The sequence below is a fragment of the Pseudomonas sp. Leaf48 genome (genome assembly GCF_001421885.1).
GTDB lineage: Bacteria > Pseudomonadota > Gammaproteobacteria > Pseudomonadales > Pseudomonadaceae > Aquipseudomonas.
Genome location: NZ_LMLH01000028.1, coordinates 739,727 through 797,397 on the forward strand (window position 1 = coordinate 739,727; position 57,671 = coordinate 797,397).

Below are 57,671 nucleotides of genomic sequence, written 5' to 3' on the forward strand. Positions count from 1 at the left end.
CCAGTGGCAACCATACCATTGCGCTCGACAGTCAAGGTACGGAACCGGTCGGGGCAGGTTCGACATCGGTGGTGCATATCGGCTCGGGCGACGCCACCTTTGCCCTCAAAGGGGGGGCGGTGGATCTGGGGGCTTTCTCTTATGACCTGATCAAACAGGGCGATAACGACTGGGTTCTGGACACCAGCAGCCGCGTCGTCAGCCCGGGCGCTCAATCGGTAATGGCGCTGTTCAACGCCGCACCGACGGTGTGGTACGGCGAGCTCAGCACCCTGCGCTCACGCATGGGTGAGGTGCGAATGGATCACGGCAAGGCCGGTGGCTGGATCCGCGCCTATGGCAACAAATACGACGTCAGTGAAGGCTCCGGTGTTGCCTACAAGCAAACCCAGCAAGGCATTTCGTTTGGTGCCGACGCGCCGTTGCCCATGGGCGACGGCCAATGGCTGGTCGGTCTGCTGGGCGGTTACAGCAAGTCCGACCTGGACCTGAGTCGCGGTACCACTGGCGAAGTCGACAGTTACTACCTGGGTGCCTATACCACATGGCTGGATGAGGACAGCGGCTACTACTTCGATGGTGTGTTCAAGTACAACCGATTCCAGAGCGAATCCAGCGTACAACTCAGTGACGGGCAAAAAACCAAGGGTGATTACAACACCAATGGCGTCGGTGCTTCGCTGGAGTTTGGGCGGCATATCAGACTGGCCGAAAACTACTTCGTCGAGCCATACGCTCAACTGTCCGGCGTGATGATCGATGGCGCGAGTTACGACCTGGACAACGGTATGGCCGCCGATGGCGATCGTGCCCGTTCCTTGCTGGGTAAAGTCGGTACCACGGTTGGTCGCAACTTCACCTGGACCGAAGGCAAAACCCTGCAACCCTATCTGCGCGCCGCTTATGTGCACGAGTTCGCCAGCAACAGCGATGTCGAGATCAATGACAACAGCTTCAGCACCGACTTGTCGGGCTCTCGCGGCGAGTTGGGCGCGGGCGTAGCCATGGCGATGACCGACAAGGTATCGATGCACGTTGATCTGGAGTACAGCAACGGCGACAAGATCGAGCAGCCTTGGGGAGCGAACTTCGGCGTGCGTTACAACTGGTAGTCGAATGACTTGATGTCACCGGGCTGAGGGAAGCCGGTGTGCCGTGCATTCAATATTCTTTTTGTGAGGTGCGGGAGAGTTGCTCAGTAACGGGCACTCTCCTGCGCGTTATTTTGCTGAGGAGTCTTGTTCATGGTCGACAGTGCTGTTTCCCGCAATATCACCCTGCCCGAACCTGAGGTCGACGGGTTACTGGCCGATGTGCCGGGAGGGGAAACCAACCTGATTCCAGTGGCCCTGACCCATGACGACCTGAAAGTCTGGTTTACCGTGCCGCCTAACTCCGATCCTTCTCTGTCCATGGAAACGGTCGACCTGTTCGTCGACTACGTGGATGATACATCGGTCCCAATTGCAAAAAGGCAGTGGACCGCGCCCATCCAGGATTCAGACCGGTTCGTATGGTTACCCAAGGCATGGTTGGGGAATGAGCGCAATGAGGGGCGACACAGTTTGTCTTACCGGTTCACCGGTTATAATGGCGAACCAGACCACTCCGCAGATCTGGTGTTCACACTGGATATCACCGCCCCTGTTGTGCCAACCGGCAGCAAAGCAGTTTTTCCTCCCGCAGTCCTTCCCCCCTACCAACTCACCGCCCATTACCTTGATCTGAACGATGACGAAGTCGAGGTCAGCCTCCCTGATTATGCAACACCACGTCCGGGGGATCTCATTACCTGGTTTTGGGGGGGAACTCCCGGCAATCAGGATGAGGGCGGGGGGGTAGAACTCGATAAGGAAAATTATCTGGACCCGGTGGGCTTCACCATTGCGGGTGATTTGATTCGAGAACGTAAAGATGGATTGCGGTATGTGTGGTATCAGGTACACGACCGCGCCGGCAATCGCAGCCGGCCCTCGGATGCGGTCGAACTGGACGTCGCAGCCACTCCGATACCCCGCACATTGCCTTGGCCCAGTGTTGAAAAAGCCGCGGGCACGGGGCAGCAGCAGACCCTGGACCCACTGCAGGCCGTTGCCGGCGGCATTGTGCAAGTCCCGGACGATGCCGTGATCTACCCTCAAGAACGGGTATTTGTGCAATGGGGTGAGCCCGAAACCCTAGGGGGGCGTCGGGTTAATCAGCCCATCATTCCAGGGCAACACCGCTATCAGATCGACATGCCGGCGGTGGCCGCTCACATCGGCAAAACCTTATCGGTGAGCTATGGCGTCATTGATGCGCGAGGGGTAGAGCACCCCTCCATTGCGCGCAGGCTTTCAGTTCAAACCATCCCGAGTAACCGTTTCGAGGCGGTCAGATGCGACGGTCTTTCCGGTGGCAACCTGAGTTACAAAAACGTTGAAGCGGCAGGGGCACGGTTGACGCTGGCCAGATGGAGCATGATCACCACTGACCAATGGATCATGATCACCATGACAGGTGTGAACGCTTCGGGGCAGGATTCGGTGTTCGAAGCCGTCAGAAAGCGAGCTGTCACTGAACAGGAAACCCTGGCAGGCATTGGTTTCAGAACCGAGGTCAGGGTATCCAGGGCGTTTCTCAATGGGTTGCGGCGCAATGCGCCCTTAACGGGCAAGGTCTATGTGAGTTTCGATGGCGGGCAAACATGGCCGCCCTTGTCCGCCCCCAACTTCCCGCTGCTGCAATTGACATTCATCAATTAGTTACTAACGTCCTCCAGTCCTTGCGAACAAGGACCGGGGTGCGAGTTATTTGTAGGTCAGGGTAAAGCTCAGAGCCCCTTTGGCATCGCCAGGCCTGACGTTCGAGTTGGTCTCAATCTGGTAGAAGCGCGCGGCAAAGTTAAGCGTCGTTTCTCCGCTGGTGATTTGCTGTATCGGCACTTCCGTGCTGAGTTCTATGGGTGTCGATTGGTCGCCCTTGAGTATCTGTATGCCGATTCCCTTGGCATCCGAGGCCGGTGTCAGCGTGAATACGCCGGGTATTGCCGGGGTGACTGGCGCTGACCCGCCGCTGCCTTCGAAGCGGATGTTCGCGGTGGCAATGTCAGGCGGGGTGTCGGCCGCGACACAGGCACTGAGGGTGATGTGGAAGGGTACGGCGGTGGTGGTATGTCCCGGTCGGGTAAAGTCGGCGAGGTTCCAGTCCCCCAGTTGTACAGGGTCGGCACTGACCCTGTTGCTGCCGCAATGAGCGTGTATGACCTGGCCCCTGAGTCCGACTCGAAAGCTCTTGCCCGGGATCCCTGAAAAATTACCGCTGAACAGTTCCTGTCCGTTGAAGTCCTGTGAGCCGGTGGGAATGGGGCCCGTCTTGATCAGCGTGATGAAATGATCCAGTCTCGAGAAGTTCAGCACTGCCGATCCCATGGGCTTTTGATGGTGGGCGCTGAAGGGGACGGTGGAGTCTCCCGTGTCGGGGGTGAACGCGTTAGTTGCTGAGTTATCGAAGGGGAACGCCAGTTCGAACCGCACACCCACACCTGGAATATTGGTGGGCAGCAGCGTATACGCCGCCCCATAGGCACCGGCAGCCAGGGGAATATTCTGAACTGGCGGTACGCTGGTTTGAGTGTTGAAGGTCAAACGCACACTGCCATCGTTATCACAGAGAATGTTCCGCCCTTCGGTGTTGATGACTCTCATGAACTGGCGGTTACGGATGATGCTGCCAACAGGTGCATCTCGAGGGACGTAGACTCTGCCCATATCCTGAGTGAAGGTCATGGTTCCCGCTCCGGCGGGGCCCCATTGGCAGGCATTGCTCGCCGCGACGGCGACGGAAAATTGCACCTGACACCCGGCTGCGATGCCCAGCAGTGCGGTCAAACAGCGCATGGAAGGTTTCATGGGGTTTCTCCTGGATGGCCCGGGCAGGGCAGGGGCGTTGCCCCTGCAAGTGGTTGGGTCAAGGTTGCGATCAGCGACATGTCAGCTCCTGGATGCGATAGCCTTGAGTCTCTTCCATTTGCGCCGGGTCGATAGGCAACTGGCACCGAGGCTCGACCTGTTCGCCCCAGCTCACATCAAGCATCTGCGGTTCGACGCGGGTCGAGAGCAAAACCTGGCCCGCCTGACCGACCATGCCGATGACCGTCCCGTTTTCATCGCTCAGCTGAGCACCGAACGGCAATAGTTGCCCCTGGGCTGTTCGACCGGTGATGAGCAGGCGAGTGACAGTGCGAGCAGGGAAGGTGGCCTTGACCACGGCGCCCCGTGTGGGTATGACCTGGGTGGTGCCGTTATCGATTTCTACCTCGGGGCCCAACTGATCGGTTTGCAGCACCAGCTGATTGGCCCGATAGGGTCGCAGGTAGGGCGCCAGGGCATAGCCGCGTTCGTTGGTTTTGACGCCGACGGCATTCAATACGCCGACGCCGGCAATGCCTGGCACTTCCACCAACGCAGCGGTTTCTCCCAGATAAGGGCCTGCCTCGACGCCACCGGCATGCACCAGTAAAGCGCCACTGGCATTGAGCGAAACGTTCCGGTAGTCCTGGCTTTGAGTCACACCGGCACCGAAGCTGCCGAAAGCTGCCTGATAACCGAGCGAAAGTGCAGCCGACTGTTGCTGACTGTCTTCACGGGAGACCGACGCCTGGTAATTCAAACGGCTCTGATCAGTATTGCCGCTGAGGGTGGCCCGCTGGGTGAAATGATCGCCGTTTTTCTGGGTGTCGAACGTTGCATTGGCCGAGTGGCCGATATCGAGCGGCATTGAGATGCTCAAGCCAATCTGTCGGTCATTGCCCCGGGATGAATTGAGCGACTGCGCGGCGAACAGGTTGAAGCTCACCTGTTCGTAACGGGTACTGGCGTTGAGCTGATACTGACGTTGTGTGTTGCTGCTCTGCCAATAATCCTGCTGTGACAGTGTCAGACTCAAAGCACTGCTGGCACCTATATTCTGATAGATGGAAGCCTCAAGCCGGCTACGGCGGCTGCCGTACCAATTCGAGTCGTGGCTGCGCTGGCGTACGGCCTCATCGAAATCCCGATAGCCTTCTGTCGAGTAGCGATAACCGGCGAAGCGCAGGTTGGTCCTGGACGCGAAGGACTTGCCATACTTGAGCGCATAACTCATGCCCTGCACGTGCTGTGAATCCTGGGTGTCGATATCGGCGCCGGAACGGGTGACGTCCAGTGCAAGGGCGCCGAGCTGGCCCAGATCCCGAGCGACGCCCAGGGTGCCGGCCCGATAGAAATCGCTGGCCATCAGGCCGCCATACAAGGTCACATCCCACGCGGTCCCCATGGCCAGGGTGCCTTGCCAGAGCAGTGGATCTGCCAGGTCCTGCGCGCCGTTATAGCGCCCCAGGGCCGCACTGTAGCGCCACACACCCTCGCGTAGCAGGTTGCCGATGGTCGCGAACGACTGGGTAAAGCGCCTGACCTGACCGTCCGCCTCCGTCAAAACGATGTCCAGTTCGCCGCTACCACCGTTGGTGCTCAGGTCATCGATTTCATAGGGGCCCGCGCTCACATAGGTGGTGTAGATGGGATAGCCGTTCTGAAAGATTTCAAGCTTGGCGCGGGTTTGCGCGACGCCGCGAATGATCGGCGCATAACCTTGCAGGACATCCGGCAGCATGCCCATATCCGAACCAATCAGAGCCCCTTTGATGGGCAAGCTCCTGAACACATCACCACTGGTAAAGGTTTCACCCAGTGTCAGGTTGGCATGGGTGCCCGGCAGATCGCGCTGCGCGTAGGCATAGGCTCGGGTCCATTCACGCTGGCCGTCTTCGTTCTGACGCAATGACTGGTTACTGCGCAAGCGCCACGGACCCAGATTGACGCCGCCATTGAGGTACAGATCGTCGGTGTTCTGGCGGCCGCGATAGCGACTGCTGCCTTGCTGCGCCGACGCCTGGTAGCTGACGAAGGCGGCATTGATACCGTGATCCCAGCGCTCGGGGTCGATCCGGCCGAACACATCACGGCGCATGGCGATTTGAGGGATGGAAATCGCCAACAACAGTTGGCTGCCATCGAAGTCGATTTGCGCGCCGGGGATCAGCGCCAGCAGATCAACACACTGGGTTGTGAGTAATTCGGGGTTGGCGATGCTGTCGAGTCGTACCCCCATCTGATCCAGAAGTTCGGCCGACAGGCAGGGGATCAGTTGGCTACCGTCGGGACTTGGGATGAATTCGATTTCACGCTGGCCAAAGTCTATCAGGTTGACCTGAGTGCCAACCCGATAGCGCCCCGGTCCCAAATCATGGGTTTGGCTCAGCGCCTGCAGCGCTTGCTGGCCGGCGCTCACGGCATGATCGGGGCTCTGGCGTAAAAAGCCGGATTGAAATTCAAGCGCAGGTGCTGGTTGCGCGGGATTTTCCTGCGCGAGAATGGTGCTGCTGTAGCCCACTACAAACAAATGAACGAGGTACCGCCGCGCAGGTGCACGTCGGCACGGCAATGAAAGAGGGAAGGTCATGCTCCGGATACTCTGTCTCACGGGGTGACCTGAATCGGCAGAGTCAGCGGGGTGGAGGAACCGCCGTAATCGTTGATGACCGAGAATTCGATCTGCGCTCCCGGCGCGGGCGCTGCACCGGTCACTGCAAAGGTCTGCCGGGACATCGGCGCGACCATCTCGGCGTTCTCAATCATCTGCTCGCGGCCATTGCCATTGCCCTTGACTGCGAGGCGAAGGAACGTCACGTGGAAGGGGGACGGGTTGTACACCTCCAGTTGCGCTTTACCGCCTGCCTGCCTGGTTGACCACTGCAGATCTTTGAGGCGGGACATGGGGGTGTCCTTGAGCTCGCTTGGGCGATAAAACAGTTTTATGCGGGTGCGCAGGGCAATGTTCAGTACATTGCCGGCGTCCGGGTCGACCTGTGGGATTTCCTGAACATTGAAATAGAACAATGATTCACGATCCGTCGGCAGATCGTTGGGCAGGCCATTGATCTGCACGTGTTGTTCCTTGCCCGGGTTCAGCCGGAACAGCGGCGGCGAGGGCATGAACGGCACGGCTGTGGTCGTATCATCGGCGGCGGTGTTGACCCAGGTTTGTACGGCGTAAGTCCGCTCGCTGGGGTTGGCGACAATCAATGACGTGCTGCGTTTGCTGCTGTCGAACACTACACGCGTCCCGCTCAGGGTCAGGGCGGCCTGGGCGGCGGGAATGCTGGACGCCAGCATGATCGCAGTCATGCAGGCGCCAAGGGCGGGCCGGGAAGCGGCCGCCCGCTTGATCAAACCGAGCATGGTTGAATACCTTTTTTCGGATGTAACAGGCTGCAAGGCAGCACTGAGTGCCCTCCCTGGCGACGTGAGCGGCCAGGAGGGCGGGGGCGGGGGGGTTATCTGATGTCGACGATGAAGTCTATTTGCGCCGAGGCTACGCCGGCTTCCACCGCCGTGGCCGTGGAGCGGTAGTACGCATCGAAACGCATGTCGCTGGAGCCGGTCTCATTCAGGTCGTATTCAACCGAACTGCCACCTGGCGCGATCGAGGCGCCGCTTTTGTCCCTGAGTACGATGACCACGTTCTTGGCGCCGTCCGCGTCAGGGGTGACGGCAAAGTAGGAGTTCGAAGGGTCCGCCCTGCCAGTGAAGGTGACACTACCTTTGCCGCCAACAGCAACGCCGCAAGCGACTCCGTCCTTCACGCGAAGGGCAAAGGATTTGCCACTGAGTTCCTGGCCCGCACCGGTAAAGCGGCTGGCCTCAAGGCTGCCCATTTTCACCTGATTGCCGATTGAGCCGTCCTCGGGGTTGACGACTTCAATCGGGCAGGTGCTGGCGGTGATCTTGCCTTCGAAGTTGATGTTGCCGGTGTTGGCGAACGCCGAAGTGCCGGCGATGCCGGCAGCCAGACCGAGGGAAAGTGCAAGTAGCGACTTTTTCAAAACGTTGATCCTTGTTTGTTTAAACAGTGCGGGGCGTTTAAAAGGTCGAGACGGTGCTGTTATTGCACTGTTTAGTAATAGGTTGGGTTTTGGGGGGTGATGTCTCGATGGGGGGATTGTATTAAGCGGGGGGTAGAGGGAATATGAGAAAACTCTCAGTTGTGTGGGTGCAAGGGCGGGTATTTATTTGGGGGTGTTTCGGCTGGTGTTGTGATTGTGCCTCGGGCAATTTGAGAGGCAGGTTGACAAGTTCCAAGTGCGTAATCCAAAGAGGATTGCGCACTTGGCAGCAGGGGCGCGTGCTATAACTTATGTCTTACATACGAACTCCTCCTTCGTTAAGGTAAACTCGAAACTCCGTCTGTTTTGGTGCAAACTTTCCGTCGCCAAGAGATTTCCAATTACCAAAACTAGCCGATGATCGAGTCGGGATCGGGGACGGGGGTACGTTTTCTGAAGAAGTTGTGACTAAATTCTCGGAGATCGAAGGCGCCCGGACATTGGTATTAGTTGACCCTGAAGGCGGATCAATATCGGGTAAACTTGGATCATAAATTGAGGAAGAAGAACGCCTGGAAGCTGGGTTGTTCAGACTTTCCTGAGATAGGCTTGCTTGTCGGGGGCGTTCTTGTGGAACCTCGTTCAGATCGCCGGGAATAGAGCCAGATCTTGATCGACCACTTGAAACAGATGCGCGGGGTGTCGGTGTATTCTGAGGCCGCTTAAAATAACCTACCGAGCCCACAGTTGCCCCAAGCGCCACCAAGATTGAGCCAACGGCCACAAAATTGTCATCTTCCACGATAACGCCATACGTGGTAGCAGCAGCCCCTAGCGTTGCCAAGACCGCGCCGCCCCATGCTGCAATAGCAGCCAATCCAACTCCTGCTGTAAACCAGGCAACGCCGACTAGAACCACTGCAACGAGCACAACAGCAAAAATGGCGGCAATTTTTCCAAGCAAACCTCCCGTTGTCTCTTTGACGGGATCCTTCTGTGGGTCGTCCGGCCGATCATTGGTAGGTCGGTGGCCGGTCGGGTCGCGGAAGGTGACGGGATTGCCCAGGCCATACACATAGGGGTTGACCCCGCCGGAGCCGAACGGGCTGAAAGAATCCGGGCTGTGAAAGCGTTGCAAGTTCGGATTGTAGGCACGATAGCCGCGCCCCAGCAGATACCATTGCGTAACTTCCTCGTACACTTCGCAGTTGAAAGCCAGCAAGCTGCGCAGTTCGTCTTCGCTGCTGCGAGCACCGTAGGCAGTGTAAGCCACTGTTTTTATCCCAGATTGCAAAATTTCGCCGATGACATGGGGGCTGGCGTCCGTCATCAGCAGAATGGTTTGTGCGGGATCATCGCTTCGCTCCTGGCCCAAGGGCCGATCGCCGTCGAACAGGTACTGAGTGTACGTGTCACCCTGGCGCGTGTGACTGAGGCTATAGCCTTGGTAAAACCGCAGGGTTTCGCGTTCATTGCCCAGACGGATTCCCACCAGATGGTTGTGCCCGTCATAACGGTAGGTCACCAGGGCTTGTAGCCCTGTCGGGTCCTTGACAGCGATCAGACGCCCCTGGCTGTCGTAGATCAGGCGACGATTCTGTTCGTCGTTGAGCATATTGCCATTGGCATCGTATTCGAATGCCTGGCAGGGCGAATAGCCTCCGTCGGTATAGGTATGAGTAATCTGGGTCAACTGACAGGGATCATCAGGGGCATAGGTGAACGTTGCGATATCACTCAGTCCATTGTCGAATTGCGTGACAACGCGCTTAACATTGTCCAGCCCATCGAACGTGAATCTCTGGCTGATGATCGCATTGCCGTAGGCATCCTTGGGCAGGGCTTTGCTGGTGCCCGTACACTTGTGATGTACAAGCCGGTTACGCGGGTCATAGTCAAACTCTTCCTTGAGCAGGCTGCGCCCATCCAGACTCAGTTGTCGGCTTTTGAGCTGGTTGTCTCCCTGCCAGGTCTGGATTATGGTGCGGGGCGGTTGATTATCCACCCTCAGGGTACGTTCAATTTCTCGGTTCTGGGTGTCGTATCGCATTTCAACGACCAGCGTCACGCCCGAGACCGTGTTGCGCGTGGTAGTGCGGTGAAGCTGTCCAAGAGCGTTATATTCAAAGTCGGCTTTTAAAGAGCCTTGGGTGACTGAACAGGGTCGTCCGCATTTGTCATAAGTTTGAAGGTTTTCAAGGCCGCCGGTATCACGGCGGCTGATTTGACGTCCCAAGAGGGAGGTGACGTAATCGGTTTCCTGGGCTGTACCGTCAGTGTCGGTCCAGCTTTCATGCGCCAGTTGACCATTGGGTGAATAGCGGTAAGTGCGCTGGCCATGGCTATTGATCGCCTTGGTGATACCCCCGGTTTTGGGGTCATAGCTGTACGTCGCAGGCTGGCTCTCGCAGGTCTTGATGGATAAAGGCTGTTGGGTCAGTTCTGGCTTGTATTCATAGTCGAACGTTTCCAGCGCAGTGATACGTTGGCTGGGCTGCATCTGAGCGCCCGCATAGCGATATCGTTCGGTTCGCAGATTGCCCGCCGACCCAGTACTTCTTTCCGTCAGACGCAGGAGACTGTCAAATGTCTGGTGACCGACCGTTACTTCGGGTTGGGCGATGTTTCCCGGTATAACCTTTAACCGGGTCACGTGCTGGCCAAAACTTTGCTGTGCAAACTCCCTGGTGACCTTCGTGTTGTCGGCGAGCGTGGTCGCCTCCACACGCTCCCACACGTCGTAAGAGAAATGTGTGGTGCGCTCCTGCCCATCGTACAACTCAATTTGTTCTACGCAGTTGCTGTTGCCATCGTAGAGAAACTGTGTGGCTCCAACGGTTGGTAGTCCCGTCTCACCCAGTAATCGCTGAAGGTGTTCGGCGACCGGGCGCTCGGGTTGTTGCTGGCATCGCTCGATCAACGGCTGGGCGTCCAGTCGTTCAAAACGCTCCAGCTTACCGAAATCGTTGTATTCGCCCCCCGTCAGACCACTGATCGTAATCTCTGTTTGCGCGCCGGGCGTTTCCAGCCAGCGATACTCGATGGGCCCCTTTTTGCCAAACGGCGACCATAAGAGATTGTTTACGCTACCGTCCGGGTTAGTGGTACGGCACTCGACACCCCAGGCGTCGTACTCGAACTGCTGGCGCAACTTGATACATTTATCTTCCAGCCAGTAGTCGTAGCTGATCTGTTCAAAACAATTGTTCCGTTCATCGTAGCTGGCGGCAAAAATCTGCCGTGGCGTTTCTGATTTTTCCGCGTATGCCTGGTAAATCATCCGCCCCATCCCGTCGTAGCGGGTATGGGTGGTCGCGCCCGTGGTTTCGGTCACACTCTGAGACGCCTGTTGCCCGTCGATGCTGGTCAAGGTATAGGTGTAAACCCGCTCGGCGCTAACATCAGGGGATGAGGGCGAGACGACTTCCCTGGTGATTCGACCCAGCGCATCGAATTGGCGTAGCAGTTGCACGCCGTCGAGATCAGTGGACAGAACGACTTCTCCGGTGACCAACGAGTGTTGTTGAAGTATTGATTTCTCGATGCTGTCAAAACCGGTAAACAATTCAGTGGTCTGCAGCACCGGTTGCCCGGTCAGCGCACTGTTCAACCGCTGGTATTCATACGAAGTCGTGCTGGTTTTGCCATTGAGGGTGGTCAGCAATGTAACTGGGCGGCCATGCAGGAACGCATCCGCCGGCAGCTCGTGATAGGTGCGTTGGGTCTGTTGCAAAGTGGTGTCGGTGGCGCCGTTGACCTGCGCCAGGGTCTCGCTCTCGATCGCCAGCCAGTCGGGCTGCCCGCTGCCGGTCAAGGCTTTGTGCGCCGCATAACGCAAGCGGGTGCGCAGTGTCGGGGCGCCCGGTTCGCCTTGGGGCGACGGGGTGACCAGGGTATCTTTGAGGTTGCGCACAAAGCGGTCCGGCGGGCAGCCGTCCTCGCCCTCCTTGAGGTAGTAGGTGTAGGTGGTCACACGGCCATTGGGCTCGACCTGTCTGGTCTGATTACCGTCCGTGTCAAAATCAGTTTCTGCCACTTCTGCGCGGTATTGGGTGGGGTCCTTGTCGATCGTCCAGATGGTGGTGACCTTCCTGGGCAACTGAAATTGCGCGACCTGCTGCTCGAACGGTTTGTCTTCGGCGTAGTAGTCGGTCTTGACCTGTTTGATACATTTTTGCTGGGTGGTTGTTTCTTCGGTCAGCAAATGAAAACGGTTGTAGGTGCGCTTCACGGTGCGCACCACCTTGGGGTTGTTTAGGTCGGTGGCATCCATTAGCGTGGCGGTGCTGCCGTATTCATAATGGGTGACCACTTTGTACAGCGGGTCCATGCCTTCTTCCCAACTGACGGTTTCCCCGAACCCCAGGAAATTATGGCTGGTGTAGCTGAAGTCGACCTGGGTCATCGGTTGGCCGAAGCCGGGGTAGCTGCGATGACGGGTGACCCGCGGCAGGTTGGGCCGGCTGACGCCGCCCGGATAAGGGTGCCCCAGGTCACCGTAGTCAAGGGTTTCGCGCCCGCCCGTTGGCGTGTGGACTTCATGCAGGCAGAGAATGCCGCGGATCGGCCCGTTGCCGTAGCCAAACCGCCAGGACGCCTTGTCGGCGGTGGGCAACACGATACTGGTGACCCTGCCACTGCCGTTGAGGTTCATTTCATAGCGCGCCAGCGGGCCGCCACCGGGGCCGTCGTAGGGGCGTATGAGGATTTCCACCTGGGTGTCGTTGGGGCNGCCACTGCCGTTGAGGTTCATTTCATAGCGCGCCAGCGGGCCGCCACCGGGGCCGTCGTAGGGGCGTATGAGGATTTCCACCTGGGTGTCGTTGGGGCGGTTGATGCGCAACAGTTCGCCTTGGGCGTCCCTGATGCTAGCCAGGCGCTGGCCACCGCGGAAGTTGGCATAATCCAGCTCGATGCAGTGCCCGGCGGGCGAGTAGATCTTTTTGGGCAAGGCCACCCGATCAGTGCTGCTGCCACCGACCTCGAGCAACTCCACCAGCCCGGACTTGTGCGTCACGCGGTACCAGTCATTGCCCAGGTTTTGGAAGTGAAAGCTGTCGAGTTTTTTTTCCTTGATGGACGGCTCGGTCCCGCTGCCGGTGACCTTGAAGGTTTCCCCGGTGTGCAGGGACAGGATGCTGTTGTGCGGGGTGAACTGGGTCTGGTTGAGGTTCCAGCCCAGCCCCCAGCCGGAATCCAGGGTGTTGATCGGGTTGAAGGCCAGGCTCACGGGAAAGGCCGGGCCACCCAGCCAGTTGCTCTTGACCTCGGGGAAGTCGATGGAGAGGGTGTATTGCCCGGTACGGGGGTCGACACCGCCTTGCANCACGGGAAAGGCCGGGCCACCCAGCCAGTTGCTCTTGACCTCGGGGAAGTCGATGGAGAGGGTGTATTGCCCGGTACGGGGGTCGACACCGCCTTGCAAATAACTCATGAAAGCAAAAGCTTGGGAATGCACAGCACTGGACGTAGTCATGTCATGTGTACCTGATAAAATATTATATAAAAAATAATTGATTAATATTTCGGCAGGCGGCCAGCTTCAGGTCTGATTACATGGCAGGCCCGAAGACTGACTGATCGCCTCTTATGAACGCACCGTTGATCTGAACTAATCAATAGTGATCAAGTACGACTGATGGTCAACCTATTCCGACTGTCTTCTTTCGTTGGATTATCAAAAGCAATAATCAATGAATGTCGATTGCCTTCCTCGTCCACCAATACAATCTTGAGACCCGGATCCAGATGTTTACGGTACATTTTACGTTTATCACCCTCTGCCAGTCCGTCATACCAATACTTCACGTCATTCGTTCGGTGCAAACTCACCATCAACTCGCCGGAAGAGGGTTCTTCATTGATTACAAATGAACTGTCCAGTTTGATATTGCGCAACCTCATCAACCCCCAAAGATACGGATCGAACGTCAATCCTTGCGGAGCAGGGCTATCGCTATTTTCGAAGTTTGCCGGATTAAAGGCGATACCGGTAAAACTAACGAAATTCTCGTCGATCAATTCACTTTCCCACTGAATCGTCGAAACATTGCCTTCAATCGTTGCCGTGGAAAACAACACAGGAAAAGTCCCCACCCGCAGATACCTTAAACGCCAATAGTCGGTGGATTGACGGTAAAAACTGAATGTATCTCCTTCAGGATACAATTTACTGGGTGGTCCATCCTTACCAAGTTCATCCTGCGCTACGCGTTCACCTGCGAATTTATAATGACTAATGTCCGCCGTGGGTGACGCGATACCCTGCACGGTGATTTCAGAGCCCTCTGCCATTGGCTGATTAGAGTTAAAAGTGCCCTTATCCGAATTGAACTGCGCATAAAAGGTGTGGCTGCCCTGCTTTGTTAGCTGGATCCACAGTTCGCGGTACCGCACACCATTGTTCTGCGGCGCCGGGACTGAGACCGAGTTGGGCGTCGCTGCGTTAGAGGGGGAAAAAAGTTTGAATCGATTCCTTTTTTTATTCACCGCCCAGTCGATCCCGCTCTCGTATTCAATGCCTTCCTGACCTGCGGGCACGAACGGCACGGGGCTGTGCGAAGATGCATGAACCAGCCGCAGGGTCGACAAGTGTGCGTCGCTGACCGGTATGTAGACATTCTCGCCACCAATTTCTACCGGACTGGTCTCAATCTTGACCATTACGGCAATCTGTTGATAGCCATTGCTGAAGCACTGGTTCAGTCCGCCGCTGGCGACGATTGAAAACGTTGCGAGCTCTGACCAGGTGGGGTCTGGCATCTTTTGCTTGGTGAGTTCGATGATGCTCAAGCCGCTGGCCCTGACCGTTCCGTTAACCAGGTAGGAACACCTCACCACGCTGACTCGGGTAGTGGGATCCTTTGGTGGTGTGAACAACCCGGTTTCATCCACTTCACCTTCACCAATGACAACCCACTTGGCGTTATCCGGTTCAAGATCGGCATACAGCTGGATCGGTGTATCCTCACTTATCGCCGCGACGTAAGGCGGATCGACCGGCCACAAGTGGGGTGACTTCATCAACACAATCGATGCGTCTATCGTCTCTTTGGTCTGGGAATCGGTGACCCTGATGGTCTGGACTTTCACCTGCTCACTCAGTTCCGCAGGAGGTTTGTAAATGGCGTTATTGTTATCGACAACCGTCAAAGTCCCCTCAGATGGCTTGAGAACAGGCCACTGCAATGAACCGCCACTCAGCGTGAACGCTGTCAGTGGAATGCCCGCGGCCCCGATTGCACTGGTGCAAACGCGCGGCGAGATGCTCATGCTTTCGTAGACCCCCAGCACAAATGCCGAACTCGTGCGCTGTACTCCTCCCATGGCATATTGCGCCGTCACCACGACAGGCTGTTGCTCTTTGCCCATTCGTGATGGGGCTGGCGTCGTGTACACACCACCGGTCGACGTGATGGTACCCACTGAAAGCGGGCTGACGGGGTTGCTGACTTGCCATTGGGCACTCACCGTTGTGCCGTCACTTTTACGGGCGGTAAACGCCTGAGTGTTACCAGACTTGAGGTAGATGAACGGCGGGTCGATGCTCACGCTTTCGTCCGTCGGCTTGAGGTTACCGAGTATCAGCAGATCGTTGGGTGTGTGCCGCCCGTTAAGGCTTTCGACAAACAGGTTTTCGCCGGGCAGAATCAGGTTTTTGAGTACGTCCAACTGCACTTCGTCAAGCAGCTCGAGCAAGTCCTGGCTCAACACCATCGATGCCGAGTACAACGGCTTGCCAGCGCTCAGATCGTCCGGAATCAAGTAGGGGAAGCCGCTGCCTTCAATGGGAAATAAACCATCTTTCTCATTGAACTTCAGGCGGACAAACACCAACACCGCACCATCGTCATCCTTTTCTTCTCTACCGGGCACTTTCTGCGTGCGAATATAGAAATCGGTTGGACTCAATGGATTATTACCGCTCAAATCCAACAGCCCAAGCTCAAAGGTGCGCATGTCCTCCGGTAGCAGCGTCAGGTACTCTTTAATAAAAGCGGCCACGGGCTTCGTAACACCTGGCAGCCCTCCCAGATTACAAGTCAACTCCTCGGCGCGGCCCAAATCCAGGGCCACTCGACCTCGCTTATCCACACTGCCTTTAATCTGGTTAACGCTGACCTTCATTTCGATCTTGTAGCCCATGGCTTCAGTGATCTTGAAGGTGGACATCAACTGCTGTGCTCCGTCGCCCAGTGGCCGACTGATGGCCGTGTAGCTGCCCGCGACAATATTCATGCTCACTGTCACGAAAGACTGATTCAGTAACGCCTTTCGAAAGGACAGCACCGGTTGGCCCAAAACCAGACCTTCCAGTTTCATCGACTCAGTCCTGCTCTCGGTAAAGACCTCACCCGTGATAGGCGGAATAAAACGGCCTTTGTCCAACCACGCAAGGTATTGCTCTTGCAGCATACGATTGAGTTGCGCCCGGCCGAACGCCAGCACTGCCCCCCAACCGCTGGTAATCGAGCCCCTTTTCATTTTTTCGAGCAAACTATTTAGCGAATGAGTCGCCATGACTTTCTCTCCCGACATTGAGTGAACAACCGATTACTGAGCATCTGTGCTGAGCAACTGACGAAGGGTTTCTGGGGGGAGACTGAAAAACGGCACTGGCAAGATCAAGTAACCGTAATCGTCCGGCTGATTCCTGATGCCGGGAGCGCAGACAGTGACCAGCACATATTTGTCCGGGCCGGCAGGGTTCACTGTGAGCAGACCTTTTTCGGCATCGATCTGCGCAGATCCGCCACCTAGCACTACCTCCCATGTTTCTTCAAAGTCACCCGGATTAATGGGGCCTTCTTCGCCCAGGATGGCGAGCTGAAACTGGTTATCCGGCAAGCCAGGTTTTTCGACGATCCCCACGTTCAGCGTGATCCCCCGATGCAGGACCAATACCCGTGCCGTCTCACTCAATTTAGTCCGTGGGTTGTGCACAACGATCGTGTCGACAGTGGGCGGCGATCTGGATATCCGCGGCCCCGGCACATAGACGTGATCCTTTCTTTCTGCGGGATCGGTATTGGGATGCGGCCGTACCACCGCACCCGAGGAAGGATCCTGGATGGACCAGGTCAACGGCCCGCCGTCCACGGTTCCGGCCGAGACGTCAAGCGCCAGCGTATCTCCGGCCGTGGCAACCCGGATCATCGGATTGACGGTGATGGCTTGGCGCAACACCGTGACCAACGCCGAACTGGTACGGCCGCCAGCACTGGCGGAAACCCTTACGCGCACGAAACTACCCTTGAGCTGGGCGCCTGTGGGGGCGGTATAAAGCCCCGTCGCGGGATTAATGGCACCCTTGGGAACCGTCTCGCCAAGGATGTTATGCACCTCCCATTTCAGGTCGGTGCGCGACGGTTGGGTGGTGAACTGGAATGTTTCGCCGGGACCGACCAGCTGTTGCACTTGATTGATACTGAAGCCGGATGGGCCGGGGCCGACATGTCCAAACAGCGCTACGTCGGTAGGGAATTCAGCCCTCTTGAACTGCACTGCATCTGTGCCGCGAAACAGAAGACTGTTAAGGGTAAATACATTAATACTTTGCGCACTGCCGATGAAATCGGTTATAGCTTCGTCAAACAGACGTCTCATCCACTGATTGTAGGCTTGCAGCACCTCTGGATAGAAATAATACTGACTATTAGCTCTACAATTGATTTGATAGCGACTTTCAGGGGACACCTCGATACGAAAATCTTGATTTTCTCCAATAACATAATCGAATACAACATTTATATCCCAGACTACCCAGATGGGCTCAGTCAAGTTGAAATCGTTTTCACTCAACGGCTGATAAATATCGGGCTCTTTCCACTCAACAGAAAGCTTCCCATCACTCGTATTTAGCGAAAAATAGTCTTTTTCGTTTTTAGAGTGAGTATACGCAGTCGTATAGATTGACTTATATGTAATATCCTTAACAACTACTTGCTCTACCTGTCGTCGAGTTCTCTGCCCACTTTTGGCAATAAGCTTCAGGATCTTCAGTTTGTCAGCAGATCGCACCTCCTCATAGACTATTGATTGACTGTTTGAAATCTTTTTCAACCCATCGTCAAATATTTTCTTGATGAAAAACTCATGCCCCAACAACAGCGTTGCCGAATAGCCGTCCGGAAGTAAATATTTCAGATCTTTATTGAGAGTCGGCGGTCTGCCAAGGTCTCGCCCCTGCATCGCGATGAACACCAGAACAGCGCCCTCCCCCTCGTCTTCACCTGCCAATAGCCTGGCACCCGAACCTTTCTTGTTATGTGTACGAATAACAAACTTGTCCGGCTTCAAAAACTGTTTGTCATCGAACTTCAGTTCGTTCAACACGAAAATTTTCTGATCCTCCGACAAGGATTTGAAAGCGTGCTGCATGCGTTCGCCGGCCAGCTTATTAAAGACCTCAGATAAGCCACCGGTCAGTCGGTAGTTTTTCCCATTCGAAATATCCAGTTCCACGCGTCCTGCGGAACTCACCGACCCACGAGCCGCAATGAGATCGACATCAAAACTTAATTTCTCCCCATCCAGTACATCCTCATGGGAAAGTTTGCTCACGTTCCAAACAGTGGTACCTTGCTGCTTTTCAAAATGCACGCGCGAGCCGCCAACGACATTCATGCTTATCTTGGCAGACGATTTTTCCAGCTCTGAACCCGCGAATGAAATCTTCGGAGAGTCCAACTGGTAGTTATTATAATATTCCTTGGAGTTCGGAGTCCCAGTATTTTTGACTTCTTCAGTAATGGGCCGAAGATAATTATCAGTACCGAAGCGATTGATATACTCCTGAAGCAGCACCTTATTTGTTTCACTGCGCCCATAGGCTACGACAGCATCGCAGCCAAATGTCCGAGGCTCTACTTTCAACCAGGTCAACAGTTCTGCAATGGAATTACTTTCCATGATCAATATCCTTTCATTAATAGAAAATCCACCGACTTGCGCCGATGACCGTCAACTAACAAGCTTCGGCGTGCTGTCCACAAAGTTGATATAAGAGTCGCCGCCATTGAAACTAACTTTCGCTTTCAGCGTGAATGGCTCATTGGGCTTGAGCGTACTGAGAAAAGCTTTTGGCAATTTTGCCGTTGCTTTCTTATTTCTGAACTCCGCCGCGGTAACCGGATGAGTGGCCTCGCGCACGAAAGTCCGGATACTACCGCCACTACGATCGACACCGAGGACTTCCATGATCAATAGTTGTCCCTCGGCCATGAATGGCCATGCGTCGTTGTGGGGCGAAGAGTGAATTTCCAGATCGGCACCGCCAATACCGACAGAGGACAACTTCATTTCGTTATTTACAATCTGCGGCGACGTCGTAAAGGGATACCGTGACGCGGGCAGTGGCGTGATGCGCACGTTGTAAGTGGCGGACTTTTCGCCGACGTTATCACCCGGTGCAAACACGCGATAAAACACGGGAAAATGCACATCCAGGCGCTCCGACATGTTGGCAGCCAGGACGGTGGCGGGAATGAAGTATTTCTTGCCGTTGCCTGGTATAGGCGTCAACGCAATGTGCCGCCCACCATTGGGATTACCCTCAAAATGCAGCTCTACTCTGCCCGAGCCAACTTCGGCCGTTGCGGGTATGCTGACATGGTCGCCACTGGTATTCGCCCTCAGAAATCCCTTGTCAGTGCCTTCACTTGTCGCGTTTTCGACAACCGGCATGGGCAGGTTCAACGGTTTACTGATATCCAATGGCAATGTATCAGCAGATTGCGCAACACCCTGACGGGCAAACTGATAAACCACGGCCACCTTGGAATTGCTATTGTCGGTCAGCCAACGGGGCTCGATCAGAAATTCGATGACCCCGCTGTCCACCGTCGACCGATCGGCCCGCAGTGCCTTGATGACATTTTTGGTCTTATCCGTGCCCGTCCAGTACACCAGCACCCAATCCCCCTCCTGAAGGGCTGCATAAGCAGGTTTTACCTGTAATACCAGCCCATCAGGATACTTCCCGGGATTGATCGGGCCCTCTTCGTGGCCCTTGACAGTGATGGGGTCTAACCGCTTGGCATCGGATTTGACCAAGTCCAGTGTTTGCACCTCGGAGTCACTTGGTTCCCCCACTCCGTTGGCATACTCGATACGATAACTTAACTCGCCATCTTGAACCGGATAGTCGAACTGGGCTTTCGGGACCGTGAACGTCAGCGGCTGGCCCAACTCCTCAGCCTTGATTGTTTTCTTTTGTTTAAAGGGGTCCTCCGGGATCCCGGCATAGTACCCTTGCCAGGTGAGAATCACGGTGTCCCCAACGCTCATCGCGTTATAAGGCGGTACCACGGCAGTGGCACCCGCAGGGTCGAGTTCATCCGGGTCCAATGCACACCCATGGGATTCCTTGATCTGCGGCACCGGTAAACTGCTGACTTTGTCTGGGCGTTTACCCACATAGCAGAAGGTTCGCAGGGACTCTGGCCCCCGGAATGCTGGATCAGAAGCCTTACCGAGCGCGTACGAATAAAAGGCCCAGCCTTGATCAAGCTGCTTGAGCAGTCCATTGGGTACCAGCACCGGCATTCCCGACTCAGGGGTGTACCCCCCTTCAATCGAAACATCCACTCGGGCATTGAAGTGATCGGCGATTGCACCCTGTGCTCCACAGCCTCGCCAGTTCGGCCAAAATACGTCGTCGATGGCAATATCGGGGTATTTGATATAGGTCATCAGAGCATCACTGCCCAACTGGTCCAGATCGATCCAGTCGCCAGGCTGTAGATCCCGGATCACAGGACGGGGGTTCACATCCGCCATTTTTTTCTCCTTGGTCATTGGAATTCATCGACTATGAATCTCACAATAACGCCGAACTCAAGGAGCCGACCACTAACAGAACTACTAGGTTGTCAGGCGCTGGAAATGCGATATGCTTGAAGACTTTGATTTAACCCTGCTGTTTTGCTGCACTCAACCTTACTTCAATCGATATTTATCTTTATTGATCTCTGCGCCCTTCGACAGCTTGTATAGACCTGCCAGCGCATCACACTGTTCCGGCAAAAATCCTGAAAGCCTACGCCTTGCACGTGACGTAAACAACTATCTGTTCTGATAGGTTTCGACAACCCAATCAGGTGATAACGTTAGCCCAAACTCCGAATGTAAGTCCAACCCAACTCGTTACATGAGGCCACCAGATGAACCTCCAAAAATCAACCAGTATCGGGCTATTGCTCGCCACCTGTTTCTTATTATCCAGCGCCGTAATGGCTGAAACCTCTGCTAGTCGGGGTACTATTATTTTAAGAGACAAGGATAGTAACCGCTGCACCTTAAAAGCTCCCGAGCCGGGACAAACAGCAGTCTACGACTTGGAGAAAAGCGGGGAAGGAAAATGTGGTTATGATACTGCTCGCACCATCGCATTTTCAGAAATGCCTTCGGCTACAAAAATTTTTATTCATGACCATGCAGATTGCAGGGAGGACACAAGCAGGGATGGTTTTTATATAGAACTGAAAACAACAAAAAAAAACACAGAAACCACAATTATTGAAGTTGACTTCCTCACCACCTTTCAACCTGGCCTGATCATCGAACCAGGTTTGCAACTCACTCGCACCTGGAAAAAACATGGCTCCTCCGCAGCAGACAACACAGCTTGCGTAAAAATTATCACTTCAGCGCAGCCCCCATCTCCGTAGTGTCGATATACAAATACCGCTTGTCTTTTCGGACGACAGAATCATCTTGGAAATAATTAATAACGAGGCCCCAAAACATGACTTCTTCCAGAGCCGTGCATTCGCAAGCCTTTGGTTTCGTGAATCATATGCAAGGCGGTGTCGACCCCCGTACCGGGCAATACACCCTCTCCATCGACTTCCCCGAGGTCAAGAGCAACTGGCTGGGTGGCCCGGCCTTTCCCGTGAGCCTGGCCTTCAACCCGATCAACAYCCTGGATTCCGGCTACGGGCGGGGCTGGAACCTCAACCWGACCCAGTTCACCCCGCACAACAGCATCCTGTCCCTGCACACCGGGGAAACCTTCAAGGTCACCGGCAGCGGGACCGAGCCGTCCATCAAGGAAAAAAAACTCGACAGCTTTCACTTCAAAAACCTGGGCAATGACTGGTACCGCGTGACGCACAAGTCCGGGCTGGTGGAGTTGCTCGAGGTCGGTGGCAGCAGCACTGATCGGGTGGCCTTGCCCAAAAAGATCTACTCGCCCGCCGGGCACTGCATCGAGCTGGATTATGACGACTTCCGCGGTGGCCAGCGCCTGGCTAGCATCAGGGACGCCCAAGGTGAACTGTTGCGCATCAACCGCCCCAACGACACCCAGGTGGAAATCCTCATACGCCCCTACGACGGCCCCGGTGGCGGCCCGCTGGCGCGCTATGAAATGAGCCCCAACGACACCCAGGTGGAAATCCTCATACGCCCCTACGACGGCCCCGGTGGCGGCCCGCTGGCGCGCTATGAAATGAACCTCAACGGCAGTGGCTGGGTCACCAGCATCGTGTTGCCCACCCCCGACAAGGCGTCCTGGCGGTTTGGCTACGGCAACGGGCCGATCCGCGACATTCTCTGCCTGCATGAAGTCCACACGCCAACGGGCGGGCGCGAAACCCTTGACTACGGTGACCTCGGGCACCCTTATCCGGGCGGCGTCAGCCGGCCCAACCTGCCGCGGGTCACCCGTCATCGCAGCTACCCCGGCTTCGGCCAACCGATGATCCAGGTCGACTTCAGCTACACCAGCCAGAACTTCCTGGGGTTCGGGGAAACCGTCAGTTGGGAAGAAGGCATGGACCCGCTGTACAAAGTGCGCACCCATTATGATTACGGCAGCACCGCCACGCTGATGGACGCCACCGACCTGAACAACCCCAAGGTGGTGCGCACCGTGAAACGCACCTACAACCGCTTTCATTTGCTGACCGAAGAAACAACCACCCAGCAAAAATGTATCAAACAGGTCAAGACCGACTACTACGCCGAGGACATACCGTTTGAGCAGCAGGTCGCGCAATTTCAGCTGCCCAGGAAGGTCACCTCCATCTGGACAATCGACAAGGACCCCACCCAATACCGCGAGGAAGTGGCAGAGAGTGCTTTTGACACGGACGGCAATCAGACCAGGCAGGTCGAGCCCAATGGCCGCGTGACCACCTACACCTACTACCTCAAGGCGGGCGAAGACGGTTGCCCGCCGGACCGTTTTGTGCGCAACCTCAAAGACACCCTGGTCACCCCGTCGCCCCAAGGCAAACCGGGCGCCCCGACACTGCGTACGCGCTTGCGTTATGCGGCGCACCAAGCCTTGACCGGTAGCGAGCAGCCCGACTGGCTGGCGGTCGAGAGCGAGACCCTGGCGCAGATCAACGGCGCCAGCGACACTATTTTGCAACAGACCCAACGTACCTATCACGTGGAGCCGGCGGATGCGTTCCTGCATGCTCGCCTGCAAACCGAGCAAACCACACTCAATGGCAAAACCAGCACGACGTCATATGAATACGAGAGGTTGTACAGCGCACTGGCTGGGGCGACGGTGCTGCAGACCACTGCAACCTTCAAGGGTTTCGATGATGTGCCCGGTAAAAAGGAAGTTCGTAAAAAGATCATCAGTGAGGACTCACTGCTACACGGTCAGCCTTTGCTGACCCGCGACGACAATGAAACGAGAATTCGCTACGTCTACGATCCACTGAATCGGGTGCTGAGTGAGACCGTCGCCCCGGGCGAGCCTGAATTCGAAGCTACGCGTCATTATGAATACTACCTGACATCCATTGCCGGGCAGCAGGCCAGTCAGGTGGTCACCGATGTCAAAGGGGTGAAGACCCGAAGCCTGGTCGACGGCCTCAACCGCCCGATATACGAAGAGCGCCATGACGCGGACAACCCGCAGCGCGCCGACAAATACCGCCAGACCTGGTCCGCCTCGTACGATCTGTACGGAAACCTGAGGGAGGAAACTCACTACGACTGGCGGGGGGCGCAGCAGGTCGCTCAGACCAGCACATTCGAATACGACGATTGGGGCATGCAGCGCAGTGTCACCGGCCCGGACGGTGTAATGGACTATGAGGAAACCAATCCGATTGGCACTTCCGGGTGGCGAGGGCCGATCCAGAGCAGTTGGCGAGAGGGGCCGGGAAAAGTCGGCGGCAAGGTAGTGACTTACCTGAATCTGTTCGAGAAGCCCGATCACGTTGAGCGATTCGAGATTGACCAATCGCTGGTGAGTAAACATCAATACGTCTATGACGGGTTTGGAAGAACGGTTGAGGAAACCGATGCGAGCGATGCCACCACAACATATGCTTACGATGCTTTTGACCGGTTGATCATCAACGGTCTGCCGGGTGGCGCCGAGGTTCGCCGCTGTTACGCCGAGCACAGTTCCGCAGACTTGCCGACGAAAATCAGTGTCGACGATGTCGTGCTTGGCGAGCAAACGTTCGATGGCCTGGATCGGATGATTGAATCGATCACCGGTGGACGCGTGCAAAGCTTCACCTACAACCCGGGCCAAACCCAACCGGCGACGGTCACCACCGCCAGCAACCAAGTGATCAACTATGCCTACCAGCCCCAGTTGGGCGATGAACCGAGCCAGCGCAGTCTGCCCGATAAGGATCCGGCTGAATACGAGCGCGACGGTAAAAACGCTCGTCTTGTCCGTTGCAAGGAAGATGACCTGGAGCTGCAACGCGAATACTTCACCACCGGTGAAATGAAAAGCGAAACACGGGTGCAGGGCAATCAAACCGATGTCATGCATTATGACTACAGTCGACAGGGGCTTTTGCTCAGTTACACCGACGTACGAGATCAAGTTCAAACTTATCACTACGACGACCCTGGCCGCCTGGAGCACACCGAGCTGGGAACCACGTCTTCGGACTTTACCTTTGACGCCCTGGGACAGCCACTCACGATCAAAACCCGGGACAGCGCCAGCGGGCAACAGGTGACCATCAGCCTGGAACACGATGGATTGGGCCGCGAGATCAAGCGTACGTTTGACCTTGATGGCGTCCTGCAGGTGCTGAGCCAGGTCTATAACAAGGTCGATCTACTGGTGCGCAGAACATTGCGCGAAGGCCAGACATTGTTGCGTGATGAGACCTATGAATACGACCCGCGCGGGCGCCTGGTGCTTTATAAGTGCGAGGGCAGCGAACCACCGGTGGATCCCTATGGCAAGGCCATTGTCAGTCAGAGGTTCATGTTCGACGCCATGGATAATCTGAAGCGGGTGACGACGACTTACCAGGGGCCGGGGGGAACCACAAGTAACAACATCGCCACTTACAGCTACACCGGCACCGACCCGACGCAATTGTCCAGCGTGACCAACTCGGCCTCGGGTGACGGCTATCCCGCGCTCATCGAACTTGAGTATGACTGGGACGGCCGCATGACTCGTGATGAAGAAGGCCGGTTTCTGGAATACGACGCCTTGGGCCGCTTGATCCGCGTCAGTGCACTGGCGGGCGAGACGCCAACCGATTATGACTACGATCCGCTGGACAAGGTATCCGGGGGCAACGGCGACGGCGGGCCGGAGCAGCGCTTCTATCGTAACGGCGTGCTGGTCAACCGCATTCAGGGGGCAAGCCACAGCACCTTCATGCACGGCGATAACATGGTGCTCGCCGAGTACCAGGAAGGTGATGACCCAAAGTCTTGATGCTGCTCGGTGACCATAAAAATACGTTGCTGAGCGAGGCGAGTAACGGGGTGGTCAATCAGGTTGCGCATACCGCGTATGGCCATGCCAGTGCGCAACAGCCGATCAGTACGCAACTGCATTACAACGGGCAATTCAGCGAGCCGCAGACGGGGTGGCAGTTGTTGGGGAATGGGTATCGGGCTTATAACCCTAGATTGATGAAGTTTTTAAGTCCCGACAGTTTGAGTCCGTTTGGCGAGGGAGGAGTGAATAGGTACGCCTATTGCGAGGGTGAGCCGGTGTTGAGCGCGGATCCGGATGGGCATTCGGTATTTGGCAATATTCTGCGGATGTTCAGGCCTACTACTATCCAGGCTGCAAACGCCAAAGTTCCAAATGCGTTTCTTCAGAAACCGGAATCCAAAACTGGTCCAGCTTCGGTGCGGCCTATTCAGCATAAAGATGTAGGGCGGTTGAAGACGGTTGTGAGGGGGCGTGAGTCGGAGTTAAAAAATGTAGTCGAAAAGTGGGGCGAATGGAGTAGAACCCCTAGTAATGAACAGGGATACGACCGCCAATATGGTGTGGGAAGTTTCCGAAGGGCGGCTAATAGGGAAATTGGGGAGGCGGAAGATAACCTGAAATATTCCCAATATTTAAAGGGTTGGGCGCGCGATAATGTCGGAAAAATTGGAATAACAAAGGAGGCTTCAAAAACCTTGAAAGCAATAGCAAACGAGTTCAAGGCGTCCGCGGACAAAGTCAGGCAGGAGCAGCAACAACAATATCTTTATAAGCAACAGGTGCAATTTGATAAGCAAAACTTGGGAGCCAACAAAAATGTAAGGCGTAATGTTGTAAAAAGTTATTTGGGTGACGGAAGGAGTTAAACGTTTAATGTCTGGATGGTGGAGTGCAATGCCTCACCATCCAGCGTTTAATCGTTCACGACATACAAGCGGAATAGATTTTCATTGGGTCATTATCTACCCAAGCCCACTCACCCGCGCAAATTCCACCAACCCACCGTCATGGTCAAGTCCCAACTTGTCCATGGCGGTTCTTTTCTGCCTGCTGATGGTTTTTTCGCTGCGATTCAATTGCGCGGCAATCTGCCGGCCGGACAAGCCCTGGACAAACAACCGAACCACCTCCAGTTCACGCTCGGAAAGGCTCACCCGAGGCACCGCCACACTCGAGCATGGCAAGGTCTGGGCCTGCAGAATCGTGGCGAATGTCGAGCACAAGTGGCGCCTCCCTTTGATCACCGTATTGACCGCGCGCTTGAGTTCGCTCATGGGGCTGCGTTTGTCAAACAGTCCGTTCACGCCTGAGTTGAGCAAAGCCTGCAGCAGCGAAGGATTGCGCATCATGGTCATGACAATCAACGGCAGGTGGTCGAAATGGCGTTTCAGATAACTCATCAATGCCAGGCCGTCGGGAAAGCGCCCGTAGGGCATGGAATAATCGCTGATCAGCAAGTCGCACGGCGTGCGTTGCAAATGGCTGATCAGTTCATCGGCATTATGGGCCTGGGCGACAATCGAGAACGCTGACCCCGATCCTGGGCACAGGGCCGTTTCGGCCCCCATCAACACTACGGGGTGATCATCGGCGAGGATGATGCGCAAGGGGGAAATGATGCGGTGCCCGTACGGTACGGGGGTATCGTCACAGGCACTTGAATGGGTAGCTTCGGGTTGTGAGGGTGGTGGCATTTGTGCGGGGTTCATGGAATGTCTCAACAGGGGTCGATGTCACGCTGACCACTGCGCAAGGCCGGTTCAAGGCAATCGAATCAAGCCTTGTTCCAACGCCATGACCAAGGCGATCCAGCGCGAGCTCACGCCAAATTTTCGGCGGATATTGCAAAAATGATAATTCACACCCGCTTCGGTGCAGCTGATGATCCGGGCGATTTCCCAGGATGACTTGCCAGCGGCGCTCCACTGCAAGACTTCTTTCTCCCGGGTGGTGAGTTTGATTTTTTTCGCAGGCTTGCTTTCCCGTGGCAAGGCGTTGGGCAGGGCGGGCGAAGATCGAACTGAACTACTGATGGAGCGTTGCATGGTTGGATCTCCCATTCATCATCAATGACGGCGTGGGCGCGGCAGAATCTTCCTACTGCAGGATGGCGTGGTTCGCGCGGCCGTCCTTCAGGCACCTGGATAGGGGCCGGAGGCACGGGCTTTTTATAACGCGATTCAGGCCGTTTGGAACCTGTCAGATATTACAGGTGACGGACTTTAGCCAGATGTTGTAGAAATGGCTGTCAGTAAAAGCGCCGGCGTGTGTAGGAGTAGTCGCTGGTGTTTTTCATTCTGGAACTTGAAGGTTAATGTGCTGATTCAGTTGGTTTTTATTTTCAATACGGTTCTGCGCAACACTGAAATGTCGGGGCAGGCAAAGGGGCTCGGGCATGGCTCGCTTCTGGTGTGCACGGTCGGGGCCGTCCGTCGATTGGGTTGTCATGCTGGCGCGTTTGGCGATTTGAGGTAGGGTTGTGTCTGGGAGCCCGCGCGACAGGAGAAAGACATGCGCTATTCAGCCTTGACCCAACGAATCGCCGGAGACGGAGCGGCGGCCTGGCAGATTCATGATCGGGCGCTGCAATTGCGGGAGCAGGGCGTCGATGTGTTGCTGTTATCGATCGGCGATCCGGATTTCGCGACACCTGAGCCCATCGTCCAGGCAGCCATTGCCAGCTTGTTGGCCGGCGATACCCATTATCCGCCGGTGCGTGGCAGTCCAGGCTTGCGTGACAGCATCGCCCGCCGCCATCGGCAACGCTGCGGCCAGGCCGTTGACGCCAACCATGTAATCGTCCTTCCCGGGGCGCAGTGTGCGGTGTATTGCGTCGCGCAATGTCTGCTCGATCCGGGTGATGAAGTGATCGTCGCCGAGCCGATGTACGTGACCTACGAAGGCGTGCTCGGGGCTTGCGCGGCCAAAGTGGTGCCGGTTCCGGTGAGCGCGCAAAACGGTTTTCGCGTCGACCCGGCAGACGTCGCGGCCCGGATCACGCCCAGGACTCGCGCCATCTTGCTCAACAGTCCGAACAACCCGTCCGGTGCCAGTCTGCCGTTGAGCGTCTGGCAGCAATTGGCCGCGCTGTGCATTGGTCATGACTTGTGGCTGATCAGCGATGAGGTCTACAGCGAGCTACTGTACGAAGGCGCACACATCAGCCCCGCGAGCCTGCCGGGCATGGCCGAACGCACCGCGACCATCAACAGCCTGTCCAAATCCCACGCCATGAGTGGCTGGCGGGTAGGCTGGGTGATCGGGGCGAAACCGCTGATTGATCATCTGGAACATCTGTCGATGTGCATGCTGTTCGGCATTCCGGAATTTGTGCAGAAAGCCGCGCAAGTGGCGTTGGATGAAGAGCATCCGCAACTGGCACTGATGCGCGAGGAGTACCGGCGGCGCCGCGATCTGGTTTGCATCAGCCTCGGCGATTGTCCGGGCTTGCAGCCGATCTGGCCCGATGGCGGCATGTTCGTGATGGTCGACGTACGTGGAACGGGTGCGACCGCACAAGAGTTTTCGCAGCAATTACTCGAGCATTACAGCGTCTCGGTACTTGCCGGCGAGGCATTCGGAGCGAGTGCGGCAGGATACATCCGGATCGGATTAGTGCTCGACTGCAAACAATTGGCCAAGGCCTGTGAACGTATCGCCCTGTGCGCCAAAGCGTTCACCGAAAGGTTGTATCTGCGCGGGGCGGAAGTCGGAACGACCTTGGGTCGCGGGTAATGAAAACGCGTCTGCCATGGCACATACGATGTGCCTTTGCACTCACCTTGCTGCTAGTGACCAAACAATCCAGCGGCGATATTGATTGAAAATCCCAGGATCGCCGTATTAAACAAAAAGCCGATCAATGACTGCGCCAGCACGATCTTGCGCAACTCAGTGGTGGCCACGCCCACATCCGAGGTCTGTACCGCCACGCCGATGGTGAACGAGAAATACAAAAAGTCCCAGTAATTGGGGGTCGTCAAACCCTCGGCAAAACGCAACGCCGGTTCCTTGCCGCCCCAGGTGTAATACAACCGGGCGTAGTGCACGCTGAAAATCACACCGATCAACAGCCATGAGCCCATTACGGTCATTGCCGTGAAGCCGTAATGGGCCAGCCTGCGAGTAGTTTCCATGTCCTTGCTGCCGGCCAATTCCAAGGTGATGGTCGCCAGGCTGGCGAGTGCCGCGATGCACACGACAAACAATACCAACCCGGCATTTTCGTCTTCGATTTCGGCAATGCGTTTCACGTCCGGCGCTTTGGCGCGGGTGGCGAGCCAGATCATCAGCAGCAGGTAAGTCCAGACCCCGGCGTTCCAGCCGAAGAGGATTTTGCTGATGATCGAGTCGGACGGGGCCAGAATGCCCACCGCCACGCCCAGGGTGGCGGCGGCGGACAGGCGAGGGTGAGTGCGGGCGAGGAAGGGCATGGGCGCTCGAAGGGGCCGGGAGTGTGCGATCACCTTAGCCCAGTGCGATCCGTTGGACCACATTCGCGCGGCCAGACACAAATCCTCGCAGGAGCGAGCATGCTCCGGGCGGCGTTCCGACGATGGGCGTCAACGATAACGCGGGCATCCTGAATGCCCGCGGCGCTCTATGGTTTTTCGCGAGCGTGCTTGCTCCTACAATTGGCCGTGTTGGACTGTAGGAGCGAGCATGCTCCGGGCGGCGTTCCGACGATGGACGTGAACGATGACGCGGGCATCCTGAATGCCCGCGGCGCCCTCTGGTTTTTCGCGAGCGTGCTCGCTCCTACAGGGGGGCGGTCAGGCACAAATCGCCGGAGCGTCGCTCCCACAGGGATGATGTTTGTTCATATGTTTTTGTGGCGCTTGCGCACCAGCTTCATTACCACCACAAAAAACACCGGCACAAACACCACCGCCAGGGTCGCGCTGATCATCCCGCCAATCACCCCGGTGCCAATGGCTTGCTGGCTCGCCGAGCTGGCGCCGGTGGCGATCGCCAATGGCACCACACCGAGGATGAACGCCAGGGAGGTCATGACAATCGGCCGCAAGCGCAGGCGCGCGGCTTGCAGGGTTGCATCGACCAGGTCGTGGCCATCGTCATACAGGCTCTTGGCGAACTCGATGATCAGGATCGCGTTCTTCGCCGACAGGCCGATGATGGTGATCAGCCCGACCTTGAAGAACACATCGTTGGGCATCCCGCGCAGGGTCACGGCCAGTACCGCGCCGAGAACACCCAGCGGCACCACCAGCAGCACCGAAGTCGGGATCGACCAGCTCTCGTACAACGCCGCCAGGCACAGGAACACGATCAGCAATGACAACCCAAGCAGGATCGGTGCCTGGCTGCCGGACAAGCGTTCCTGCAACGACAGGCCGGTCCACTCCTGGCCCAGTCCCGCCGGGCCTTGCGCCACCAGGCGCTCGACCTCGGCCATGGCTTCGCCGGTGCTGTGGCCGGGTGTGGGCTCACCGGAAATGGCAATCGCCGGGTAACCGTTGTAGCGGGTCAGTTGCGCCGGGCCCAAGGTCCATTTGGCCTGGACGAACGCCGACAGCGGCACCATGTTGCCGTTGTTATTGCGCACATGCATTTTCAGCAGATCCGCCACCTGACTGCGCTGGTCGCCCTCAGCCTGCACGACCACGCGTTGCATCCGGCCCTGATTGGGGAAGTCGTTGATATAGGCCGAGCCGACGGCCGTGGATAGCACGTTGCCGATGTCGGCAAAGGACACGCCCAAGGCGTTGGCCTGCTTGCGGTCGACGATCAGATGCACCTGCGGCGCTTCGGCCAGGGCGCTTTCGCGCACGTTCATCAGGATCGGGCTTTTTTCGGCGGCCGCCAGAAATTCCGTGCGCGCCTGCATCAGCGCATCGTGACCGAGACCGCCGCGGTCCTGCAGGCGGAACTCGAAACCGCTGGACGTGCCCAGGCCATCTACCGGGGGCGGCAGTACGGCGAAAGACACCGCGTCCTTGATCTGGCTGAGGGCAATGTTGGCCCGGTCGGCAATAGAGCCAGCCGAATCGTCGCTGCCGCGCTCGGACCAGTCTTTCAAGGTGGTGAACGCCAGCGCCGCGTTCTGGCCGCTGCCGGAGAAGCTGAAACCGAGGATCACCGTACTGTCGCCGACGCCCGGTTCAGTGGCGTTGTGCGCTTCGATTTGTTCTACCACCTGCACCGTGCGGTTTTTGCTCGCGCCGGGCGGCAACTGAATGTCGGTGATGGTGTAGCCCTGGTCTTCCACCGGCAGGAACGAGGAGGGCAGGCGACTGAAGCAGATAACCAGTCCCGCCAACAGCACGCCATAGATCAACAGGTAGCGCCCGGTGCGTTTCAACGCATAGGCGACCCAGCCCTGATAGCGCTCGGTCAGTCGCTCGAAACGACGGTTGAACCAGCCGAAGAACCCGGTCCGTTCGTGGTGTTCACCTTTGGCGATCGGCCTGAGTAGCGTGGCGCACAGCGCTGGGGTCAAGGTCAGGGCGAGGAAGGCCGAGAACAGGATCGAGGTGGCCATCGACAGGGAGAACTGCTGGTAGATCACCCCGACCGAGCCCGGCATGAACGCCATCGGAATGAACACCGCCACCAGCACCAGGGTGATGCCGATGATCGCCCCTGTGATCTGGGTCATGGCTTTGCGCGTCGCTTCCTTGGGCGACAGACCCTCTGTGGCCATGATGCGTTCGACGTTCTCCACCACCACAATCGCGTCGTCGACCAGAATGCCGATGGCCAGCACCATGCCGAACATGGTCAGCACGTTGATCGAGAAACCCAGGGCGAGCATGGTCGCAAAAGTGCCCATCAACGCCACCGGCACCACCAGGGTCGGGATCAAGGTATAGCGGATGTTTTGCAGGAACAGGAACATCACCGCGAACACCAGCAACATCGCCTCGCCGAGGGTGTAGACCACTTTGGTGATCGAGACTTTCACGAAGGGCGAGGTGTCGTACGGAATCTTGTACTCGACGTTCGCCGGGAAGTAGCGCGCCAGCTCATCCATCTTCGCCCGCACCAGAGTTGCGGTGTTCAGGGCGTTGGCGCCGGGTGCCAATTGCACGCCGACGGCGGTCGACGGTTTGCCATTGAGCCGAGTGGAAAACTGGTAGTCCTGGCTGCCGATCTCGACCCGTGCCACATCACCGATACGCACTGTGGAGCCGTCGGGACTGGCTTTGAGCACGATGTCGGCGAACTCTTCGGGCGTCGACAGCTGGCCCTTGACCAGCACGGTGGCGGTGATTTCCTGGGTGCTGCGGGTTGGCAAGTCGCCCATGCTGCCGGCCGCTACCTGGGCGTTTTGCGCCACGATGGCGGAATTGACGTCGGCCGGGGTCAGGTTGAAACCGATCAGTTTTTGCGGGTCGATCCACACCCGCATGGCGCGTTCGGAACCGTACAACTGAGCCTTGCCGACGCCGTCCAGACGCTTGATTTCGTTCATCACGTTGCGCGCCAGGTAATCGCTGAGCGCCACGTCGTCGAGCTTGCCGTCACTTGAGGTCAGGGTGATCAGCAACAGAAACCCGGACGAGACTTTCTCCACCTGCAAGCCTTGCTGGATGACCGCTTGCGGCAGGCGCGACTCCACGGCCTTGAGGCGGTTCTGCACATCCACCTGGGCCAGTTCCGGGTTGGTGCCCGGTTTAAAGGTGGCCTTGATGGTGGCGCTGCCGAGGCTGCTCTGGGATTCGAAATACAACAGATGATCGGCGCCGTTGAGCTCTTCCTCGATCAGGCTGACCACGCTCTCGTCCACCGTTTGCGCCGAGGCGCCCGGGTACACGGCATAGATTTCGATCTGCGGTGGTGCGACATCGGGGTATTGCGCCACCGGCAATTGTGGAATGGCCAATGCACCGGCCAGCAGGATGAACAGGGCCACCACCCAGGCGAACACCGGGCGGTCGATAAAGAACTGCGGCATAAACAAGCGTCCTGCTTACTGACCAGAAACCTGGGCAAGGGGAAGAGGGGTGTCGTCGATCTGCACTTTCTCGCCGGGGCGTGCGTGTTGCAGGCCTTCGATGACGATGCGGTCACCCGGCTTGAGGCCGCCGGTGACGATCCAGCGATTGTTCTGCACGGCGCCCAGTTCGACCGGCTGCAGGCCGACCCGTTGTTCGTCGTCCAGCAGCAGTACCTGGGCGACACCGGCGCTGTCGCGCTGGATGGCCCGCTGCGGCACGCTGATGCCTTGCTGGTTGACCGCCTGCTCCAGGCGCACACGCACGAAACTGCCGGGCAGCAGGTCGAGATCCGGGTTGGGGAACTCGCTGCGCAGGATGATCTGGCCGGTGCCCGGGTCGACGCTGATGTCACTGAACAGCAACTTGCCCGGCAATGGATAGAGGCTGCCGTCGTCCTGGATCAACGTGGCCTTGAGCTGAGCCTGGCCGACCTGCTGCAACTGGCCGGAACGGAACGCGCGGCGCAGTTCGTTGAGCTCGCGGGTTGATTGGGTCAGGTCGGCGTGAATGGGATTGAGTTGCTGGATCAGCGCCAGCGGCGTGCTTTCGTTCTGCCCGACCAGCGCGCCTTCGGTGACCAGGGCGCGACCGATGCGCCCGGAAATCGGTGCGGTGACGGTGGCGTAGCCCAGGTTGAGCTTTGCCCGCTCCACGGCGGCTTTGCTGGCGGCGACGTCGGCGGCGGTTTGGCGCACGGTGGCCCGGGCGTTGTCGTAATCCTGGCCGCTGATGGCCTTGTCACCGATCAACTGGGCATAGCGTTGTTCCTGCAAGCTGGCCTGATAGGCATTGGCCTCGGCTTTGCGCAGCACCGCTTCGGCGCTTTGCAAATCTGCTTTGAATGGCGCCGGGTCGATACGGAACAGCACATCACCTTGTTTCACGTCACTGCCTTCGCGGAAGGCCCGCTGCAAGACCACGCCGGCCACCCGCGCGCGCACTTCGGCAATGCGCGGTGCGGCTATCCGCCCGCTCAGTTCGGTGCTGATGGTCAATGGCCGGGCTTCGATGGTTTCGATGCGCACGGTGGCCAGCGGCGCCTGTTCTTCGGCGTTCGAGGACTTGTCACACGCGGCCAGCGGCAACACCAGTGCAATCAGACCGAGCCTGGCAAGCAGATTTTTCGACATTTCATACCCCAATAAAGACCCCAGAATGCTACCGGGCGTCGGCGAGGGTAGCGGTGAAGCATTGTTGGTGCTGTGTGAAATTGTGTAAGGGTTTTACTCAGGTGTGGGCGGGGGCGTATATCCTGCACTTCTTGAATTCAATTGTGACTGTGAGGCCGCCTTCGCGGGCAAGCCCGCTCCCACAGTGGATATGTGGCGTTCACACAATCCCTGTGGGAGCGGGCTTGCCCGCGAAGGGGCCGGTACAGGCACCACCGCACCTTTTGGAACACCCCATGCCCAACATCCTCCTGGTCGAAGACGACGCCGCCCTCGCCGAACTGATTGCCAGCTACCTGGAACGCAACGGTTACTCCGTCAGCGTGATCGGCCGTGGCGACCCTGTGCGCGAACGTGCCCGACTCACCCCGCCGGACCTGGTGATCCTCGATCTGATGCTGCCCGGCCTCGACGGCCTGCAAGTCTGCCGCCTGCTGCGCGCCGACTCGGCGACGCTGCCGATCCTGATGCTCACCGCCCGGGATGACAGTCACGATCAAGTGCTGGGCCTGGAAATGGGCGCCGACGACTACGTCACCAAACCCTGCGAGCCGCGGGTATTGCTGGCCCGGGTGCGGACCCTGTTGCGCCGCAGCAGCCTCAGCGAACCGCAGACCGTCAACGACCGTCTCCTGATCGGCAACCTGTGTATCGACCTGTCCGAGCGTACCGTGACCTGGCGTGAGCAACTGGTGGAACTGTCCAGTGGTGAATACAACCTGTTGGTGGTACTGGCCCGGCATGCCGGCGAAGTGCTGAGCCGCGACCAGATTCTGCAACGCCTGCGCGGCATCGAATTCAATGGCACCGACCGTTCGGTGGACGTGGCGATTTCCAAGCTGCGCCGAAAATTCGACGACCACGCCGGCGAAGCCCGCAAGATCAAGACGGTGTGGGGCCGGGGCTACCTGTTCAGCCGATCCGAGTGGGAATGTTGAGCTGATGTACAGAATCCTCTTTCGCCTGTACCTGGTGACGATCGTCTCGTTCAGCGCCGCGATTTACCTGGTACCGGACATTGTGGTCAGGGTGTTCCAGGAGCGCTTTGTCACCTACAACCTCGATTATTCCCGTGGTTTGCAAACCCTGATCGTCAAACAGTTTCACGGGGTTCCCGCAGAACAATGGCCGGCCCTGGCGGCGCAAATGGACGCGGAATTCCAGCCGCTGCACATCGTGCTCAGCCGCAATGACGACGCTGGTTTGACCGCCGACGAGCGCCAACGCCTGCAGCGCGGCGAGAACGTCGTACGTGTCGGCGACTGGGGCTGGCGCACCCTGGCGGTGGCGCCGCTCAACGACACCACTGTGGTGCAAATGGTGGTGCCGCCAGACCCGATGGACGTCAACCTGTTGTACTGGAGCATCAACGTGCTGATTGGCGCGACCATGCTCGCCTGCCTGTTGCTGTGGTTGCGTCCGCACTGGCGCGACCTGGAGCGACTCAAAAGCACCGCCGAGCGCTTCGGCAAGGGCTACTTGAGCGAGCGTACGCAGATCTCTCCAAACTCCAGTATTGGTAGCCTGGCTGCGGTTTTCGATACCATGGCCGGCGACATCGAAAACCTGCTCAACCAGCAGCGCGACCTGCTCAATGCGGTGTCCCACGAATTGCGCACGCCCTTGACCCGGCTGGACTTCGGTCTGGCGCTGGCGCTGTCCGACGATTTGCCGGCCGCCAGCCGCAAGCGCCTGCAAGGCCTGGTCGCGCACATCCGCGAACTCGACGAGTTGGTGCTGGAATTGTTGTCCTACAGCCGCCTGCAAAATCCGGTGCGCCTGCCCGAGCAGGTCGAGGTGTCGCTGGACGAATTCATCGACAGCATCCTGGGCAGCGTCGACGAAGAATTGCAATCGCCGCAAATCGTCATCGACGTGTTGCTACACGGCCAGCTGGAGCGCTTCAGCCTCGACCCGCGCCTGACCGCCCGGGCCCTGCAGAACCTGCTGCGCAATGCCATGCGCTACTGCGAGAAGCGCATTCAGATCGGCGTACAGGTCAATGCCGAGGGCTGCGAGATCTGGGTCGATGATGACGGCATCGGTATTCCCGACGACGAACGCGAACGGATTTTCGAGCCGTTCTATCGGCTCGATCGCAGTCGGGATCGGGCCACTGGCGGGTTTGGTCTGGGGTTGGCGATCAGTCGCCGGGCGCTGGAAACCCAGGGCGGAACGCTGACGGTGGAAGCCTCGCCCTTGGGAGGGGCGAGGTTTCGGTTGTGGTTGCCGATGCCGGGGTGAGTGTGGGTCTACTTCTTACGAATTCTTACGAAACGGGATTGTTCCTCGAATATCCTCACGTGCTGCTACGACGGTGTTGTAGCCTGGTAGGCTGGAAAGAGTATTTGTTGAGTTAGGTGTTGGTGCTGGAGGGGCGGATGGCGTGAAGTTGCCTGCAGATGTTTGTGCTTTGCTGAGGAAAGGGCTTGTAGGTGGTGTAGATGTAGGTGTTGCTTTGCTGAGTAGAGGGCTTGCAGGTGGTGTATGTGTAGGTGTAGGTGTAGGTGTAGATCGACTGGTGACAGGAGGGCTTACAGGGACTGGTGCATTGCTGGCACCTGTACGAGTACCCATCGGTTGCATCGGGATGGAGTTGCGACGCCTCGATGGATTAAGGAGCAGCCCAACTCGGTTTCCCATTGACGCCGAAAGGGCTGCTGCACCAGCTGTGAAAAACATAGCTGATGCCAGATGGAGCCCGGCAGACGTGTACGTATTGTTCATGGTAGACGGGTGCTCATCTTTAATGAGTAAGGCAGCTAAGCTAGTAGCTGAACCCACGACGAAAAAAGACAAAGAAAGAGCTGTCAACACCGAAATGTGACCAGTCGGATCACTTCGATTCACCGGATTCCCCTTGCAGTACGCATACGCATTCAACCCACCCTCCCCAAACGGACTCCAACTGTCCGGGCTGTTGAAGCGCTTCAACACCGCGTTGTACTGCCGATAACCTTGACCCAACGGATAGTGACCGGTCACCGGGTCTGGTCGCTCACCATTGAAAGCGAGCAGGCTGTGTAATCCTTTTTTCGCAGGGTGATGGCCGTAGGCGGCATAGGCAACAGGATGGGATTGAGCGGTATCCAGCGCATTGATTACCGAACGTTGTGGGTCGGTAGCCAGCAGGGTGGTGTCGGTGCTGGTACCCTCACGCCGCGCTTGAGCCAGCAGATGGTCGTCGTGCTGGATGATGCTGCGCTGCACGTCGCCTTGAATTTCACTGGCCAGGCGGCTGTTGCAGTAGAAGCGCCGGATGGCGGATTGCGTGGTAGGCGTGCTGTCGACCAGACGGTCCAGCGCATCATAGCGGTGGTGACACAAGAGGGAATGCTGAGTAGAGGGAGGCATTGCTAGAGCTCCAGGTGGATTTTCGAATAACCGATTTCAAGCGTCCTCCCTTTTCTTGATCTTGCCCACTATCAGAACTGCTAGGGTCCGCGCGGAAACAGGCGTACGTCCACGCTTGAGGTATGGTTGTCTGACCGTTGGGCAAACACTCGCTCATTTGTCTCACTACCGGAAAACCAACTCGGCAAGACGGCGACCGTCGAAAAATGTCCGTTGCATCTGTCAGGTCTGACAGTAGCCAGGAGCAAAGATTGAGCGTTTCATTAGCGCTGGCCTTCACTGGCTTCAGGGCTGTCAGAATGTGACGGCAATGCAGGAGCATGGACATGGATGCGCCCCTTACAAAAACAACCGGGCTGGGCACCATCGACGCGATCAGACCCGTCAGGGTCGAGGCAACGTCGACTCTCTACGCCATGGTCATCCCCGATGACGGTGGTGGTTCGCGGCTGGCGATCCGCATCGGGCCCAAGACGATGGCCAAAGGCAGTGAAGCTTTTGTGGTTGGCGACAAGGTGAGATTTACCTTGCTGGCAGGTGAGTTTCCCAAGGCCCGGGACCTGATGAAACTTCAAGATTAAAGTGGGGAGCGTTGTCAGGCGCTGAGGCGGCTGCGCAACAGTTGCGCCATTTCCGTCAGATCCGACGTCGGGTTACGTCCAATCAACATCCAGGCATGTTCCATATCGGCCCAATACACGATATTGAGCCCGCGTCGCTGCTCTTCGGTGGGGGCCTGTCTGCCGCTGTTAGAGCGGATGATGCACAACGCCATGGGGCCATGGACCGGGTCCAGATAAGTGATCTGGGCAATGGGTACGCCGTCGTATTCAAGAATTTGCGCACGCTTGAATTCGGCGCCTGGCAGAAGCAGTTTGGCCGGCGCGAGATCGAGGCCCAGGCGTGCATCGAGGATTCTCAGTTGTGCGTGCCGGGCGGTTGCGTCGACAGGTAGATGGGCCAGGGTCTGCGGCACGTAAAGTGCCATGTAGTCGGCCACCAGTTCTCGCCAGTTGTCTTTCTCCCGGGTCAGTTGCCACCCCAGGAACAAGCGATCGGCCAGCACACCACTGAGCACCAGCCCTGCGGCTGCGGCGAGGAACCACCGGCGGCTGTACGCGGGACGGGCAGGGGACGGCAGGGTGTCGAGCATCGCTTGCAGGCGTGCCACCGGGGCCTGGCGCGCCAGTTCATCGTAGGCGTCCTTGAACGGCAGGCTACTGCGATCGAGCCATTGCAGGCGCAAGCTCAACATCGGGTCGGCGGCGATGGCCGAGTCAATGCGCTCGCGCTGTTCGGTGTCGAGCTGGTTGTCCAGATAGGCCACCAGTTGCTCGTCCGAGGGTGTCGCGTTCATCGACGTTCTCCGTTGGTGGGGTTGCGCACCGCGTGTAGCGGCGGATATTCGGCCAGCTTCGTCCGTGCGGCGGCCAGGCGACTCATGACCGTGCCAATCGGCACTTGCAGCACTTCGGCGACTTCGCGGTAGGACAGGCCTTCGACGTAGGCCAGGAATACCGTTTCGCGCTGGGTTTCGGGCAGCGCATCGACGCGGCGGATCACCTGCGCGGCGAGCACATGGGTTTGCGCCGCGTATTCGCCATCGAACGACAATGCCTCATCAGCGTCGACCGTGCCCTGGCCAAGTCGCACCCGCCGGGCGCGGACTTCATTGAGCCAGATCGAATGCAGAATGCTCAGCAGCCAGCGGTCCATGCGCGTGCCCGACACGAACTGCCCGGCCCGTTCCAGTGCGCGCACGCAGGTCGCCTGCACCAGGTCATCGGCAACATGCCGTTGCCGGGACAGCAGCAGGCCGTAGCGCCACAAACGCCCCAGGTGCTGATTGAGTTCTGCTCGTATGGCCTGATCGCTGGCGATGTAGACCTCCGTCCGCTCGGGGAGTCAGGTTTTCGATGAATCGTTGATGGCTTCGGCCAGGTCCTGGTATTCCTCACAACGGGTATCGCCGCAGATGGCTTTGATCTGCTGCAACTGTTCCTGCGCCAGGTCCAGGCGGCCTTTGATGACATAAGCCTCACCGAGGTATTCGCGCACTTGCGCGTACTGCGGGTCGAGCTTGACCGATTGCAGGTAGTAGCCGATGCCCTCGTCGGTACGCCCCAGTTTACGCGTAGCGTAGCCGCGATAGTTGAGGGCTTTGGCAGTGTTCGGGTTCTTCAGGGTGTCGAGCAGGGCCAGGGCTTCTTCGTAGCGACCGTCTTTGGCCAGTTGCCAGGCATAGTGGGTGCGGTCTTCATCCGGCACCAGGCTGCTGGTTTGCCTGACGCATTTCTGTGCCCGGGAGTCGAAGACCTGGCCTTTGGGGCAGTTGGGTCTGGCCGGTGCCTCGTCGTCTTCACCGCCACCACCATTGGCCAGCGCCAGGGAGCCGGACAAGGCGACGGCCAGGAACAGCGAGGTAGCCAATGCAGCGAAACGGATGTTCATGGGCAAAGCTCCACAGGTGAATACGTTTCAGATCGGGTCGCGCCCCGGCAACATGCAGCGCAAGATTGAGACATCAAGCAGGCTGTAAAAGTGAAAGACCATGGCCCAGCGTAGATCTTCATCGGTCATGAAAGATGAACACCGCACAATGGATAATTATTCATTCGTTCTGGTGTTGTTTTGAGGAAAGTTCACATCGCAGCGTTACACCTTTATCAGCGTTCAGCAGCGTCATTGCCGGTGATGCCCTCTTCGCGAGCAAGCCCGCTCTCACATTGGATCCTCAGTAGCCACAGATTTTGTGTCTTGCGTAAATCCCCTGTGGGGGCAGGCTTGCTCGTGAAGGGGCCGGGAGTCGCTGCAAAGCTGTTGAATGTGCCGGGTAATCAACCCAACAAGCGCACCGGCGAGCCCGCCGCCCAGGCCTGGATATCCTCGATCATCTGCGAGAAGAACAACTGATAGTTCTGCTGGCTGACATAGCCGATATGCGGCGTGGCCAGCACGTTGTCCAGGGTGCGGAACGGGTGATTCGCGGGCAAGGGCTCATGCTCGAAGACATCCAGCGCCGCGCCGGCCAGCCGCTGTTTTTGCAGGGCCTTGATCAGCGCCGCCTCATCGACAATCGGCCCGCGAGCGGTGTTCACCAGCAGCGCCGTGGGTTTCATCCAGCCCAGGGCCTGAGCATCGACCAGACCCCGGCTGCGCTCGCTGAGTACCAGATGCACCGACAGTACGTCGGCCTGTTCGAACAGTTCCTGCTTGCTGACGCAGGTTACGCCGACCTGCGCCGCGCGTTCTGCCGTGAGGTTTTCGCTCCAGGCGATCACCCGCATGCCGAACACCTGACCGAATTGCGCAACACGTTGGCCAATACTGCCAAGACCGAGTATCGCCAGGGTCTTGCCGTGCAGGTCGCCCCCCAGCCCTTGCTGCCAGCGGCCGGCGCGCAAGGCATTGGCTTCAACCACCAGATTGCGAGTCGCCGCCATGATCAGGGCCCAGGTCAATTCCGGCGCGGCATGTTTGTAGCTGTCGCTGCCACTGACCTCAATACCCAGTGCAGCAGCAGCCTTGAGGTCGAGGGCGGCGTTGCGCATGCCGCCGGTCACCAGCAACTTGAGCTTGGGCAGACGTCGCAACAGGTCTTCATCGAAACGGGTGCGCTCACGCATCACGCAGATCACTTCAAACTTCCCGAGGCGCCGGGCCAGGCTTTCGTTGTCGACAGGGTAGTCGTGGAGAAAGCTCACCTGGCCGATGGCGTCCAGCACTGACCAGTCCACCACTTCCCGGGCCACATCCTGCCAATCATCCAGCACGGCAATCTGCACAGTCATCAGCGTTACCTCACTCCGGCACGGGGTTGGTTTTGCTCAGCCAGGCCAGCAAGGCCTGATGGAACTGCTCCGGCTCTTCCATCTGCGGCGCATGGCCCATGCCGGGGAACTCGACCAGGGTCGACTGCGGAATCAGTTTGGCCACTTGTTTGCCGAGCACGTCGTAATGCCCCAGCTTCGCCTTGACTTCTGGCGAGGCAATGTCGCTGCCGATGGCGGTAGTGTCGGAGGTGCCGATCAACAACAGGGTCGGCATTTTCAGGTTGGGGAATTCGTAGTACACCGGTTGAGTGAAAATCATGTCGTAGATCAACGCCGAATTCCACGCCACTTGCGTATGCCCCGGGCCTTTGTTCAGGCCGGCGAGCATGTCCACCCAGCGATCGAATTCCGGCTTCCAGCGGCCACCATAATAGGTGTTGCGTTCATAAGTGCGGATGCCGTCGGCGCTGAGCTTGAGTTCGCGCTCGTACCATTGATCCACGGTGCGGTAGGGCACACCGAGGGCTTTCCAGTCTTCGAGGCCAATGGGGTTGACCAGGGCCAGTTGCTCGACCTGTTCGGGAAACAGCAGAGCATAGCGGGTGGCGAGCATGCCACCGGTGGAATGCCCCAACAGGGTTGCTTTCTGGATGCCCAGGGCCTTGAGCAATTGCTGGGTGTTGTTCGCCAGTTGCTGGAAGCTGTATTGGTAGTGCTGCGGTTTGCTGGAGGTGCAGAAGCCGATCTGGTCCGGAGCGATGACCCGGTAGCCGGCATCGCTCAGGGCTTTGATCGAACTGTCCCAGGTGGCGCCGCAGAAATTCTTGCCGTGCATCAATACCACGCTGCGACCATTGGCCTTGCCGTGGGCCGCGACGTCCATGTAGCCCATCTGCAAAGACTGGCCCTGGGATTCAAGGGCGAAATGCTTGAGCGTGTAGGGGTACTCGAAACCTTGCAGTTCGGGGCCATATTCCGGCCCTTCGGCATGGGCGACGACGGGCAACGCAGCGCTCAGAAAGAGCCCGGGCAACCAGCGGGAAAAGAAAAGCGACATGGGTGAACTCCATAGAACGTCCGCCGATTCTGGATCGGCACGATTAGGGCGACATTAATCACAGGCAATCGCCAACCCTATTGGTTCAACCCATCCAGCCCAGCGTTGCCAGGGCCAGTACCCCATAGCGGGCGCCTTTGGCTACTGTCACGATCAACAGAAAACGCCCCAACGGCTCGCGCATCACCCCGGCCACCAGGGTCAGCGGGTCGCCGATGATCGGCAGCCAGCTCAGCAGCAACGACCAGTGGCCGTAGCGCTGATAATGAGTCCGCGCCTTTTCCAGATGTGCCGGGCTGACCGGGAACCAGCGGCGCTCGCGAAACCGTTCGATGCCGCGCCCCAGCCACCAGTTAAGCAGCGAACCCAGGACGTTGCCCAATGTCGCCACGGTCAGCAATGCCCAGAGCCAGTAGTGATCGCTGAGCAACAACCCCACCAGCAGTGCTTCGGACTGCAACGGCAACAGCGTCGCCGCACCGAACGCGGCGAAGAACAGCCCGATGTATGCCCCCGACATCAATGGGCGGGGTAGTCCGCTATCACCGTGTCAGTGCCGTCCTTTTTCAGGCCGATAACCTGATAGGCATCGCTTTTGCCGTCCATTTCCATGCCGGGCGAACCCATGGGCATGCCGGGAGCGGCGACACCCAGCAGATCATTGCGCTTGCTCAATGCCTTGACCTGATCGGCCGGCACATGACCCTCGACGAACTTGCCGTTGATCAATGCGGTGTGGCAGGACGACAGACGCGGCGGCACACCGTGCTGTTGCTTGAATTCGCTCATGTTGGTTTCGACGTGGTCCTGGACCTTGAAGCCATTGTCTTGCAGGTGGGTGATCCACTTTTTGCAGCAGCCACAATTGGCGTCGCGGTGCACTTCGATCGGAATCAGGTCGGCGGCCTGGGCCAGGGAGGAGATGAACAGGGCGCTCAGGGCGATCAGACGCAGGTGGGTTCGCATGGGAAGTGTCTCGTTGTGGCGGGCAAAAAAATGCATTCTGACCCGTTTTTCCGGTCAGGCATCGCAGGATTGTTTCGAATTGATACAAAGGCAGAGGCATTGATTATCGTAGATCAACGCTGTCAGCTGGATGAGGGGAAGATTACAAATCTGACAGCGGGGCTCTGACAGATTATCGATGCGGTAAAGCCAAAACGTGCCATCGGCTGTAACATGAGCGCCTTTTACAGCGCCCGTCCCGGGACAACGGCAGGCGCCTGGGATGCGTGGTGAGGGAGCTTGTGTGGCGAGGGGGCTTGCCTGTGGCGAGGGGGCTTGCCCCCGTTGGACTGCGCAGCAGTCCCATTTTTTTGGGGGCCGCTTCGCAGCCCAGCGGGGGCAAGCCCCCTCGCCACAAAAGCCCCTTTATCCACACAAACCCCTAATCCACACCATCCACTTAGCTACTCAGGCCCCTAGCCAAATCAATGGCATGCCTGCAACACAGACCCGAACCATTTTCCAGCTTTTCAGGAACCCGCAATGACTCAGTCGCAACGTTTGAAATACTCGATTCTGATCTCCCTGGTGGTACTGGCGATCATGTTTGGCCTTTCCTGGTTGCAGAACACCGGCGTCATCAGCGAGAAACTGTTCCAGTACATCGCCATCGGCGTGGCGGTTATCGTGGTGGTCATCAATGGCATGATGCGCCGCAAGGTCAAGCCCTGAGCAGGGCCGGGCCTGATCAGTCCCGGTGCAGAATGGCGGCAGCCTGTGGATGCAGGCTGTAGCTCTTGTCCGGATTGAGGACAATCACGCCCTCACTGCACAGGCGCTTGAGCACTTCACGCACGCTTAAAAAGGACAGGGGAATATCCAGGTCCAGCAAGTGGCTGTGAACACCGCGCACGCCCAGGCTGCGCTCGCTTTCGGCGGCGCTGAGCAGGGCATCGATGACTTTCAGGCGAATCAGGCTGGTGCGCAGGCCAAAGCTCTTGAGCAGGCTTCGGATCCGCTCGTTGCCGTGGCGCTCGATACGCGGCTCGTATACGCCGACTTCCATGGAAGTACCCTTTGGCGCGTTGCTACCGTCCGTTGGCAGTTGCGAGTTGTACATGCAAAACTCCTTTTTGAGAGCCAGGTCGGAAAAACGGGCGCTTGAATAGCTCTTGAATAAGTAGACGTATGAACGGCACCAATCATGAAGGCTCAAATGTAGAAATTTTGTAATCATTGCGTGATCAGTCTGTAAGCCGCTGCGCAAATGCGACTTTCAAACTGAGTTTTAGTCGTTGATTTCGTTCCTGAAGGGAAGCTCAGCGCGCAGTGTCGGTCGCCTTTTCGCAGACTTTTGCGGCATCGAGTTGATCACCAGATTGCCGTCCTGGTTGCGTGTCAGGTAGATCGGCAGCTCCCTGGGCAAGGACTTCACCAGGCCATCGATCTCTTTGATGTTGTAGATGCTACCGATATGGATCGATCCGCGGCTTATGTCCGCGCCAGCAAGAGTTTATCCAGATAGCGATTGATGGGCTCATCCTGATTCCCGGCATTCGAACCGTGACGGAAGTTGTCGAGAGCATCCGTCACGGCAATTACCCATCTACTCAGGCATCTATTCAGATTCAGGGCGTACTGACGTGTAACTGGCGTCCCAACTGGGTGATTAACCAGGTGACGCTGTCGGCGTTACCGAGTTGCACGGCCATCCGAATCAGGGGCTCGGCTGCGAAACGTGTGCGTGCTTCGCTCAGACTCGGTTTGCCGGTCAGTTTCAGAACCCGTTCCTTGGCTTCGTCGGTGTCCTCATAAGTGGTACTTCCCAAGTCCTCCCATTGGCCCAGGTCGGCGTTGTAGACCGCGAACAGTTCATTGAGGGGAGTGTGGCTCGACAGCGCTTTGCGTTGCAGATCGGACAGTGCCTTCTTTAAGTTTTTGGCCCGTTGTGGGGACGTTTCGATCAAGTCGTGAAAAGGCCTGCCAGAGTCGAGGTAAGCAATATCCGCGGTTTGGCAGGCAATGTGGGAAAGCTCATGGATAAGGGTGGCCGCCCGGGAGTGAGCCCTGATGGGAAAGGCGGCGTCCGTCATGTAGTTGCGGTAGTAGTCGAAGTTGGGGTGAAAGAATCGTTCCGTCAGATAGATGATCCGCTGCGGGTCCTTAGGCACGACAAATGCGTAGGTGTGATCTTCATCCGCGAGGACGCGGCCGACGGCAAATCGTTTCGACTTCGGCTTTCTGAGCGAGGGTTCGAGCAGGGCGGCAAACACATCACCGACGACTTTTTCCAGCGCGGTCACATGCGCAGGCAGCACGGCCGGTACATCAAGAAAGTCCATGATGAGCCGGTGAACCGGTGTCAGCGTGTTCCCGGAAGTATTGAGCAATTGCAGATTGCGAAAGGCATTCCACGCATAGCTGGTCGCCAGGTCGAGGCCTTCATCGATCAAGCGCGCCTTGACTGGAAACAACCGGCGAATTTGCGGCATACCCTTGGCCTGGATGTTCATGCCCTCCCAGGCGGAGTAGGCTGAACTCCAACGGTTGATGATGCCCAGGCTTGGGATTTTTTCCAGGTCGAGGACCCATTGCTTCGATACATTCTGGCGCACGTAGGGCCCCAGGGGTTTCTTGCCGGCTATCCGCCAGCGTTCACCGTTTTTCTCCAGTGAATACACTTTGCCTTCAACGGGGGCATAGTTCTTTTTGTCGGTTGAATCGGTGTAAAGCCCGAGGCTCGTGTCCAGCATCAGGGAACCGAGATCAACCCCGGTGGATTCAAAACGCTGCAACTGCGTGCGTCCTGGCGCGGTGACGGCGATGTCCTTGTAGTTGAATCGCTTCTCTGGCGTTTTTATCTTGTCCTTTGCATCTTCTGCCTTTGTCTCTGTGTCGTCTTGCGCGTCAGGCTCGCTCACCGCCGACGCCGGGGTTTGTTGTGCCTCCAGCGATTGGCGCAAGCTGGCGAGCTGCCCGACTCCGCTGATGAACTCCCTGATTGCGGCGCTCCACCGGTGGGTCTGCAAGTCTTCGGCGGACTGTTTGAACTCACGGAAACTCTGCCATACGGTGATCGGGTAGCGCAGTTTGCCGGTGAAAAACGATGTGGCCAGGTCGAGATCCTCGCCCAGCACCTGTTTGACGGTTTCCCATTGCTCCCGGGAATTGTTTTCGGACTGCAAGCCAAGGAACCGACTGATCAACCCGAGGTTGTCCTTGAGCAACCGCTGGAACAGGTTCGCCTTGACGGGAGTCGACGCCAGGCTGATGCCACCGGTTTGACCGGCGGTGGCGGCCAGCTTTTCCTTGCACAGTTCGCGCACCTGCGCCGGCACGCTGTTGAGCACCCAGTCGCGCAGTGCGCCATGGGTTTTCAGTTCGGTAATCAGTGCAGCTTCATTTTCGTACTCCCGGAGACTGTGCCTGGCGCTATAAGGCGCGAGCAGCACCTGTGGACCGGTCGCCTCGTCTTTGTCGCCGACCAGATAGACGCCTGGCACCGAAATAGTCTGCTGCTCCCTGATGCCTTTGAGCTCCAGCGGCCGAATTATCGCACTCGCCCCCTCGACGGCCGCTCGGGCAATGGCATCGGGCATGTCCATGACCTGCTTGATCAGGTCGAAACCGGTTTCACTCAGGCGTTCCTGGAGCTTTTCTGTGTGGGCGAAGTGCATCAGTTGCCATGGAAGTTGCGCGGCAAAGCGATTGCGTCGTTCGGTTGCGTCCGCGTATGTCGTGGCAAACGCTGTGTCGAGGATGGCCTGCTGGTGCTGACCGAGCTTCAGATTGCGGATCAGGGTCTTGATGTAGTTTGCGTCCATCGCCTCAGGGATCTTTTTACCCTCATCCAGCGAGACGAGGGTGAAGCGCGCGGCGTCCAGTTCCTGGAGATGGTCCAGGGCAAAGTTCGTGAGGGTTTGCGCCTTTGCTGTCGAGGCCCCGCGTGCGCTGATCTGCAGTTCGATTTTGTCCGGGTCGAGGTCGAAGGTGTCAGCCTTGAGTTGTTTGTGCAGTTCATGATGCGCTGTGCGAGCCAGCGAGCGAACACCGCTGAGGTAGTCCTGGTCTTTGTCGACGTTACGCAGGTATTGCTCCAGCAACTCGGCATGCAGGATCTGGTCTTGAATCGACGCCTTGGCCAGCCAGGGCGGAGTGTTTTGCTGGGTGATCAGCGATTGGGCGATGTCTGTCGCGCGGCGCAGTCCGGTCTGGGGTTCGCGCAGCGCCACCAGTTTCAGCAAATCGGTGCGGGTTGCGACCGCTGATCGGGTGTCGGTGGCCAGTGCCTTGGTGACGCTGACCCGGTCCAGTTGCACAAAGGGCTTTTGCACATGCTCGAAAAGATGGTCGACCACCCGTTGCAGGGGGGCCAGGGTGTAGGACCGGCCCGGCAATCGCTCGCTGCGGCCGAGGTTTTCCAATAGTGTGAGGCGCTTATCGTGATCCTTCAGGCGTCCTTCGAGTTCGGCCAGCAAAGGAGCCAGGGAAGGGAAGGCTTCGAACCCCAAAGCCGGCGTCCACAGGATGGCTTTGCCCGAATGCTCCCGGTCCAGCCCGCCACGTTCGGTCAGCACGAAACAGCTGGCCAGTGGCAACGGCTCATCGGGGTTGCCGGTTTGCAGCGCCAGGGAAAAGGCATCAGGCAGAAAACCGTTGAGGGCAGCGCGCTGCAGTTTCTGCGGTGTCTGCAGCACAGTGCGGATGATTGCCTGCTCCGGCGCACTCAATGTACGCGCCACGGTTCGCAATTGCAGTTCGCTTTTCAACGCTGTGGCAAACAGATTGGCAAAGTCCGCTTGTAACGTTTTCAAGGATGAGTCGACATTTGCCGCTGCCTCGTCGACAGAGCTTGCAGTCGTGGCGACGGAGGGATGGCTTTCAATACGTTTTTCAAGGGCTTGCTCGAGCGTTGCAAGCGTGGCCAATTGCTGTTTGGCCGACTCTGCCCGCACGGTGGCCGGTTGCGCGGTCCAGCGCAGATCGGTTTGCGTGCTCCAGCGCCCGCCAGCGTCGGTGCTCAGCAATCGCTGATCGATCATTGCGCGCACATCCAGAGCCTTGTCGATCAACGCATGCGGGTCAAGTGTGCCTTCGCTTTCGCGGTAGCGGTTCAAGGCGTAGGTGAGGTTGCTCAGTTGCCTGTCGAGAATGCCCGTCATCAACCGTTCGAATACCGGGGTGGTGACAGGTTCTGCGATAATCATGCGATCGTCTAAAGGTGTGAGTTCGATAAAGGTATTGCGCTCCTGAAGTGAGAGGAAGTTGAGCAGGTTGTCTTCATGGCCTTCACTTATCATCATTTGCAACACGGTTTTTCGAACGCTGGACAGGTCGCTCGCGACTTCGATGCCTCTGCCTGGGCTGTACAGATAACCGAGGGCGTCGGCTTTACCGATCATCAAGGTGCAGGCCAACTCCACGTAATGTTTAAAGGGCGCGGTGACCCGTACCTTCTCAACACGCACAGGGCTGGTCGTTGCCGACTCGAGGCCGACCGCGATCAGTTGCAGATAGCCCTCAGCCGTCAAAACGCCTTGCTGGCGTTTCAGCAACAGGTCGAGGTAGTAGGCGTCACGCAGGCATTGGGAGAAAAACGCCTGGCGGGACGGCCCGTTGTTGACCGAGGTGTACCAGTAGGTTTCGATCAGGCTTTGCAAGCGCGGCGTGAAACTCTGCACGATTTGCTGCAGCGTGCTCTCCCAGGTTTTATTGTCGGCCTCGCTGCTGGTGCCATGGAGGGGGTTGGAAAATGTCCTGGTATCGCCAGACGGCCAGTGGTTGTTGTGCAAATACAGCTGGAGCAGGGCGTCGCTCAGTGGCACGGAAGAGGTTTTTTTTCGGGTGACCTTGTCATCGGAAGCGGTTGTCGAAGTGGTCACAGTGTCCATTCGGGTATGACGTTGATCCAGTGCCGCGAATGGCTTGTGGAACGCGATTTTCAGGGTTTCGTCGAGCATCCACTGCAGTGACGGTGCCTCGACCAGCTCGGCCATCATGGCCGTGAGGTTAGCGGCTCTATTGCGCTCAAGGATATGTTCCTGACGCTGAAATACCGCGGCGTCGATGTCCTGGGTGGTAATGCCCGGTGCGCTGCCTGCCAGTACCCGGGTACGCTGTGCGACGGACAGAAAACGCAGCAGTTCGTGCTTGCCGGTCTCCTGTCCGAGCCATTCTTCGAGCTTGCTCTTTAAATCATCCATGTCGGCGAATTTGATCAGGCCTTTCCAGGGCGTGTAGAGCACCGCTTCACCGTTGGCCGGGCGGCTCATGGCAAAGGCACCGGCCATGGGAATGGCGGGCTTGTCGGCAAGGACCAGCAGCAGTTCATGGACCTGCATGGGATTTTTTGCGGCGGTACGGGCTGCTTTGTCAGGTAGATAAACAGTCTTCAACCAGTTCAGGTCATCCAGCGTGAATTTCAACGCGTTTTCCCGGTCGCCGGGCTGGTTGGCCGTGGAAGCGCGCTCCGCTTCCTCAAAAAAATAGGGAGTCGATGACTCAGGCATGGTGTTTCCTCGAAAGAGTGCGATAGAGGTTCGATCGCAGGTCGTTGGGTCGAGGGAAGACAATAGGGCGGACGGACTGGTCAGGGTGCGGTACATATTGCTGGGCGCGATAACGCGAGAGGCTTGACAGAAAGCCGGTAGGGAAGCACTTAATCGGCGGGTCGCCCGTCTCTAATAATAAAACTGGAGCTTCAAATGACCGCTTCGCCTGAAATGGCAGTCAGTTCGGCCAAACAAACCCTCGATTTCAATTCACTGGTGGTACTGCTCGAACAGATTTTCGTGCGACATGGCACCTCTGCCGAAGTCGCCAGGACCCTGGCGCTCAACTGTGCCGGTGCCGAACGTGACGGTGCGCACAGCCACGGTGTATTCCGGATTCCGGGGTACGTCTCCACGCTGCAAAGCGGCTGGGTCGACGGTCAGGCCGTCCCGGTGGTCGAAGATGTGGCTTCGGGGTTTGTCCGGGTTGACGCCGGTAACGGGTTTGCTCAGCCCGCCCTTGCCGCCGCGCGCGAGTTGTTGGTGGAAAAAGCCAGAAGCGCCGGCATTGCGGTGCTGGCAATCCGTAATTCACACCATTTCGCCGCGTTGTGGCCGGATGTCGAACCCTTCGCCTATGAAGGCCTGGTGGCCCTGAGTGTGGTCAACAGCATGACCTGCGTGGTGCCCCACGGCGCTGACCGACCATTGTTCGGTACCAACCCGATTGCCTTCGCTGCCCCGCGTGCCGAGGGTGAGCCGATTGTCTTCGACCTCGCGACCAGTGCCATTGCCCATGGCGATGTGCAAATTGCTGCGCGCAAGGGCGAGCACTTGCCCGAAGGCATGGGCGTGGACAGCTTGGGCCAGCCAACGCAAGAACCCAAGGCGATACTTGAAGGCGGAGCGCTGCTGCCGTTCGGTGGGCACAAGGGTTCGGCGCTGTCGATGATGGTGGAATTGCTGGCGGCGGCGCTGACCGGGGGTAACTTTTCCTTCGAGTTCGACTGGAAGAATCATCCGGGCGCCAAGACACCGTGGACCGGTCAGTTACTGATCGTGATCGACCCGAGCAAGGCGGCCGGCCAAGGCTTCGCCGAACGCAGCAAGGAACTGGTGCGACAGATGCATGGGGTTGGCTTGAAGCGCTTGCCGGGGGATCGGCGTCATCAGCAACGCGCCCAATCCCAGGCCTGCGGCATCACTCTCGATGCTCAGACGCTGGCTAATCTGCACGAGCTGGCAGGGCGCTGACATACGAGGAACACCCCGCCCCCTGTAGGAGCGAGCATGCTCGCGAAAAAACCGGAGAGCGCYGCGGGCATTCAGGATGCCCGCGTTATCGTTMGAGTCCATCGCGAGCRTGCTCGCTCCTACAAGGATKTGTGGGGTTTGGGTGATGAGTGTCTGGCCGCCCCCCTGTAGGAGCGAGCATGCTCGCGAAAARCCSGAGRGCGCCGCGGGCATTCAGGAKGCYCGCGTTATCGTTGRMGTCCATCGCGAGCGTGCTCGCTCCTACAAGAGGGGGGAGTTGTGTTCAACGCCGACCGAGCAGCAACCCCACCACCAGGCCGAAGCCGGCGGAAATGGCCACGGTTTGCCATGGATGGCCGCCGATATAGCTTTCAGTGGCTTCGAATGCAGGCTGGGTGCGGTCGCGAACGCTGCTGACCGAATCTCTGGCTTGCTGCAGTTTCAGGGCAATTTGCCCGCGCAGGGTTTCCGCTTCCTCTCCAACCAGTGACGCACTGCTTTTAAGCAGCTTTTCCGACTCTTCGATCAGCGTCTGCAGCTCGCTGAAGGCTTGATCCTTGATTTGATCTTCGGCGGCTTGCATGGCGGTTTTACGGGCCATTGAAGTACTCCTTGCAGTTAATGGACAGTGAACAATGGAGTCTGCCGCCGTCGAAAAAGTTGCAGCATTTTTACCTGCCAGGGCAATCAGGCTGAAAAACCGGCGCAGGACAATTCCTCCTACAGTGTAAGATGTCGCCTATTTTACGCAGCAGGAAATTCCCATGAGCTTCAATCTGGCCGACAAACCCCTTGCCGAGCGCGCAGCGCTTGAAGACGAGAAATCCCGTCTGTTCGAACTCTGGCAAAACAACCTGGGCAAAGCCAAGGGCGAGGCCGCACGGTTGTTCGGCGAGCGGGCCAAGCGCAAAGGCAAGTGGGCTGAGTGGGTGCGCTCTGAACTGGACGGCATGTCACCGCCTGAGTACGCCAACATGGTGCGCAGCGAAGTCAATCGCCTGATGGCCGCCAAATAACCCTCAATCACGCAGCTACATGCCCTGCGTCGTATGACAGAGCCGAGGTTTCACAAAAAACGGTAGGAGCCGGCTTGCTGGCGAAGCGGTCTTGAGCGTTGCGTTGCCGGTTCCTGCGTCATCTCTGGTTAGGTCAGTTCCAGTGGATCGTCGTCTGAGAAAATCGTGACAATGGCCTGCCTGACTTTCAACACCAGCGGATCGAGCCCGGTACTGGTCCGCCAGCCCAGTTCGATCGGGTAGCGCGGCAAGGCCAGCGGGCAGGGCAGCAGGGTCAAACCGCTGAGTGCGGCGATGCTGCGGGCAGCGTGGCCCGGAATGGTCGCCACGGCCTGGCTGCCCTTGAGCAGATACGGCAGCGCGGCAAAATGCGTGGTCGAGGCGCATACCCGTCGACTCAGGCCCACGGCGGCCAGGCCTTCGTCGGTAATCCCGATAAAACCGCCCGATGACACCAGAATGTGTTCGCGGGCGACAAATTCTTCAAGGCTGATGTGCTGCTGGCCTTCGATCAAGCTCGTCGGGTCCACCAGACACCAGTAATCGCCTTCACCCAATACCTGTCGGCTAAGCAGGCGCTCGGCAAAACCACCAGCGGTGATCGCCAGGTCGATGCTGCGCTCCATCAGGGCCTGGGCGACGATCTGGCTGTGGGTCTGACGAAAAATCAGGCGCAGCTTCGGCGCGCAGCGGGCGATTTCTTCGATCAGCCGACGGCCGTAGGCAATTTCAAAATCATCTGACATACCCACGGTGACCGAGCGGCCCTCGTAATGGTGTGCAGCCGGGTCGACCATTGCCAGGCTTTGCCGGCACTTGTCCAGCGCATCACTGACCACCGGTTTCAGTTGATTGGCCCTGAGGGACGGCGCCAGCCCGCGCCCGGTGCGCACGAACAATTGATCACCGTACACCTGGCGTAGCCGGCGCAGTGCCGCGCTGACCGCCGACTGCGTAACGCCAAGGCGCAAGGCGGCACGGCTGGCACTGGATTCTTCGTGCAGCGCCTCGAAGACTTTCAGCAGGTTCAGGTCGACGTCGGTGATATTCATATGGCTCATATCATTCAGCAGTGATTCGGTCTTTATTCATGATCGCGGCGCGCCGCAGAATGAGCAACACCTGACGCCAATGGAGTTATCGCGATGCCTAAATCAATCGTTGCCGCCCTGCAAATCGGCGCCTTGCCCGGTGGCAAGGCCGAGACCCTGGAACAGATTCTGTCGTATGAAGCAGCGATCATTGAATCGGCCGCCAGGCTGGTGGTCATGCCCGAAGCGCTGCTCGGCGGTTATCCAAAAGGGGAAGGTTTCGGCACGCAACTGGGCTATCGCCTGCCGGAGGGGCGCGAGGCTTTCGCCCGCTATTTCGCCAACGCCATCGACGTGCCGGGGGTGGAAACCGAGGCGTTGGCCGGGCTGTCAGCGCGCACAGGCGCCAACCTGGTGCTGGGTGTGATCGAGCGGGCGGGCAGCACCTTGTACTGCACCGCGCTGTACTTCGACCCGCAGGCGGGACTGGTGGGCAAACACCGCAAACTGATGCCCACAGGCACCGAGCGGCTGATCTGGGGCAAAGGCGACGGTTCGACTTTGCCGGTGATCGACAGCCAGGTCGGGCGGATCGGCGCGGTGGTGTGCTGGGAGAACATGATGCCGTTGCTGCGCACGGCGATGTACGCCAAGGGTGTTCAAGTGTGGTGCGCACCGACGGTGGACGAGCGCGAGATGTGGCAAGTGAGCATGCGCCATATCGCCCATGAGGGGCGCTGCTTTGTGGTCAGCGCCTGCCAGGTCCAGGCTTCGCCGCAGGCATTGGGCCTGGAGATCGCCAACTGGCCCGCGGACCGGCCATTGATTGCCGGTGGCAGCGTGATCATCGGCCCTATGGGCGATATTCTCGCCGGACCCTTGCGCGATGGGGCCGGGCTGCTGACCGCCGAGATCGACACCGACGACCTGGTGCGGGCCCGTTACGACTACGACGTGGTCGGGCATTACGCGCGCCCGGACGTGTTCGAGTTGACGGTGGACGAACGGGTCAAGCCCGGCGTGCGCTTCGTTTCCTGAGGCTTGGGATTTTGGCCAAAGCAGTCACGCAACTTGAGAACTTTGACCATTGTCCCGGCCATCGCGCAGAGCGAGTATTTGCCTGTTGATTACGGTTCCCCCAACCCTAATAAAAAGACCGAGGGATTCTGGCAATGCGCGATTACTTGTCTGCTTTTTCACAGTTCAACTATCAGCACACCGTCGACGCTACACTCGCCGGCGATCTGAGCGCTCTCAATGCTTGCGTCGAGTGTTGCGACCGGCATGCCTTGCCGGGCCGGATCGCCCTGTTCTGGGAGGGGCGCGACGGCGCCAGCGCCACTTACACCTTCACTGACCTGCAAGACAAAGCCGCGCGCCTGGCCAACTTCCTCCTGGCCCAGGGGGTGAAGAAGGGCGACAAGGTTGCCGGCCTTCTGCCGCGCAATATCGAACTGCTGATCACCGTTTTCGCCACCTGGCGCATTGGTGCGGTGTACCAGCCCCTGTTTACCGCCTTCGGCCCCAAAGCCATCGAACACCGCTTGAACTGCTCTGGCGCCAAGGTCGTGGTCACCGATGCGATCAACCGGCCGAAACTGGCCGAAGTGGCCGACTGCCCGACCATCGTCACCGTGGCCGGTGCCAAGGGGCAGGGCATTGTTCGCGGCGATTACAGTTTCTGGGCCGAACTTGCCAATTATCCCGCAGCCTGTGAGCCGGCGTTACTGACCGGCGAAGATCCGTTCCTGCTGATGTTCACCTCAGGCACCACCGGTCCGTCCAAAGCACTGTCGGTGCCGCTAAAGGCCATCGTCGCCTTCCAGAGCTACACCCGCGACGCCGTGGACTTGCGCCCGGAAGACGCCTTCTGGAACGTTGCCGACCCGGGCTGGGCCTATGGCATCTACTTTGGCGTCACCGGCCCACTGTCGATGGGCCACCCGATCACTTTCTACGATGGCCCGTTCACCCTCGAAAGTACCTGCCGGGTCATCAACAAATACGGCATCACCAATCTCACCGGCTCGCCGACGGCCTATCGCTTGCTAATCGCTGGTGGTGACGAGTTTGCCAAATCGATCAAGGGCAAGCTGCGCATCGTCAGCAGTGCCGGTGAGCCGCTGAACCCGGAAGTGATCCGCTGGTTCGCCGACAACCTCGACGTGGTCATTCACGACCACTACGGCCAGACCGAACTGGGCATGGTGCTGTGCAATCACCACGCCCTTGGGCATCCGATACACATGGGCGCCGCCGGATTCGCCTCACCAGGGCATCGCATCGTGGTGCTGGACGATGACTACAAGGAACTGGGTGTTGGTCAGCCGGGGATTCTGGCCATCGACCGCACTCAATCGCCCATGTGCTGGTTCGCCGGCTACGAAGGCGTACCGACCAAGGCCTTCGTCGGTGACTATTACCTCAGCGGCGACACCGTGGAGTGGAACCCGGACGGCAGCATCAGCTTCGTCGGCCGTAGCGACGACGTCATTACCACCTCCGGTTACCGGGTCGGCCCGTTCGATGTGGAAAGTGCGTTGATCGAACACCCGGCCGTGGTCGAAGCCGCAGTGGTCGGCAAACCCGATCCGGAGCGCACCGAACTGGTCAAGGCCTTCGTCGTGCTCAGTGCGCAATACCGCGCCACCACGGAGCTAGCCGAAGAGTTGCGCCAACACGTGCGCAAGCGTCTGGCAGCCCACTCGTACCCCCGTGAAATCGAATTTGTCAGCGAGTTGCCGAAAACCCCAAGCGGCAAATTGCAGCGCTTTATCTTGCGCAACCAGGAAATCGCCAAGGCTCAAGAGGCTGCGGCGAAGAACGTTTCAGCTTGAATCGAAGGACACAATGATGCAGATCGCAAACAAGGTTTTTATCGTCACCGGCGGTGCTTCCGGCCTCGGTGCGGCCACCGCTGAAATGCTGGTCGCGGCTGGTGCGAAAGTGATGCTGGTGGACATGAATGCCGAAGCGGTGGCCGCCCAGGCCCAGCGCCTGGGCGCGCAAAGCGTGGTGGCCGACATCAGCGATGAAGCGACAGCACAAGCGGCGGTGCAGGCGACGGTCAAGGCGTTTGGCGGACTAAACGGCCTGGTCAACTGCGCCGGCATCGTGCGCGGCGAGAAGATCCTCGGCAAGAATGGTCCACACGCGTTGGGAAGCTTCAGTCAGGTGATCAACGTCAACCTGATCGGCAGCTTCAACATGCTGCGCCTGGCTTCGGCAGCGATTGCCGAAACCGAAGCAGACGCCGATGGCGAGCGCGGCGTGATCATCAACACCGCCTCGGCGGCGGCCTATGACGGCCAGATCGGCCAGGCCGCCTATGCGGCATCCAAAGGCGCGATCGTCAGCCTGACCTTGCCCGCCGCCCGTGAACTGGCGCGCTTCGGCATCCGCGTGATGACCATCGCTCCAGGCATTTTCGAAACGCCGATGATGGCCGGCATGACCCCGGAAGTCCGCGATTCGCTGGCCGCTGGCGTGCCGTTTCCACCACGCCTGGGCAAACCTGCCGAGTATGCCCAACTGGTCCGGCATATCATGGAAAACAGCATGCTCAACGGTGAGGTGATCCGTCTCGACGGCGCCTTGCGCATGGCCGCCAAGTAAAGAGGATTTGTCATGACTATTGCCAACGATCCAATCGTTATCGTCAGCGCCGTACGCACCCCGATGGGCGGTTTCCAGGGCGAACTGAAAAGCCTGACCGCGCCGCAACTCGGTGCGGCGGCCATCAAGGCTGCGGTAGAGCGCGCCGGCGTTGCGCCTGATGCCGTTGAAGAAGTGCTGTTTGGCTGCGTACTGTCCGCCGGGCTCGGTCAGGCGCCGGCGCGTCAGGCTGCCCTGGGCGCCGGGCTGGATAAATCGACCCGCTGCACCACGCTGAACAAAATGTGCGGTTCGGGTATGCAAGCGACCATTCTGGCCCACGACATGCTGCTTGCCGGTAGCGCCGATGTCGTGGTTGCCGGTGGCATGGAAAGCATGTCCAACGCGCCTTACCTGCTGGACCGCGCCCGCAGTGGCTACCGCAT

42 protein-coding genes and 1 pseudogene (2 of these 43 running past the window's edge) are annotated in these 57,671 nt (G+C 58.1%); 17 read left to right on the plus strand and 26 right to left on the minus strand.

The window, feature by feature from the left end; all coding sequences use genetic code 11:
* On the plus strand, positions 1-1,112 hold the 3' portion of the coding sequence (locus tag ASE98_RS19130) for an autotransporter outer membrane beta-barrel domain-containing protein (RefSeq protein WP_060542882.1). Its footprint begins 1,105 nt before the window's first position; 1,112 of the gene's 2,217 nt are visible here — the last part of the coding sequence; its start codon lies beyond the left edge, outside the window; the stop codon is at positions 1,110-1,112.
* Positions 1,113-1,244: 132 nt separating this feature from the next.
* Positions 1,245-2,744 (plus strand): hypothetical protein, encoded by a 1,500-nt coding sequence (locus ASE98_RS19135; protein WP_060542883.1) that lies wholly within the window; start codon positions 1,245-1,247, stop codon positions 2,742-2,744.
* 45 nt (positions 2,745-2,789) lie between these two features.
* Here the strand turns inward: ASE98_RS19135 and ASE98_RS19140 are convergent, their stop codons facing one another.
* The 8 genes from ASE98_RS19140 to ASE98_RS19175 form a co-directional block, all read right to left on the minus strand.
* Positions 2,790-3,890, minus strand: coding sequence for a fimbrial protein (locus tag ASE98_RS19140; protein ID WP_060542884.1), 1,101 nt, complete (start codon positions 3,888-3,890; stop codon positions 2,790-2,792).
* A gap of 70 nt (positions 3,891-3,960) precedes the next feature.
* On the minus strand, positions 3,961-6,480 hold the full coding sequence (locus ASE98_RS19145) for a fimbria/pilus outer membrane usher protein (RefSeq protein WP_060542885.1): 2,520 nt from the start codon (positions 6,478-6,480) through the stop codon (positions 3,961-3,963).
* A gap of 17 nt (positions 6,481-6,497) precedes the next feature.
* Positions 6,498-7,259 carry a fimbrial biogenesis chaperone gene (locus tag ASE98_RS19150; protein WP_060542886.1) on the minus strand — a complete coding sequence of 254 codons (762 nt, stop codon included), beginning with the start codon at positions 7,257-7,259 and terminating at the stop codon, positions 6,498-6,500.
* A gap of 95 nt (positions 7,260-7,354) precedes the next feature.
* Positions 7,355-7,903: a fimbrial protein gene (locus tag ASE98_RS19155; protein WP_060542887.1), complete on the minus strand. Its 549-nt coding sequence runs from the start codon at positions 7,901-7,903 to the stop codon at positions 7,355-7,357.
* A gap of 316 nt (positions 7,904-8,219) precedes the next feature.
* Positions 8,220-12,617 (minus strand): RHS repeat domain-containing protein, encoded by a 4,398-nt coding sequence (locus ASE98_RS19160; protein ID WP_236707810.1) that lies wholly within the window; start codon positions 12,615-12,617, stop codon positions 8,220-8,222.
* Between the two features lie 911 nt (positions 12,618-13,528).
* Positions 13,529-16,423 (minus strand): hypothetical protein, encoded by a 2,895-nt coding sequence (locus tag ASE98_RS19165; protein WP_060542889.1) that lies wholly within the window; start codon positions 16,421-16,423, stop codon positions 13,529-13,531.
* Between the two features lie 33 nt (positions 16,424-16,456).
* On the minus strand, positions 16,457-18,814 hold the full coding sequence (locus ASE98_RS19170; RefSeq protein WP_060542890.1) for a hypothetical protein: 2,358 nt from the start codon (positions 18,812-18,814) through the stop codon (positions 16,457-16,459).
* A 51-nt stretch (positions 18,815-18,865) separates the two neighbouring features.
* Positions 18,866-20,701 carry a hypothetical protein gene (locus ASE98_RS19175; protein ID WP_156465528.1) on the minus strand — a complete coding sequence of 612 codons (1,836 nt, stop codon included), beginning with the start codon at positions 20,699-20,701 and terminating at the stop codon, positions 18,866-18,868.
* A 94-nt stretch (positions 20,702-20,795) separates the two neighbouring features.
* On the opposite strand from ASE98_RS19175, the gene ASE98_RS26695 reads away from it, so the two are divergent.
* The 4 genes from ASE98_RS26695 (at position 20,796) to ASE98_RS19185 (ending at position 26,446) form a co-directional block, all read left to right on the plus strand.
* Positions 20,796-20,981: a hypothetical protein gene (locus ASE98_RS26695; protein WP_156465529.1), complete on the plus strand. Its 186-nt coding sequence runs from the start codon at positions 20,796-20,798 to the stop codon at positions 20,979-20,981.
* Positions 20,982-21,066: 85 nt separating this feature from the next.
* A complete protein-coding gene (locus ASE98_RS26700; RefSeq protein WP_156465530.1) occupies positions 21,067-21,573 on the plus strand; it encodes a hypothetical protein in 507 nt (168 codons plus the stop codon).
* Between the two features lie 77 nt (positions 21,574-21,650).
* Entirely contained in the window at positions 21,651-25,574 is a 3,924-nt protein-coding gene (locus tag ASE98_RS19180; protein ID WP_060542892.1) for an RHS repeat domain-containing protein, read from the plus strand.
* On the plus strand, positions 25,574-26,446 hold the full coding sequence (locus tag ASE98_RS19185; RefSeq protein ID WP_060542893.1) for an RHS repeat-associated core domain-containing protein: 873 nt from the start codon (positions 25,574-25,576) through the stop codon (positions 26,444-26,446). Before ASE98_RS19180 ends, ASE98_RS19185 begins: the two co-directional genes overlap by 1 nt.
* Before the next feature lie 96 nt (positions 26,447-26,542).
* Here the strand turns inward: ASE98_RS19185 and ASE98_RS19190 are convergent, their stop codons facing one another.
* Complete coding sequence (locus tag ASE98_RS19190; protein ID WP_060542894.1) at positions 26,543-27,289, minus strand: response regulator transcription factor; 747 nt, start codon at positions 27,287-27,289, stop codon at positions 26,543-26,545.
* 51 nt (positions 27,290-27,340) lie between these two features.
* Positions 27,341-27,625, minus strand: coding sequence for a LuxR family transcriptional regulator (locus ASE98_RS19195; protein ID WP_060542895.1), 285 nt, complete (start codon positions 27,623-27,625; stop codon positions 27,341-27,343).
* 466 nt (positions 27,626-28,091) lie between these two features.
* Between ASE98_RS19195 and ASE98_RS19205 the strand changes: the two genes are divergently transcribed.
* Positions 28,092-29,315 carry a pyridoxal phosphate-dependent aminotransferase gene (locus ASE98_RS19205; protein ID WP_060542897.1) on the plus strand — a complete coding sequence of 408 codons (1,224 nt, stop codon included), beginning with the start codon at positions 28,092-28,094 and terminating at the stop codon, positions 29,313-29,315.
* Positions 29,316-29,368: 53 nt separating this feature from the next.
* On the opposite strand, the gene ASE98_RS19210 is transcribed toward ASE98_RS19205, so the two are convergent.
* From ASE98_RS19210 to ASE98_RS19220, 3 genes are all read right to left on the minus strand, one after another.
* On the minus strand, positions 29,369-30,013 hold the full coding sequence (locus tag ASE98_RS19210) for a DUF1345 domain-containing protein (RefSeq protein WP_060542898.1): 645 nt from the start codon (positions 30,011-30,013) through the stop codon (positions 29,369-29,371).
* Positions 30,014-30,399: 386 nt separating this feature from the next.
* Positions 30,400-33,498: an efflux RND transporter permease subunit gene (locus ASE98_RS19215; protein ID WP_060542899.1), complete on the minus strand. Its 3,099-nt coding sequence runs from the start codon at positions 33,496-33,498 to the stop codon at positions 30,400-30,402.
* A 15-nt stretch (positions 33,499-33,513) separates the two neighbouring features.
* Positions 33,514-34,671: an efflux RND transporter periplasmic adaptor subunit gene (locus tag ASE98_RS19220; RefSeq protein WP_060542900.1), complete on the minus strand. Its 1,158-nt coding sequence runs from the start codon at positions 34,669-34,671 to the stop codon at positions 33,514-33,516.
* 275 nt (positions 34,672-34,946) lie between these two features.
* Between ASE98_RS19220 and ASE98_RS19225 the strand changes: the two genes are divergently transcribed.
* On the plus strand, positions 34,947-35,648 hold the full coding sequence (locus ASE98_RS19225; RefSeq protein ID WP_060542901.1) for a response regulator transcription factor: 702 nt from the start codon (positions 34,947-34,949) through the stop codon (positions 35,646-35,648).
* Positions 35,649-35,652: 4 nt separating this feature from the next.
* Entirely contained in the window at positions 35,653-36,954 is a 1,302-nt protein-coding gene (locus ASE98_RS19230) for an ATP-binding protein (RefSeq protein WP_060542902.1), read from the plus strand.
* Positions 36,955-36,969: 15 nt separating this feature from the next.
* On the opposite strand, the gene ASE98_RS26120 is transcribed toward ASE98_RS19230, so the two are convergent.
* The gene (locus tag ASE98_RS26120) at positions 36,970-38,064 is read right to left on the minus strand and encodes an RHS repeat-associated core domain-containing protein (protein ID WP_082457581.1); all 1,095 of its coding nucleotides are present in this window, start codon (positions 38,062-38,064) and stop codon (positions 36,970-36,972) included.
* A gap of 326 nt (positions 38,065-38,390) precedes the next feature.
* Between ASE98_RS26120 and ASE98_RS19240 the strand changes: the two genes are divergently transcribed.
* A complete protein-coding gene (locus ASE98_RS19240; RefSeq protein WP_060542904.1) occupies positions 38,391-38,645 on the plus strand; it encodes a hypothetical protein in 255 nt (84 codons plus the stop codon).
* 14 nt (positions 38,646-38,659) lie between these two features.
* Here ASE98_RS19240 and ASE98_RS19245 read toward each other — a convergent pair whose 3' ends face one another.
* From ASE98_RS19245 to ASE98_RS19275, 7 genes are all read right to left on the minus strand, one after another.
* Positions 38,660-39,421, minus strand: coding sequence for an anti-sigma factor family protein (locus tag ASE98_RS19245; protein ID WP_060542905.1), 762 nt, complete (start codon positions 39,419-39,421; stop codon positions 38,660-38,662).
* On the minus strand, positions 39,418-39,903 hold the full coding sequence (locus ASE98_RS19250) for an RNA polymerase sigma factor (RefSeq protein WP_060542906.1): 486 nt from the start codon (positions 39,901-39,903) through the stop codon (positions 39,418-39,420). The genes ASE98_RS19245 and ASE98_RS19250 overlap by 4 nt, the downstream gene beginning before the upstream one ends.
* Positions 39,904-39,969: 66 nt before the next feature.
* Positions 39,970-40,515, minus strand: coding sequence for a tetratricopeptide repeat protein (locus ASE98_RS19255; RefSeq protein ID WP_060542907.1), 546 nt, complete (start codon positions 40,513-40,515; stop codon positions 39,970-39,972).
* Positions 40,516-40,901: 386 nt separating this feature from the next.
* Complete coding sequence (locus ASE98_RS19260; protein ID WP_060542908.1) at positions 40,902-41,855, minus strand: D-2-hydroxyacid dehydrogenase family protein; 954 nt, start codon at positions 41,853-41,855, stop codon at positions 40,902-40,904.
* Positions 41,856-41,865: 10 nt separating this feature from the next.
* Entirely contained in the window at positions 41,866-42,894 is a 1,029-nt protein-coding gene (locus tag ASE98_RS19265) for an alpha/beta fold hydrolase (protein WP_060542909.1), read from the minus strand.
* Positions 42,895-42,979: 85 nt separating this feature from the next.
* Positions 42,980-43,414, minus strand: a complete 435-nt coding sequence (locus ASE98_RS19270) for a YqaA family protein (protein ID WP_060542910.1) — start codon at positions 43,412-43,414, stop codon at positions 42,980-42,982.
* Entirely contained in the window at positions 43,414-43,860 is a 447-nt protein-coding gene (locus ASE98_RS19275) for a DUF411 domain-containing protein (RefSeq protein ID WP_060542911.1), read from the minus strand. The genes ASE98_RS19270 and ASE98_RS19275 overlap by 1 nt, the downstream gene beginning before the upstream one ends.
* Positions 43,861-44,382: 522 nt before the next feature.
* Between ASE98_RS19275 and ASE98_RS19280 the strand changes: the two genes are divergently transcribed.
* On the plus strand, positions 44,383-44,571 hold the full coding sequence (locus ASE98_RS19280; protein WP_060542912.1) for a hypothetical protein: 189 nt from the start codon (positions 44,383-44,385) through the stop codon (positions 44,569-44,571).
* Between the two features lie 16 nt (positions 44,572-44,587).
* On the opposite strand, the gene ASE98_RS19285 is transcribed toward ASE98_RS19280, so the two are convergent.
* From ASE98_RS19285 to ASE98_RS19290, 3 genes and pseudogenes are all read right to left on the minus strand, one after another.
* Positions 44,588-44,959 carry a hypothetical protein gene (locus tag ASE98_RS19285; RefSeq protein ID WP_060542913.1) on the minus strand — a complete coding sequence of 124 codons (372 nt, stop codon included), beginning with the start codon at positions 44,957-44,959 and terminating at the stop codon, positions 44,588-44,590.
* Positions 44,960-45,127: 168 nt separating this feature from the next.
* Positions 45,128-45,372, minus strand: a pseudogene (locus tag ASE98_RS27325) (hypothetical protein); the annotation flags it as partial.
* 95 nt (positions 45,373-45,467) lie between these two features.
* A complete protein-coding gene (locus ASE98_RS19290) occupies positions 45,468-50,348 on the minus strand; it encodes a dermonecrotic toxin domain-containing protein (RefSeq protein ID WP_060542914.1) in 4,881 nt (1,626 codons plus the stop codon).
* A gap of 195 nt (positions 50,349-50,543) precedes the next feature.
* Between ASE98_RS19290 and ASE98_RS19295 the strand changes: the two genes are divergently transcribed.
* Positions 50,544-51,584: an Ldh family oxidoreductase gene (locus ASE98_RS19295; RefSeq protein ID WP_060542915.1), complete on the plus strand. Its 1,041-nt coding sequence runs from the start codon at positions 50,544-50,546 to the stop codon at positions 51,582-51,584.
* A gap of 283 nt (positions 51,585-51,867) precedes the next feature.
* Here ASE98_RS19295 and ASE98_RS19300 read toward each other — a convergent pair whose 3' ends face one another.
* A complete protein-coding gene (locus tag ASE98_RS19300) occupies positions 51,868-52,185 on the minus strand; it encodes a DUF883 family protein (protein ID WP_060542916.1) in 318 nt (105 codons plus the stop codon).
* A 163-nt stretch (positions 52,186-52,348) separates the two neighbouring features.
* Between ASE98_RS19300 and ASE98_RS19305 the strand changes: the two genes are divergently transcribed.
* Positions 52,349-52,600: a hypothetical protein gene (locus tag ASE98_RS19305; RefSeq protein WP_060542917.1), complete on the plus strand. Its 252-nt coding sequence runs from the start codon at positions 52,349-52,351 to the stop codon at positions 52,598-52,600.
* 128 nt (positions 52,601-52,728) lie between these two features.
* On the opposite strand, the gene ASE98_RS19310 is transcribed toward ASE98_RS19305, so the two are convergent.
* Positions 52,729-53,661 (minus strand): LysR family transcriptional regulator, encoded by a 933-nt coding sequence (locus tag ASE98_RS19310; protein ID WP_060542918.1) that lies wholly within the window; start codon positions 53,659-53,661, stop codon positions 52,729-52,731.
* A gap of 84 nt (positions 53,662-53,745) precedes the next feature.
* Between ASE98_RS19310 and ASE98_RS19315 the strand changes: the two genes are divergently transcribed.
* The 4 genes from ASE98_RS19315 to ASE98_RS19330 all read left to right on the plus strand — a co-directional run.
* On the plus strand, positions 53,746-54,669 hold the full coding sequence (locus ASE98_RS19315; RefSeq protein WP_060542919.1) for a carbon-nitrogen hydrolase family protein: 924 nt from the start codon (positions 53,746-53,748) through the stop codon (positions 54,667-54,669).
* Positions 54,670-54,803: 134 nt separating this feature from the next.
* Positions 54,804-56,468 carry an AMP-binding protein gene (locus ASE98_RS19320; protein WP_060542920.1) on the plus strand — a complete coding sequence of 555 codons (1,665 nt, stop codon included), beginning with the start codon at positions 54,804-54,806 and terminating at the stop codon, positions 56,466-56,468.
* A 16-nt stretch (positions 56,469-56,484) separates the two neighbouring features.
* Entirely contained in the window at positions 56,485-57,246 is a 762-nt protein-coding gene (locus ASE98_RS19325) for an SDR family NAD(P)-dependent oxidoreductase (protein WP_060542921.1), read from the plus strand.
* A 12-nt stretch (positions 57,247-57,258) separates the two neighbouring features.
* Positions 57,259-57,671: the beginning of an acetyl-CoA C-acyltransferase gene (locus tag ASE98_RS19330; RefSeq protein WP_060542922.1), read on the plus strand. 781 nt of this gene lie beyond the right edge of the window; 413 of the gene's 1,194 nt are visible here — the first part of the coding sequence; its start codon is at positions 57,259-57,261; its stop codon lies off the right edge, out of view.

Coding starts and splice junctions, on each gene's coding strand:
- ASE98_RS19135 (WP_060542883.1), top strand. CDS start 1,245: ATGGTCGACAGTGCTGTTTCCCGCAATATCACCCTGCCCGAACCTGAG.
- ASE98_RS19140 (WP_060542884.1), bottom strand. CDS start 3,890: ATGAAACCTTCCATGCGCTGTTTGACCGCACTGCTGGGCATCGCAGCC.
- ASE98_RS19145 (WP_060542885.1), bottom strand. CDS start 6,480: ATGACCTTCCCTCTTTCATTGCCGTGCCGACGTGCACCTGCGCGGCGG.
- ASE98_RS19150 (WP_060542886.1), bottom strand. CDS start 7,259: ATGCTCGGTTTGATCAAGCGGGCGGCCGCTTCCCGGCCCGCCCTTGGC.
- ASE98_RS19165 (WP_060542889.1), bottom strand. CDS start 16,423: ATGGCGACTCATTCGCTAAATAGTTTGCTCGAAAAAATGAAAAGGGGC.
- ASE98_RS19170 (WP_060542890.1), bottom strand. CDS start 18,814: ATGGAAAGTAATTCCATTGCAGAACTGTTGACCTGGTTGAAAGTAGAG.
- ASE98_RS19175 (WP_156465528.1), bottom strand. CDS start 20,701: ATGACCAAGGAGAAAAAAATGGCGGATGTGAACCCCCGTCCTGTGATC.
- ASE98_RS26695 (WP_156465529.1), top strand. CDS start 20,796: ATGCTTGAAGACTTTGATTTAACCCTGCTGTTTTGCTGCACTCAACCT.
- ASE98_RS26700 (WP_156465530.1), top strand. CDS start 21,067: ATGAACCTCCAAAAATCAACCAGTATCGGGCTATTGCTCGCCACCTGT.
- ASE98_RS19185 (WP_060542893.1), top strand. CDS start 25,574: ATGCTGCTCGGTGACCATAAAAATACGTTGCTGAGCGAGGCGAGTAAC.
- ASE98_RS19190 (WP_060542894.1), bottom strand. CDS start 27,289: ATGAACCCCGCACAAATGCCACCACCCTCACAACCCGAAGCTACCCAT.
- ASE98_RS19195 (WP_060542895.1), bottom strand. CDS start 27,625: ATGCAACGCTCCATCAGTAGTTCAGTTCGATCTTCGCCCGCCCTGCCC.
- ASE98_RS19205 (WP_060542897.1), top strand. CDS start 28,092: ATGCGCTATTCAGCCTTGACCCAACGAATCGCCGGAGACGGAGCGGCG.
- ASE98_RS19210 (WP_060542898.1), bottom strand. CDS start 30,013: ATGCCCTTCCTCGCCCGCACTCACCCTCGCCTGTCCGCCGCCGCCACC.
- ASE98_RS19215 (WP_060542899.1), bottom strand. CDS start 33,498: ATGCCGCAGTTCTTTATCGACCGCCCGGTGTTCGCCTGGGTGGTGGCC.
- ASE98_RS19220 (WP_060542900.1), bottom strand. CDS start 34,671: ATGTCGAAAAATCTGCTTGCCAGGCTCGGTCTGATTGCACTGGTGTTG.
- ASE98_RS19225 (WP_060542901.1), top strand. CDS start 34,947: ATGCCCAACATCCTCCTGGTCGAAGACGACGCCGCCCTCGCCGAACTG.
- ASE98_RS19230 (WP_060542902.1), top strand. CDS start 35,653: ATGTACAGAATCCTCTTTCGCCTGTACCTGGTGACGATCGTCTCGTTC.
- ASE98_RS26120 (WP_082457581.1), bottom strand. CDS start 38,064: ATGCCTCCCTCTACTCAGCATTCCCTCTTGTGTCACCACCGCTATGAT.
- ASE98_RS19240 (WP_060542904.1), top strand. CDS start 38,391: ATGGATGCGCCCCTTACAAAAACAACCGGGCTGGGCACCATCGACGCG.
- ASE98_RS19245 (WP_060542905.1), bottom strand. CDS start 39,421: ATGAACGCGACACCCTCGGACGAGCAACTGGTGGCCTATCTGGACAAC.
- ASE98_RS19255 (WP_060542907.1), bottom strand. CDS start 40,515: ATGAACATCCGTTTCGCTGCATTGGCTACCTCGCTGTTCCTGGCCGTC.
- ASE98_RS19260 (WP_060542908.1), bottom strand. CDS start 41,855: ATGACTGTGCAGATTGCCGTGCTGGATGATTGGCAGGATGTGGCCCGG.
- ASE98_RS19265 (WP_060542909.1), bottom strand. CDS start 42,894: ATGTCGCTTTTCTTTTCCCGCTGGTTGCCCGGGCTCTTTCTGAGCGCT.
- ASE98_RS19270 (WP_060542910.1), bottom strand. CDS start 43,414: ATGTCGGGGGCATACATCGGGCTGTTCTTCGCCGCGTTCGGTGCGGCG.
- ASE98_RS19275 (WP_060542911.1), bottom strand. CDS start 43,860: ATGCGAACCCACCTGCGTCTGATCGCCCTGAGCGCCCTGTTCATCTCC.
- ASE98_RS19280 (WP_060542912.1), top strand. CDS start 44,383: ATGACTCAGTCGCAACGTTTGAAATACTCGATTCTGATCTCCCTGGTG.
- ASE98_RS19285 (WP_060542913.1), bottom strand. CDS start 44,959: ATGTACAACTCGCAACTGCCAACGGACGGTAGCAACGCGCCAAAGGGT.
- ASE98_RS19290 (WP_060542914.1), bottom strand. CDS start 50,348: ATGCCTGAGTCATCGACTCCCTATTTTTTTGAGGAAGCGGAGCGCGCT.
- ASE98_RS19295 (WP_060542915.1), top strand. CDS start 50,544: ATGACCGCTTCGCCTGAAATGGCAGTCAGTTCGGCCAAACAAACCCTC.
- ASE98_RS19300 (WP_060542916.1), bottom strand. CDS start 52,185: ATGGCCCGTAAAACCGCCATGCAAGCCGCCGAAGATCAAATCAAGGAT.
- ASE98_RS19305 (WP_060542917.1), top strand. CDS start 52,349: ATGAGCTTCAATCTGGCCGACAAACCCCTTGCCGAGCGCGCAGCGCTT.
- ASE98_RS19310 (WP_060542918.1), bottom strand. CDS start 53,661: ATGAGCCATATGAATATCACCGACGTCGACCTGAACCTGCTGAAAGTC.
- ASE98_RS19315 (WP_060542919.1), top strand. CDS start 53,746: ATGCCTAAATCAATCGTTGCCGCCCTGCAAATCGGCGCCTTGCCCGGT.
- ASE98_RS19320 (WP_060542920.1), top strand. CDS start 54,804: ATGCGCGATTACTTGTCTGCTTTTTCACAGTTCAACTATCAGCACACC.
- ASE98_RS19325 (WP_060542921.1), top strand. CDS start 56,485: ATGCAGATCGCAAACAAGGTTTTTATCGTCACCGGCGGTGCTTCCGGC.